The organism is Curtobacterium pomorum, assembly GCF_044497295.1.
GTDB lineage: Bacteria > Actinomycetota > Actinomycetes > Actinomycetales > Microbacteriaceae > Curtobacterium.
This window is the reverse complement of record NZ_CP172409.1, coordinates 1-56,867: the sequence shown is the minus strand read 5'-3', so window position 1 is coordinate 56,867 and position 56,867 is coordinate 1. Positions and strand designations below refer to the sequence as shown.

Annotated in this window: 48 protein-coding genes, 3 tRNA genes and 1 pseudogene (1 of these 52 running past the window's edge); 23 read left to right on the top strand and 29 right to left on the bottom strand. The window is 69.7% G+C overall.

The window, feature by feature from the left end:
• The 6 genes from ACGH48_RS00260 to ACGH48_RS00235 form a co-directional block, all read right to left on the bottom strand.
• A protein-coding gene (locus tag ACGH48_RS00260) for a glutamate--cysteine ligase (RefSeq protein WP_396289748.1) crosses the window boundary here: on the bottom strand, positions 1-2,239 show its 5' portion. Its footprint begins 311 nt before the window's first position; 2,239 of the gene's 2,550 nt are visible here — the first part of the coding sequence; the start codon lies at positions 2,237-2,239; the stop codon falls past the left edge of the window.
• 664 nt (positions 2,240-2,903) lie between these two features.
• Complete coding sequence (locus ACGH48_RS00255; RefSeq protein WP_396289747.1) at positions 2,904-3,773, bottom strand: ABC transporter permease; 870 nt, start codon at positions 3,771-3,773, stop codon at positions 2,904-2,906.
• The gene (locus ACGH48_RS00250; RefSeq protein WP_396289745.1) at positions 3,770-4,705 is read right to left on the bottom strand and encodes an ABC transporter permease; all 936 of its coding nucleotides are present in this window, start codon (positions 4,703-4,705) and stop codon (positions 3,770-3,772) included. Before ACGH48_RS00250 ends, ACGH48_RS00255 begins: the two co-directional genes overlap by 4 nt.
• Positions 4,702-5,922 carry a PotD/PotF family extracellular solute-binding protein gene (locus ACGH48_RS00245; protein WP_396289743.1) on the bottom strand — a complete coding sequence of 407 codons (1,221 nt, stop codon included), beginning with the start codon at positions 5,920-5,922 and terminating at the stop codon, positions 4,702-4,704. The genes ACGH48_RS00250 and ACGH48_RS00245 overlap by 4 nt, the downstream gene beginning before the upstream one ends.
• Positions 5,919-7,106 carry an ABC transporter ATP-binding protein gene (locus tag ACGH48_RS00240; protein ID WP_396289742.1) on the bottom strand — a complete coding sequence of 396 codons (1,188 nt, stop codon included), beginning with the start codon at positions 7,104-7,106 and terminating at the stop codon, positions 5,919-5,921. The genes ACGH48_RS00245 and ACGH48_RS00240 overlap by 4 nt, the downstream gene beginning before the upstream one ends.
• Positions 7,107-7,137: 31 nt before the next feature.
• Positions 7,138-8,583 carry a gamma-aminobutyraldehyde dehydrogenase gene (locus ACGH48_RS00235; protein WP_396289741.1) on the bottom strand — a complete coding sequence of 482 codons (1,446 nt, stop codon included), beginning with the start codon at positions 8,581-8,583 and terminating at the stop codon, positions 7,138-7,140.
• 133 nt (positions 8,584-8,716) lie between these two features.
• On the opposite strand from ACGH48_RS00235, the gene ACGH48_RS00230 reads away from it, so the two are divergent.
• From ACGH48_RS00230 to ACGH48_RS00215, 4 genes are all read left to right on the top strand, one after another.
• Positions 8,717-9,199 (top strand): Lrp/AsnC family transcriptional regulator, encoded by a 483-nt coding sequence (locus tag ACGH48_RS00230; protein WP_035809531.1) that lies wholly within the window; start codon positions 8,717-8,719, stop codon positions 9,197-9,199.
• 119 nt (positions 9,200-9,318) lie between these two features.
• A complete protein-coding gene (locus ACGH48_RS00225; protein WP_260232996.1) occupies positions 9,319-10,650 on the top strand; it encodes an aspartate aminotransferase family protein in 1,332 nt (443 codons plus the stop codon).
• Between the two features lie 2 nt (positions 10,651-10,652).
• Positions 10,653-12,017 carry an FAD-dependent oxidoreductase gene (locus tag ACGH48_RS00220; RefSeq protein ID WP_340196627.1) on the top strand — a complete coding sequence of 455 codons (1,365 nt, stop codon included), beginning with the start codon at positions 10,653-10,655 and terminating at the stop codon, positions 12,015-12,017.
• Entirely contained in the window at positions 12,017-13,345 is a 1,329-nt protein-coding gene (locus ACGH48_RS00215) for a flavin monoamine oxidase family protein (protein WP_396289740.1), read from the top strand. The genes ACGH48_RS00220 and ACGH48_RS00215 overlap by 1 nt, the downstream gene beginning before the upstream one ends.
• Positions 13,346-13,348: 3 nt before the next feature.
• Here the strand turns inward: ACGH48_RS00215 and ACGH48_RS00210 are convergent, their stop codons facing one another.
• Positions 13,349-13,792: a hypothetical protein gene (locus tag ACGH48_RS00210; RefSeq protein ID WP_396289739.1), complete on the bottom strand. Its 444-nt coding sequence runs from the start codon at positions 13,790-13,792 to the stop codon at positions 13,349-13,351.
• Positions 13,793-14,010: 218 nt separating this feature from the next.
• Here ACGH48_RS00210 and ACGH48_RS00205 point away from each other — a divergent pair, with 218 nt between their 5' ends.
• The gene (locus ACGH48_RS00205; protein ID WP_340196624.1) at positions 14,011-14,664 is read left to right on the top strand and encodes a hypothetical protein; all 654 of its coding nucleotides are present in this window, start codon (positions 14,011-14,013) and stop codon (positions 14,662-14,664) included.
• Here ACGH48_RS00205 and ACGH48_RS00200 read toward each other — a convergent pair.
• Positions 14,657-15,589, bottom strand: coding sequence for an SDR family oxidoreductase (locus ACGH48_RS00200; protein WP_396289738.1), 933 nt, complete (start codon positions 15,587-15,589; stop codon positions 14,657-14,659). The genes ACGH48_RS00205 and ACGH48_RS00200 overlap by 8 nt on opposite strands.
• Before the next feature lie 127 nt (positions 15,590-15,716).
• Here ACGH48_RS00200 and ACGH48_RS00195 point away from each other — a divergent pair, with 127 nt between their 5' ends.
• Positions 15,717-16,559, top strand: a complete 843-nt coding sequence (locus ACGH48_RS00195; protein ID WP_396289736.1) for a helix-turn-helix transcriptional regulator — start codon at positions 15,717-15,719, stop codon at positions 16,557-16,559.
• A 12-nt stretch (positions 16,560-16,571) separates the two neighbouring features.
• Here the strand turns inward: ACGH48_RS00195 and ACGH48_RS00190 are convergent.
• Positions 16,572-17,390: pseudogene (locus ACGH48_RS00190) on the bottom strand (SDR family oxidoreductase).
• 106 nt (positions 17,391-17,496) lie between these two features.
• Positions 17,497-17,937: a VOC family protein gene (locus tag ACGH48_RS00185; RefSeq protein ID WP_396289735.1), complete on the bottom strand. Its 441-nt coding sequence runs from the start codon at positions 17,935-17,937 to the stop codon at positions 17,497-17,499.
• 197 nt (positions 17,938-18,134) lie between these two features.
• On the opposite strand from ACGH48_RS00185, the gene ACGH48_RS00180 reads away from it, so the two are divergent.
• The 5 genes from ACGH48_RS00180 (at position 18,135) to ACGH48_RS00160 (ending at position 23,982) form a co-directional block, all read left to right on the top strand.
• On the top strand, positions 18,135-18,869 hold the full coding sequence (locus ACGH48_RS00180; RefSeq protein ID WP_396289734.1) for a hypothetical protein: 735 nt from the start codon (positions 18,135-18,137) through the stop codon (positions 18,867-18,869).
• A 44-nt stretch (positions 18,870-18,913) separates the two neighbouring features.
• Positions 18,914-19,948, top strand: a complete 1,035-nt coding sequence (locus ACGH48_RS00175; RefSeq protein ID WP_396289733.1) for a nitrilase-related carbon-nitrogen hydrolase — start codon at positions 18,914-18,916, stop codon at positions 19,946-19,948.
• Positions 19,945-21,048, top strand: coding sequence for an agmatine/peptidylarginine deiminase (locus tag ACGH48_RS00170; RefSeq protein WP_396289732.1), 1,104 nt, complete (start codon positions 19,945-19,947; stop codon positions 21,046-21,048). The genes ACGH48_RS00175 and ACGH48_RS00170 overlap by 4 nt, the downstream gene beginning before the upstream one ends.
• A 133-nt stretch (positions 21,049-21,181) precedes the next feature.
• Complete coding sequence (locus ACGH48_RS00165) at positions 21,182-22,603, top strand: APC family permease (RefSeq protein ID WP_340196616.1); 1,422 nt, start codon at positions 21,182-21,184, stop codon at positions 22,601-22,603.
• Positions 22,604-22,623: 20 nt separating this feature from the next.
• Positions 22,624-23,982 carry an NAD-dependent succinate-semialdehyde dehydrogenase gene (locus ACGH48_RS00160; RefSeq protein ID WP_396289731.1) on the top strand — a complete coding sequence of 453 codons (1,359 nt, stop codon included), beginning with the start codon at positions 22,624-22,626 and terminating at the stop codon, positions 23,980-23,982.
• Between the two features lie 84 nt (positions 23,983-24,066).
• Here ACGH48_RS00160 and ACGH48_RS00155 read toward each other — a convergent pair whose 3' ends face one another.
• From ACGH48_RS00155 to gabT, 4 genes are read right to left on the bottom strand one after another with little or no spacing between them, the layout of a single operon-like run.
• A complete protein-coding gene (locus ACGH48_RS00155) occupies positions 24,067-24,228 on the bottom strand; it encodes a hypothetical protein (protein WP_185021274.1) in 162 nt (53 codons plus the stop codon).
• Between the two features lie 36 nt (positions 24,229-24,264).
• Positions 24,265-25,653: a flavin monoamine oxidase family protein gene (locus ACGH48_RS00150; protein WP_396289730.1), complete on the bottom strand. Its 1,389-nt coding sequence runs from the start codon at positions 25,651-25,653 to the stop codon at positions 24,265-24,267.
• Positions 25,650-27,182, bottom strand: coding sequence for an NAD-dependent succinate-semialdehyde dehydrogenase (locus tag ACGH48_RS00145; protein WP_396289729.1), 1,533 nt, complete (start codon positions 27,180-27,182; stop codon positions 25,650-25,652). Before ACGH48_RS00145 ends, ACGH48_RS00150 begins: the two co-directional genes overlap by 4 nt.
• Positions 27,179-28,540, bottom strand: a complete 1,362-nt coding sequence (gene gabT, locus ACGH48_RS00140; RefSeq protein ID WP_123311250.1) for a 4-aminobutyrate--2-oxoglutarate transaminase — start codon at positions 28,538-28,540, stop codon at positions 27,179-27,181. The genes ACGH48_RS00145 and gabT overlap by 4 nt, the downstream gene beginning before the upstream one ends.
• Before the next feature lie 92 nt (positions 28,541-28,632).
• On the opposite strand from gabT, the gene ACGH48_RS00135 reads away from it, so the two are divergent.
• On the top strand, positions 28,633-30,168 hold the full coding sequence (locus ACGH48_RS00135) for a PucR family transcriptional regulator (RefSeq protein WP_222658983.1): 1,536 nt from the start codon (positions 28,633-28,635) through the stop codon (positions 30,166-30,168).
• Between the two features lie 20 nt (positions 30,169-30,188).
• Positions 30,189-30,806 carry a TetR/AcrR family transcriptional regulator gene (locus tag ACGH48_RS00130; RefSeq protein ID WP_123311254.1) on the top strand — a complete coding sequence of 206 codons (618 nt, stop codon included), beginning with the start codon at positions 30,189-30,191 and terminating at the stop codon, positions 30,804-30,806.
• Here ACGH48_RS00130 and ACGH48_RS00125 read toward each other — a convergent pair.
• Positions 30,789-31,475 (bottom strand): NUDIX domain-containing protein, encoded by a 687-nt coding sequence (locus ACGH48_RS00125; RefSeq protein WP_396289728.1) that lies wholly within the window; start codon positions 31,473-31,475, stop codon positions 30,789-30,791. The two genes, ACGH48_RS00130 and ACGH48_RS00125, sit on opposite strands and share 18 nt — an antisense overlap.
• A gap of 58 nt (positions 31,476-31,533) precedes the next feature.
• Between ACGH48_RS00125 and ACGH48_RS00120 the strand changes: the two genes are divergently transcribed.
• Entirely contained in the window at positions 31,534-32,013 is a 480-nt protein-coding gene (locus tag ACGH48_RS00120) for a hypothetical protein (protein WP_123311258.1), read from the top strand.
• An 86-nt stretch (positions 32,014-32,099) separates the two neighbouring features.
• Here the strand turns inward: ACGH48_RS00120 and ACGH48_RS00115 are convergent.
• Positions 32,100-32,186: transfer RNA gene (locus ACGH48_RS00115), tRNA-Leu, on the bottom strand.
• Positions 32,187-32,272: 86 nt separating this feature from the next.
• Between ACGH48_RS00115 and ACGH48_RS00110 the strand changes: the two genes are divergently transcribed.
• From ACGH48_RS00110 to pknB, 7 genes are all read left to right on the top strand, one after another.
• Positions 32,273-32,953: a DUF3662 and FHA domain-containing protein gene (locus ACGH48_RS00110; RefSeq protein ID WP_123292929.1), complete on the top strand. Its 681-nt coding sequence runs from the start codon at positions 32,273-32,275 to the stop codon at positions 32,951-32,953.
• Positions 32,950-33,501, top strand: coding sequence for an FHA domain-containing protein (locus ACGH48_RS00105; RefSeq protein WP_123311260.1), 552 nt, complete (start codon positions 32,950-32,952; stop codon positions 33,499-33,501). Before ACGH48_RS00110 ends, ACGH48_RS00105 begins: the two co-directional genes overlap by 4 nt.
• 6 nt (positions 33,502-33,507) lie before the next feature.
• On the top strand, positions 33,508-34,866 hold the full coding sequence (locus ACGH48_RS00100) for a Stp1/IreP family PP2C-type Ser/Thr phosphatase (protein ID WP_123311262.1): 1,359 nt from the start codon (positions 33,508-33,510) through the stop codon (positions 34,864-34,866).
• Positions 34,863-36,305 carry an FtsW/RodA/SpoVE family cell cycle protein gene (locus ACGH48_RS00095; RefSeq protein ID WP_396289726.1) on the top strand — a complete coding sequence of 481 codons (1,443 nt, stop codon included), beginning with the start codon at positions 34,863-34,865 and terminating at the stop codon, positions 36,303-36,305. Before ACGH48_RS00100 ends, ACGH48_RS00095 begins: the two co-directional genes overlap by 4 nt.
• Positions 36,302-37,756, top strand: coding sequence for a penicillin-binding protein 2 (locus ACGH48_RS00090; protein ID WP_123311266.1), 1,455 nt, complete (start codon positions 36,302-36,304; stop codon positions 37,754-37,756). The genes ACGH48_RS00095 and ACGH48_RS00090 overlap by 4 nt, the downstream gene beginning before the upstream one ends.
• Complete coding sequence (locus tag ACGH48_RS00085; RefSeq protein WP_396289725.1) at positions 37,753-39,537, top strand: protein kinase; 1,785 nt, start codon at positions 37,753-37,755, stop codon at positions 39,535-39,537. The genes ACGH48_RS00090 and ACGH48_RS00085 overlap by 4 nt, the downstream gene beginning before the upstream one ends.
• Before the next feature lie 121 nt (positions 39,538-39,658).
• Positions 39,659-41,479: a Stk1 family PASTA domain-containing Ser/Thr kinase gene (gene pknB, locus ACGH48_RS00080; protein ID WP_396289724.1), complete on the top strand. Its 1,821-nt coding sequence runs from the start codon at positions 39,659-39,661 to the stop codon at positions 41,477-41,479.
• 215 nt (positions 41,480-41,694) lie between these two features.
• On the opposite strand, the gene ACGH48_RS00075 is transcribed toward pknB, so the two are convergent.
• The gene (locus tag ACGH48_RS00075) at positions 41,695-42,339 is read right to left on the bottom strand and encodes an anthranilate synthase component II (RefSeq protein ID WP_396289722.1); all 645 of its coding nucleotides are present in this window, start codon (positions 42,337-42,339) and stop codon (positions 41,695-41,697) included.
• A gap of 81 nt (positions 42,340-42,420) precedes the next feature.
• Between ACGH48_RS00075 and ACGH48_RS00070 the strand changes: the two genes are divergently transcribed.
• Positions 42,421-42,675: a cell division protein CrgA gene (locus ACGH48_RS00070; protein ID WP_123311274.1), complete on the top strand. Its 255-nt coding sequence runs from the start codon at positions 42,421-42,423 to the stop codon at positions 42,673-42,675.
• Between the two features lie 437 nt (positions 42,676-43,112).
• On the opposite strand, the gene ACGH48_RS00065 is transcribed toward ACGH48_RS00070, so the two are convergent.
• Complete coding sequence (locus tag ACGH48_RS00065; RefSeq protein ID WP_396289721.1) at positions 43,113-43,967, bottom strand: rhomboid family intramembrane serine protease; 855 nt, start codon at positions 43,965-43,967, stop codon at positions 43,113-43,115.
• Positions 43,968-43,974: 7 nt separating this feature from the next.
• Entirely contained in the window at positions 43,975-44,514 is a 540-nt protein-coding gene (locus tag ACGH48_RS00060) for a peptidylprolyl isomerase (protein ID WP_396289719.1), read from the bottom strand.
• Positions 44,515-44,630: 116 nt separating this feature from the next.
• On the opposite strand from ACGH48_RS00060, the gene ACGH48_RS00055 reads away from it, so the two are divergent.
• Positions 44,631-45,206, top strand: a complete 576-nt coding sequence (locus tag ACGH48_RS00055; RefSeq protein WP_123311278.1) for a hypothetical protein — start codon at positions 44,631-44,633, stop codon at positions 45,204-45,206.
• A 290-nt stretch (positions 45,207-45,496) separates the two neighbouring features.
• On the opposite strand, the gene ACGH48_RS00050 is transcribed toward ACGH48_RS00055, so the two are convergent.
• From ACGH48_RS00050 to dnaA, 10 genes are all read right to left on the bottom strand, one after another.
• A tRNA-Ala gene (locus ACGH48_RS00050) sits at positions 45,497-45,569 on the bottom strand.
• 55 nt (positions 45,570-45,624) lie between these two features.
• Positions 45,625-45,701 (bottom strand) — tRNA-Ile (locus ACGH48_RS00045).
• A 75-nt stretch (positions 45,702-45,776) separates the two neighbouring features.
• Positions 45,777-46,184: a DUF3566 domain-containing protein gene (locus tag ACGH48_RS00040; protein WP_027466922.1), complete on the bottom strand. Its 408-nt coding sequence runs from the start codon at positions 46,182-46,184 to the stop codon at positions 45,777-45,779.
• Complete coding sequence (gyrA, locus tag ACGH48_RS00035; protein ID WP_123311280.1) at positions 46,177-48,834, bottom strand: DNA gyrase subunit A; 2,658 nt, start codon at positions 48,832-48,834, stop codon at positions 46,177-46,179. The genes ACGH48_RS00040 and gyrA overlap by 8 nt, the downstream gene beginning before the upstream one ends.
• Before the next feature lie 133 nt (positions 48,835-48,967).
• Positions 48,968-50,971 (bottom strand): DNA topoisomerase (ATP-hydrolyzing) subunit B, encoded by a 2,004-nt coding sequence (gyrB, locus tag ACGH48_RS00030; RefSeq protein ID WP_222658973.1) that lies wholly within the window; start codon positions 50,969-50,971, stop codon positions 48,968-48,970.
• A gap of 133 nt (positions 50,972-51,104) precedes the next feature.
• Positions 51,105-51,605: a DUF721 domain-containing protein gene (locus tag ACGH48_RS00025; RefSeq protein WP_123311284.1), complete on the bottom strand. Its 501-nt coding sequence runs from the start codon at positions 51,603-51,605 to the stop codon at positions 51,105-51,107.
• Positions 51,605-52,870, bottom strand: a complete 1,266-nt coding sequence (gene recF, locus ACGH48_RS00020; protein WP_396289717.1) for a DNA replication/repair protein RecF — start codon at positions 52,868-52,870, stop codon at positions 51,605-51,607. Before recF ends, ACGH48_RS00025 begins: the two co-directional genes overlap by 1 nt.
• 31 nt (positions 52,871-52,901) lie before the next feature.
• Entirely contained in the window at positions 52,902-53,789 is an 888-nt protein-coding gene (gene gnd, locus ACGH48_RS00015; protein ID WP_111083684.1) for a phosphogluconate dehydrogenase (NAD(+)-dependent, decarboxylating), read from the bottom strand.
• A gap of 70 nt (positions 53,790-53,859) precedes the next feature.
• Positions 53,860-55,005 (bottom strand): DNA polymerase III subunit beta, encoded by a 1,146-nt coding sequence (dnaN, locus tag ACGH48_RS00010; RefSeq protein ID WP_111083683.1) that lies wholly within the window; start codon positions 55,003-55,005, stop codon positions 53,860-53,862.
• A gap of 407 nt (positions 55,006-55,412) precedes the next feature.
• Positions 55,413-56,867, bottom strand: a complete 1,455-nt coding sequence (dnaA, locus tag ACGH48_RS00005; RefSeq protein ID WP_123311288.1) for a chromosomal replication initiator protein DnaA — start codon at positions 56,865-56,867, stop codon at positions 55,413-55,415.

The following is a 56,867-nucleotide window of genomic DNA, read 5'->3' as shown; positions in this document are numbered from 1 at the left end:
AGACCCCGCGCCCGCCCTCGCCGTCGACCGGCTTCGTGACGAGTTCCCCGACGCGGTCCAGGACCGACAGCCGTTCCACCTCGATGCTCGTGCGGTACGTCGGCACCGATGCCAGCAGGGGTTTCTCGTCCAGGTAGTACCAGATCAGGTCCGGCACGGTGACGTACATCGCCTTGTCGTCGACCAGCGCGTTGCCCGGCGCGTTCGCCAGGTAGACGCGGCCTGCCTCCGCCGCGTCGAGGATCCGCGCACCGAGGTCGGGAGCGTGCTCCGCCGTCAGCGCACTGACGTCGCGGTCGATCCGCAGGTACAGCCCGTCGAGCACGTCGCCCGTCGTCGCGTCGACAACGCGTCCGTCACGGACGTCCAGGTCCGACCCGGACAGGAGGCGCAACCCGGCCCCGTCGGCCAGCCTGCGGTGCTCGAACCACGCGCCAGCGGCGGGGCCGTCGCTGACCAGCGCGATCACGGGGTCGGTCGCGCCCGTCACCGCGGTGGTGTTCGCGCAGAGGGTCCGGCGCAGCCGGTCGATCACGCCGTGCGGGTCGCGCAGGTGCGCCGGCCGCGGGGCGTCCGGCACGACGTCGTCCATCAGCTCGCGCAGGGCGATGCCGTACGCGACGCCCGAGGGCGAGCGGACGTTGTCCTCGAGCACCCGCCAGCCGCCGAACTCGTTCCGCACCAGGTCGAACCCGAGCACCGGCGCACGGACGGCGGTCGCCGGCAGCCGGGTGGCGTCCGGGTCCCAGCCCTTCGCGCCGACGAAGTGGTCCGCGTCCAGCACGCCGTCGGCCACGATCCGCCGCTCGCCGTACGCGTCACGCAAGAACAGTTCGATCGCGCGGGCACGCTGCCCCAGGCCACGCTCGAGCTGCGACCACTCGTACGCGCTGATCGTCCGGGGCACCAGGTCGCAGCCGAACGCCTGCGCCCCGCCGTCCACCACGAAGCCGACGTGGTGCTCGCGGGTCCAGACGTCGCGGGCGGTGCAGCGCTCGATCGCGGTCTCGGCGTCCCAGCCGTCGAAGAAGGCCGCCAGGTCGCGGAACGCCGGACGGGGGCGCGCCCCGGGGCCGACCGCTTCGTCACCGGCACGGACGCGGTACCCGGGGATCGGGACCACCGGATCCTCGTCGCGTCCGGACGGGAGCCCCGCGGTGTCCTCCACAACCAGGGCGACGACGTCGTCCAGCTCCCCGCGCTCGGCGTAGGCGGTGCGCTGCCGGTCGGTGGAGTTGCCGCGGGCCAGGGTCGCGTCGAGGAGTTCCGTCACCGTGCCCCAGTCGCCCAGCTCCTCGAGCTCCGGACGCAGGCGGGACACGAGCTGGCGCACCGCGACCTCGGCGGGCAGGCGTTCGGGGTGCTGTCCGAGGCCGACGAGTTCCCCGCTCAACCCGGAGCGGGCGGCCTGCCACATCGCCGCACGGTGCAGGGGTTCACTACGAGGGTGCCACTCGGCGCCGGACACGACCGACTTCTCGGCCTTGCGCACGGCGGCGCGGAAGAGTCCGGCGATGAGCACGGCGTCGTCCACCACCGGGGTCGCGTCGCAGACCCGCAGTTCGAGCGTCGGCGCGTGCGACGACGGCCGCACGTCGAAGTAGGCCATCTTCTTGTCGGCGATCACGCCCGAGGCGATCAGGTCGTCGAGCACCCGGTCGTACTCGGCGGCGTCGGCGACCGGACCGAAGCTGCCGGCCGACGGCCATCGCTGCCAGATGATGCTCCGGAACGAGGCGTACCCGGTGTCCTGCCCGTTCCAGAACGGACTCGACGCGCTCAGGGCGAGCAGTGACGGGAGCACCGGCGCCACCCGCTGGGCGATGAGCACCGCCAGGTCGCGGTCGCTCACCCCGACGTGCACCTGCAGGCCGCAGATGAGCTGTTCGTCGACGAGCATCCGGTACTGCTCCTGCATCCGGCCGTACCGACCGCCGGCGCTCAGCTCGAAGTCGGCGTACTCCGACCTCGGCGCGGTGCCGACGGCGGCGATCGTGACCCCGGCCGGGGCGATCGCGGCACTGAGCTCACTGCGCAGGTCGACGATCACCCGCCGCAGGTCGTCGAGGGTCCGCACCACCGGGGTGTTCGTCTCGATCGTCGTGCGCTGCAGCTCGGCGCCGAAGCGGTCGGTGGGCAGTTTGGGCAGAAGGCGCGGGGCCTTCGCGGAAAGTCGGCCGGACTCGAGGTCGATGAGGTGCAGCTCTTCCTCGGCGCCGAGCGTCAGCTCTGCACTCATGGCTGGAACCTACGCGCGGCGGCTGTGGCGTGCGCCGCGGCACACCGCCCGACTCGTGCCCGTAACACGCTCGTCCACTGGTCGTCACGTCCACGGGACTCCCGCCCGCACCGTGCGCACCGTGCGCACCTCTTCACCCCGTGCGAGGTTCCACGCACCGTGCGCCGCTACAAGCACGCACCACGCGCGCAACCCCGCACCAGCCCACGCACCTCGCACCGTGCGACCCGCGCCGGTCGCGCACCAGCCCGCGCACCCCGCACCGTGCGGTGGACGCCCCCCCCGCAGTCGGGAGGCACGGCGCCAGCCCGCCACGCGCCTCCCGTCCGCACCGTGCGCACCTATGCACCCCGTGCGAGGTTGCACGCTCCGTGCCCGGTTACAAGCACGCACCACGCGCCCAACCCCGCACCAGCCCACGCACCTCGCACCGTGCGACCCGCGCGGATCGCGCACCGGGCCACGAAAGCCGCACCGTGCGGTGGACGCCCCGCACAGGCGGACGGGAGGCACGGCGCCAGCCCGCCACGCGCCTCCCGTCCGCACCGTGCGCCCGTCGCCGCCCCGTGCGAGGTTCCACGCACCGTGCGCCACTACAAGCACGCACCACGCGCGCAACCCCGCACCAGCCCACGCACCCCGCACCGTGCGTGCGCGCGGACCCCTACCCCCGCGTCCGCGCCAAACGCCGGTTGAGCGCCCCGTTCAGCAGCGCGACGAGCAGCCCCACCGCGAACACGAGCGTCCCGAAGCACAGCACCTGTGGCGGCATCCCGGCCTTCGCGGCGCCGTACACGAACAGGGGGAAGGTGACCGCGGGCCCGGCGACGAACGAGGTGATCACGTAGTCGTCGATCGACATCGCGAGCGCCAGCAACCCGGCGGCGAGCATGCCCGGCGCCAGCAGCGGCAAGGTGACGAGCCGGAAGGCCTGGAACGGCGTCGCCCCGAGGTCGCTCGCGGCCTCCTCGAGCACCCGCGACGTGCCGGAGATCCGGGCCCGGAGCACCACCACGACGTACGCGACGTCGAACGCCACGTGCGTGATGAGCACGGTCAGGAACCCGGTGCCGAGTCCCACCGACAAGAAGAAGGAGAGCGACGCCGATCCGACCACGATGGACGGTGCCGCGATGTCCGCGAACACGACGGCGTTCACGGCACCGCGGCCGGGGAACCGGTACCGCTCGAGCGCCAGGGCCAGCGGCAGCCCGATCGCGACCGAGATGATCGCGGCGAGGAACGCGACGACGACCGAGGTGACGAACGCGGCTCCGAGCCCGGACACGTTGACCAGGTTCTCGTACCAGTAGGTCGTGAAGCCGTTCCACGCGAACGACAGCCGGTTCGTCGGGGCGTCGTTGAACGAGTACACGATCATGTAGACGATCGGCACGAGGGTGATCGCGATGGTGACCCAGTACACGATCGCGAGCCAGGGACCGCGGCGGTTCACACCGTGGCGGCTCGGACCGCGGGCGATCCCACCGGTGGCCGGGGCGGCGGACGGACGGGTCGGTGCGACGGCGGTCATACGAGGTCCTCGAGGTCGTCGGTGCCGGAGACGCGGGCGTAGATGAACAGGATGATGCCGAGCACGACCATGAGCACGGTCGACAGTGCCGCGGCGACGTTGTACTGCTGGTTGCCGGAGTAGGCGTCCTGGATCGCCTGGCCGATCGTGTACGTGTTCGTGCCGCCGAGCAGCGCCGAGTTCACCGGGTCCCCGACGCTGTCGATGAAGACGAGCAGGACCCCGGCGAAGATGCCCGAGCGGGACAGCGGCAAGGTGGTGTGCCAGAACGCCCGGAACTTGCCGGCGTACAGGTCGTTGGCGGCCTCGCCGAGTCGTGGGTCGATGCGCTCGAGGGCGGCGTAGATCGGCAGGACCATGAACGCCAGGTCGTTGTAGGCGTCGCCGAAGATCACCGCGCCGCCGGTGCCGAGGATGTGGAAGTCCTTGCCGGCCAGGCCGATCGCCTGCAGGAACGTGACGACCGGCCCCTGCGACGCGAGCACGAACGCCCACATGTCGGTGCGGATGATGAACGACACCAGGAAGCTCACGAACACGAGCATGAGCAACGGGTTCTTCCACCGCGGGGACACCCGGAACGCGATGAAGTACGCCACCGGGTACCCCACGATGATGGTCACGACCGTTGCAGCGGCGCCGTACCAGAGGGATCGGAGGAGGAACGTCAGGTACGGCACCTGCGGGTCGACGAACAGGGACCCGTAGATCCCCCAGTTCCACGTGAAGGTGTAGCCGTCGTCCGGGTTGCCCGACATGAGCGAGACGATGAGCCCCGAGACGAGCGGGATGACGAAGAACACGCAGAGGTACGCGGTGCCCACGAGCGCGAGCAGGAACGGCGTGCTGCGACGCCGCCCCCGACGGACGGGCGCCGGACCGGCGCCCGGTGTCGGTGCGGCACCCGGGCCGGCGACCCCGACCGCCGTCACGACTGCACCACCGCGTTGAAGATGCCGTTCCACTCCGAGTACTCGTCGTAGTTCTCGAACACCCGGAACTCGTGCGACCGGTCCAGCACGTCGGAGTCCGGGAACACCAGCGGACTGTCCGCCACCGTCGCGTCGTCGAGCTCGTCGCGGACGTAGGCCTCGGCGCCGGGGACCGGGCAGACGTAGTTGACCCAGTCCTCGACGATGCCCGCGATCTTCGGCGTGTAGTAGAAGTCCATCCACTCGAGGGCGGCCACCGGGTTCGCCGCCTGCCGGGGGATCATGAGGTTGTCGTGCCACATCATCTGGCCCTCCTCCGGCGTGACGAACTGCAGGTCCTCGAACCCGGACTGCTGCGCCTGGAAGACGTCACCGGACCAGGCCTGCGTGATCCAGGTGTCGCCGTTCTCGAGCTTGTTGATGTAGCTCTGGTCGTAGAAGCCGGTCACGCTCGGGCGCAGTTTCCGCAACCACGCCTGCGCTTTCCGCCAGTCCGCCGGGGTGGACGTCTCCGGGGCGATGCCGTTCGCGAGGAGTCCGAGGGAACCGAGCTCGGTGTTGTCGCTCATCAGCCCGACGCGGCCCGCGAACGCCGGGTCGAGCAGGTCCTGGAACGACGTGATCTCGCGGTCGATGTACTTCGGGTTGTAGGCGATCCCGGTGAACCCGGTCTGCCAGACGACGGAGTGCTTGTTGCCGGGATCGTACGTCGGGTCTTTCACCGAGTCACCCGCGTTCGCCGCGAAGTTCGGCAGCCGCGAGTGGTCGAGCTCGCACACGAAGCCGTTCTTGATCATCTGGGTCAGCTCGAACCCGTTGGTCATCACGACCAGGTCGTAGCCGGTGGCACCCTGCGCCCGCAGGATCGGCGAGACGGTCGCGTAGAACGTCGCGTTGTCCTGGATCACCGCCTGGTAGTCGACGCTGATGCCGGTGGCCTGCTGGAACAGCGCGAGCGACTCGGACTTGCCGTGGTCGGAGTCGATGTAGAGCGGCCAGTTCGCGAAGTTGAGCTGCTTCGTCGCCTCGGCGTCCTTCCAGAACGCGGTCCAGTCGACGGCGTTCTCGGCGCCCGACGCTGCCGAACCCTTGATGCTGCACCCGGTGAGCAGCGCCGCGAGTGCGGCGGCCCCGCCGCCGGCCAGCAGGCCGCGCCGGCTGACGCGCGCGGACGTCAGTCCGCGGAACAGGTCCGGGCCGGCTCCCCCGCCGGTCACGCGAGCGATCCTGCCGTGGCGGGTGCGGACTGGAGGCCCGTGGCGGCGTGGGTGGTGACGGTCGCGTCGGACGCGGGGTGCGCCTCCAGGCCGAATCCGTGGTCGACGCCCCACGTGAGCCAGACCTCGGTGCCGGTCGCGATCCGCGGCCCGCCCTTCGAGTTCTGCGCGAAGACCGAGACACGGCCGGCGCCGGGGACGTCCACCAGGTACTGCGTGCTGACGCCGGAGAACGAGACGTCGACCACGCGGCCGGGGCCGAGGATGTTCCGACCGGCTTCGGGCGTGGGCTCCGAGGTACGGATCTTGAGCTTCTCCGGACGGATGCCGACGACGACGCTGCCCGAGGTGGCGACGGCGCGGTCGGCGGGGACGGCGATGGTGCCGGCCGGGGTCGCGACCACGAGCAGCGCGCCGTCGGTGCCGCGGACCTCGCCCTCGAGCAGGTTCGACTGGCCGAGGAAGTTCGCGACGAACGCGGTGCGGGGCAGCTCGTACAGGTCCTGCGGGCTGCCCATCTGCTCGATCCGGCCGCCGTTCATGACGGCGACCGTGTCGGCCATCGTCATCGCCTCTTCCTGGTCGTGGGTGACGTGCAGGAAGGTGAGCCCGACCTCGGCCTGGATCGTCTTGAGTTCGAGCTGCATCTGGTGCCGGAGCTTCAGGTCCAGCGCGCCGAGCGGCTCGTCGAGCAGCAGGAGTGCCGGCCGGTTCACGATCGCGCGGGCCAGGGCGACGCGCTGCTGCATGCCGCCGGACAGGGAAGCGGGGCGCTTGTCGGCCGAGGCGTCGAGCTCGACCAGGTGCAGGGCCTCGCGTGCCTTCGTCATCGGGTCCGGGATCCGTCGCCGCTTCAGGCCGAACGCGACGTTGTCGAGCACGCTCATGTGCGGGAACAGCGCGTAGTTCTGGAACACCGTGTTGACCGGCCGCTGGTACGGCTTCGTGTCGGTGACGTCCTCGCCGCCGATCGTGATCGTGCCGCTCGTGGGCTCCTCGAGCCCGGCGACGAGCCGCAGCGTCGTGGTCTTGCCGCAGCCCGAAGGGCCGAGCAGGGCGAAGAAGGACCCCGCCGGCACCGTCAGGTCCAGCGCGTCGACGGCGGTGTGCCCGGGGAACGACTTGGTGATCTGCTCGAGCCGGAGATCGGCTCCGGATTCGGCGAACGTGCCGGTCATTGCCATGGTGCCTCCTGCTGCTTCGGAAGGATCGGGGTCAGCCGATGTAGGACATGACGTGCTTGATGCGGGTGTAGTCGTCGAACCCGTACTGGGACAGGTCCTTGCCGTAGCCGGAGTGCTTGAAGCCGCCGTGCGGCATCTCGGCGACGATCGGGATGTGGGTGTTGATCCACACGCACCCGGAGTCCAGGTCGCGGGCGAAGCGCATCGCCCGGGAGTGGTCGGTCGTCCACACCGAGCTCGCGAGCCCGTACTCGACGTCGTTCGCCCACGTGAGCGCCTGCTGTTCGGTCGAGAAACGCTGCACGGTCTGGACCGGGCCGAACACCTCCTGCTGCACGATGCGGTCGTCCTGGCGCAGTCCGGACACGATCGTTGCCTGGTGGAAGTAGCCGACGTCGCCCTGCCGCCCGCCGCCGAGCTCGATCGTGGCGTGGTCGGGGAGCGTGTCGAGGAAGGACCGGACCTGGGCGAGCTGGTTCGCGTTGTTGACGGGCCCGTAGTAACCGTCTGACCCGGTTCGCGCGTTGTGCCGTGCTTCTTCTGCGAGCGCCGCCACGAACTCGTCGTGGATGCCGTCCTGCACGAGCAACCGGGTGGCCGCGGTGCAGTCCTGTCCGGCGTTGAAGAACCCGGCGGCGACGATGCCGGCGACGGCGGCGGGGATGTCGGCGTCGTCGAACACGATCACGGGGGCCTTGCCGCCGAGCTCGAGGTGGGTGCGCTTGAGGTCGCCGGCGGCGGCACGGGCGACCTCCGTGCCGGCACGGACGGAGCCGGTGATGGACACGAGCTGCGGGGTGGGGTGGTCGATCATCGCGGCGCCGGTGGTGCGGTCCCCGACGACGACGTTGAGCACGCCCGGCGGCAGGAACTCGGCGGCCACCTCGGCAAGCAGCAGGGTGGAGAGCGGAGTGGTGTCGCTCGGCTTGAGCACGGTGGTGTTCCCCGCGGCGAGCGCCGGGGCGAACTTCCACACCGCCATGTTGAGCGGGTAGTTCCACGGGGTGACCTGGGCCACGACACCGATGGGCTCGCGCCGGACGAACGAGGTGTGGTCGGTCATGTACTCGCCGGCGCTGCGACCCTCGAGGTTGCGGGCGGCTCCGGCGAAGAAGCGGATCTGGTCGACGGACAGCAGGATCTCGTCCTCGACCAGGGAGGCTCGGGGCTTGCCGGTGTCGAGCGACTCGAGGTCCGCGAACTCCTCCGCCCGCTGCTCCACGGCGTCCGCGATCCGGAACAGTGCGAGCTGCCGTTCGCCGGGGGTCGTGCGCCGCCAGGTCGCGAACGCGGTGCTCGCGCTCGTGAACGCGGCGTCGACGTCGGCAGCGGTGGACACGGGCGACGTGCCGTAGACCTGCTCGGTGGTGGGGTCGACCAGGTCGAGCCGGGTGTCCGCGCTCGACTCGACAGCTGCGCCACCGACGAAGTTGCGCACCTCGTGCGTCGTGGTCACCGGTTCCGTCGTGTCCAACATGGCGGTGATCCTGACACGGATTCCGGCGGTGCGGAAGACGGATTCGGAGGTTGTGGAGAACCGTAACAACGGAAATCGTCGCGAAACACGGTGTTCACAACGGAATCCCTTGCGCGGTTCGAACCTCGCTGCCATGCTGTCCGGCATGGCGGCAGCACCACGACGTCCGGGACCGATCGACGACACCTCGAAGCGGATCATCGAACAACTCCAGGCGGACGGCCGCCGTCCGTACGGCGAGATCGGCAAGGCCGTCGGTCTCAGCGAGGCGGCGGTCCGGCAGCGCGTCCAGAAGCTCACCGAGACCGGCGTCATGCAGATCGTCGCGGTCACCGACCCGATGCAGCTCGGCTTCCACCGGCAGGCGATGATCGGCATCCGGGTCAGCGGCGACACCCGAACAGTCGCCGATGCCCTCGAACAGCTGCCGGCGGTCGACTACCTCGTCATGACCGCCGGCAGCTTCGACCTGATGGTCGAGGTCGTCTGCGAGGACGACGACGACCTGATCGAACTGCTCAACGGCACGATCCGGGCCATCCCGGGCGTCGCCGGCACCGAGACCTTCGTCTACCTGCAACTCCGCAAACAGCTCTACGACTGGGGAACGCGATGACCATCTCCGAAACGACCAGCGGCCAGGCCACCGGCCAGTCCACCCGCCTCGGGTCCTACGACCCGTTCGCCCCGGTCGACGACGCCGACCTGCAGCGGAAGTCCCGGGACCACCTGTGGATGCACTTCGCCCGGCACGGTGCGAACCAGGCCGGTGCCGACGTGCCGATCATGGTCCGGGGCGAGGGCCACCACGTCTACGACAGCCACGGCAAGGGCTACATCGACGGACTCTCCGGCCTGTTCGTCGTCGCCGCCGGGCACGGACGGAAGCGCCTGGCCGAGATGGCCGCGAAGCAGGCGGAGACGCTGAGCTTCTTCCCGATCTGGTCCTACGCGCACCCGGCAGCCATCGAGCTCGCCGACCGGCTGGCCGAGCACGCCCCCGGCGACCTCAACAAGGTCTTCTACTCGACGGGCGGCGGCGAGGCGGTGGAGACCGCCTTCAAGCTCGCGAAGTACTACTGGAAACTCCAGGGCAAGCCGATGAAGCACAAGGTGATCTCGCGCGCGGTCGCCTACCACGGCACACCACAGGGCGCCCTGGCGATCACCGGCATCCCGGCGATGAAGGAGATGTTCGAGCCCCTGACACCCGGTGGCTTCCGGGTGCCGAACACGAACTACTACCGCGCCGAGGAGATGGGCTTCCCGGGTGGCACCGAGGAGCAGTTCGGCTTCTGGGCGGCCGAGCGCATCCGCGAGATGATCGAGTTCGAGGGCCCCGACACCGTCGCGGCGGTGTTCCTCGAGCCGGTGCAGAACTCCGGCGGCTGCTTCACCCCGCCGCCCGGCTACTTCCAGCGGGTGCGCGAGATCTGTGACGAGTACGACGTGCTGCTCGTCTCGGACGAGGTCATCTGTGCCTTCGGCCGGATCGGCACCATGTTCGCCTGCGACACCTACGACTTCGTGCCGGACATGATCACGTGCGCGAAGGCGATGACCTCGGGGTACTCCCCCATCGGGGCGACGATCATCAGCGACAAGCTCTTCGAGCCGTTCTCCAAGGGCGACACGACCTTCTACCACGGGTACACGTTCGGCGGGCACCCGGTGTCCGCCGCCGTAGCGATGGAGAACCTCGACATCTTCGAGGAAGAGGGCCTGCTCGCGAACGTGCGACAGAACGCCCCGCTGTTCAAGGCCGAACTCGACACCCTGAAGGACCTGCCGATCGTCGGGGACGTCCGCGGCGACGGCTACTTCTACGGCATCGAACTCGTCAAGGACAAGGCCACCAAGACGACCTTCGACGACGACGAGTCCGAGCGGCTGCTGCGCGGGTTCCTGTCGAAGGCGCTGTTCGACGCGGGGCTGTACTGCCGAGCCGACGACCGTGGCGACCCGGTCGTGCAGCTCGCACCGCCGCTGACCATCGGGCAGCCGGAGTTCCGCGAGATCACCTCGATCCTGCGGAGCGTCCTGTCCGAGGCCTCGTCGAAGATCTGACCGTGAGCGGCTACCGGGGCGTCTCGTTCTGGCTCGACCAGCTCGCGTCCACCGGACGCGACGACCTGGCGCCCCGGCCGCCGCTCGACGGCGACACGACCGCGGACGTCGCGATCGTCGGCGGTGGACTGACGGGTCTCTGGACCGCCTGGTACCTGCACCAGGCCGACCCGGGCCTCCAGATCGTCGTCCTGGAACGCGAGATCGCCGGGTTCGGCGCCTCCGGACGCAACGGCGGCTGGTGCTCGGCGCTGTTCCCGCGGTCCGCCGAGTCCGTCGCGCGTGAGCACGGCCGCGACGCGGCACTCGCGCTGCGCGCAGCGATGCGCGACACCGTCGACGAGGTCGGACGTGCAGCCTCCGAAGCCGGGGTCGACTGCGACTACGTGAAGGGCGGCACCGTCCTGTACGCGCGCTCCGCCGTGCAGGAGCGCGCGGCGCACGACGAGGTCGCCGCGTCGGCCGAGTGGGGCGACGACATGACGTGGCGTGCGGCCCGACCCGGCGACGCCGCCGGATCGGCGGGGGTCGCGTGGACCCCGGACTGCGCGCGGGTCCAGCCCGCCGCGCTGGTGCGTGGCCTGGCGGCCGCCCTGGAGGCCCGGGGCGTCCGGATCGCGGAGCACACGCCCGCCTCGTCCTGGGACCCCGGGCGTGTGGTCACGTCGCGTGGCACCGTGACGGCCGGCGCCGTGGTGATCGCGGTCGAGGGGTACGGCGCGCAGCTGGAGCAGACGAAGCGGCGGATCCTGCCGCTGTACTCGCTCATGATCGCGACGGCTCCGCTGCCCGCGGCGGTGTGGGACCGCATCGGGCTCGAGCACGGGCAGACGTTCTCCGACTACCGCCACCTGCTCGTGTACGGGCAGCGCACGGCGGACGACCGACTGGCGTTCGGCGGGCGCGGAGCCCGCTACCACTGGGGGTCGGCGATCACCCCCGGGTACGACCGGGTGCCCCGGGTCTTCGAGCACCTGCGGCGGTCCCTGGTCGAGCTGTTCCCCGCCGTCGCCGACGCACCGATCACCCACACGTGGGGCGGCCCGCTCGGGGTGCCGCGCGACTGGTGCGCGTCCGTGACCTGGGACGGGCACGTCGGCACCGCCGGCGGCTACGTCGGCGACGGACTGTCGACGACGAACCTGGCCGGGCGGACGCTCGCCGATCTCGTGCGCGGCGTCGCGTCGCCGCTCACCGCGCTGCCGTGGGTGAACCACCGGTCGCCGGACTGGGAGCCGGAGCCCCTGCGGTTCCTCGGGGCGAACGCCGGGCTCGTGGCGACCGACCTGGCCGACCGCGAAGAGGCCCTGACGGGGCGGCCGAGCCTCGCCGCCCGCCTGATGGCACCGCTGACCGGGGGCCACTGATGGACGCCGACGTGGTGGTCGTGGGGGCCGGCGTCTCCGGGCTCGCCGCGGCCCGGGCGCTCGCGCTCGACGGCCAGCGCGTGGTCGTGCTCGAGGCCCGCGACCGGATCGGCGGCCGCACCTGGACCGACGACGAGATCGGGGTGCCGGTCGACCTCGGCGCCTCGTGGATCCACGGCGTCGACGGCAACCCGCTCTGGGCCGTGGCGCCCCGGTTCGGCATCGAGACCGTCGAGTTCACCGTCGGGAGCTTCCAGTTCGACGGCCGGCCGATCGCGTGGCACGGCCCCTCCGGCGCGCCGCTGTCCGAGGCCTCGACCTCGGCGTTCGTCGCGGACCTGCACACCGTCGACGCCGCCCTGGACGCCGTCGTCGCACACGCACCGCCGCCCTCGACCTACGCGGCCGCCGTCGACACCGTGCTGCGGTCCCTGCGGTGGCAGGGCGACCGGGCCGCGCGGGTCCGCGAGTACATGGCGCACCGCTCCGAGGACCTCTGCGGCGCACCCGTGACCGTCCTCGACGCCCGTGGCCTCGAAGAAGAACACGTCCCCGGCGACGAGGTGGTGTTCCCCGGTGGCTACGCCCAGTACGCCGCAGCCCTGGCCGACGGACTCGACGTCCGGCTGTCCGCGGTGGTGCGGTCGGTGACGCAGTCCACGACGGGCGTCGTGGTCGGGCTGGCGGACGGTTCGACGGTCACGGCGGACGACGTCGTCGTGACCGTCCCGCTCGGAGTGCTGCAGGCCGGTGACGTGACCTTCGACCCACCACTGTCCGAGACGGTCACCGGTGCGATGGGCCGGCTCGGGATGGGGGTCTACGACAAGGTGTTCCTGCGGTTCCCGGAACGGTTCTGGGGTGATTCGTGGGTGGTCCGCCAGCAGGGACCTGCCGGTGTCGACTGGCACTCCTGGTACGACATGTCCCGCGTGACCGGAGCGCCCGTGCTGGCCGCCCTGGTCGGCGGGACCGGGGCCCGGCGCCTCGAGACCCTGCCCGACGCGATGATCGTGGACGAGGGCATCGGCGGCCTGCGGCGGATGTTCGGCCCCTCGGTCCCCGAACCCGAGGCGTTCCGGATCACCCGGTGGGCCGACGACCCGTTCGCCCGCGGCTCCTACTCGTACCTGCACGTCGGGGCGTCGCCGGACGACCACGACCGGCTCGGTGCGCCGTCCGGCCGGGTGCAGCTCGCCGGCGAGGCCACGTGGGGCGACGACCCGGCCACCGTGCACGGCGCGCTGCTGTCCGGACTGCGGGCGGCCGGGCGCTTGCTCGGCACCGAGGTCGAGCCGCTCTCGCTCGCGACGCCCGTCCCCCGCTGAACCTCAGTCGAACGCCGGGGTGTCGACCGAGCACGTCACGGGCTGCCCAGCGGCCGCGGTCTCGGTGGCGATCTCGCGCTTGCCGTCGAGCAGGATCCGGCACGTGGCCGTCGCACCCCGCGGCGGGGTCGCCCGGACCGAGGCGCGCTGTTCGGCGAGGACGATCGCCTCGTGCTCCCATGCCGAGCCGCTCGTCGTCGCGGTACTCGTCTCCTGCGCCCCGAGCCGGTGCACCTCCGGGGCATCGCCGCGCTTCTCGGCACCCTCGACGCGCACGTCGGTGAGCGCGGCCCCGCTCGGCTGGTCGACGCTGACCTCGTAGGTCACGGACCAGGCATCGCCCGTCTGCTGCTGGACGAAGCTGCAACCGGTCGCGAGCACCGCGACGGAGCCGGCGACCACAACGGCGGCGAGGAGACGGACGGTGGGACGGTTGCGTTCGGACATGCCACCAGCCTGCGCACCGAGCGCCCGCGGATCGTCCCCCGGGCGACGCGACCCCGTGCGACGACGGATCGATCCCGGGTCCTCCGAGCGGTTGACATCGGCTCCGTCTGCCCTGGCGGTCAGTACCGTCGACGCGGTTCGTCGTCGGAGGACATCCGAACCACCTTCCGTGTCAGCGCACGGGCCCGGAACGATGTTCGAGTGCCACACTCGGAGCCGTGACGACGACGCGGACCACACCCCGGCACGAGCACCGCGCGCCGGTGGCGATCGCCGTCCTGGTGAACCTCGGGCTCAGCCTGTTCCTGCCGAGCGAGGTGCTGTTCTTCCCGTCGTGGGTGGTCCCGGTGCTCGGCGTCCTGCTGCTGATCCCGCTCGTCGTCTTCAACCCGCGACGACTGACCCGCGAGACGACCTGGTCGCGGTGGGTGTCCTTCTCGTTGGCGATCCTGCTCACCGTCGCGAACCAGCTGACCGTGGTCCGGACGATCGAGGTGCTCCTCGGTGGCCACGCCGACGGCGGTGCCGTCCTGCTCACCGCCCTGCAGGTGTGGGTGAGCACGATCATCGCGTTCGGGCTCGTCTACTGGGAGCTCGACCGGGGCGGGCCGGTGGCCCGACGGCGTCCGGAGCTGTGGACGAGTGACGAGGCAGACTTCCAGTTCCCGCAGGAGACCGACCCGAAGACCGCTGCGTGGCGGCCGGTCTACCTCGACTACCTCTACGTCGCGATGACGAACATGGTCGCGTTCAGCCCGACCGACACCATGCCGATGACCGTCCGGGCGAAGATGATCATGGCCTACCAGGCACTCGGCGGGTTCATCCTGCTGGCACTCGTGATCTCTCGCGCGGTGAACATCATCAGCTGACCGCACTCCCGACGAGTGATTCCGACACGTCCCAGAGGCGAGCGGCGTCGTCATCGCGGAGCAACGGCGCCCAGGGCTTCCGACGGCCGGCCGGTCCGCCGAGCTGCCCGGGTCCGGTCGGACCGACGAAGCCTCCGTCGAGGTCCGTGTCGGTCGCCGCGAGCAGGGCCGGCTCCGCCGCCGAGGCCGGTGTCCCGACGAGGAGCCCGCGCGCCGACAGCCAGCGGATCATCCGGACGGCCACGGTGTCGCCCGAGCGTCCGATCTCCGGCCGTGCGGCGAGCAGGCTCGTGGGTGCGACGCCGGGGTGGCTGACCGCACTCGTGATCCCCCACCCACCGGTCCGGCTCCTCCGACCGAGCTCGAGGGCGAAGAGCGCGCACGCGAGCTTCGACTGCCCGTACGCCCGCGCGACGTCGTAGTCCTGCTCGGACTGCAGGTCGTCCCACCGGATCGAGGCCCGCTGCGCCGCCACGCTCGACTGCATCACGACCCGACCGTCGGCGACACGGAGCAGGGGGAGCAGGGCGCCGACGAGTGCGACGTGCCCCAGGTGGTTCGTGCCGAACTGCAGCTCGAAGCCGTCGCGGGTCGTCTGCCGCTCCGGCGGGTTCATCACGCCGGCGTTCCCCACGAAGACGTCGATCGGCGTGCCCCCGGCCCGCAACCGCTCCCCGAGCGTCGACACGGACTCCAGCGAGGAGAGGTCCAGGTCCTCGAGCAGCACGGAGGCATCCGGGTGCTGCGCGGTGATCCGGGCAACGGCAGCAGCGCCCTTGTCGCGGTTGCGCACCGGCACGACCACCTCGGCCCCGGCGCCGGCGAAGCGCGCGGCGATCTCGAGCCCGATGCCGTCGCTCGCTCCGGTCACCAGGATGCGGCGTCCGCCGAGGTCCGGGAGGGTGAGTCGTTCGTTCCGTGCCATGGTTCGCCTCTTCCGTCGTGGTGAGCACCCGATCCGGCACCCGAGACGATCGTCGCCGCGTCGTGCGCACGCAACCACGGCCTGACGATCCGTGGCTACGGTCGACGCCCCGGGAGAGGATGGGCGCATGATCGACCGAGCGTCCCTCGCGGACTTCCTCCGCAGCCGTCGGACGGCCCTGCAGCCGGAGGACGTCGGGCTGCCCCGGGGCCAGCGCCGTCGCACGAGCGGGCTGCGGCGTGAGGAGGCGGCGCTGCTGAGCAACATGTCCGTCGACTACTACGCGCGGCTGGAACGGGAGCGCGGACCGCAACCATCCGACCAGATGCTCGCATCGATCGCGCAGGGCCTGCGTCTCACGATCGCGGAGCGCGACCACCTCTTCCGCCTCGCCGGACACGAGCCCCCGACCGCGGCGTCCGGTGGCGACCACGTCAGTCCCGGCATGATGCGCATCTTCGACCGGCTCGCGGACAGTCCTGCCGAGATCGTCACCGAGCTGGGCGAGACGCTGCAGCAGACGTCCCTCGCAGCCGAACTCACCGGCGACGCCAGCGGCCGACGGGGCGACGACCGGAGCATCGGATACCGGTGGTTCGCCGACCCGGCGTCCCGGGGCGTCCACCCGGTCGAAGACCACCCCTTCCTGTCCCGGATGTACGCCTCGGGCCTCCGCACCGTCATCGCCCGCCGCGGACCCGACTCCCGGGCCGCACACCTGGCCGAACGGCTGCTCGCGACGAGCGAGGAGTTCCGCGAGGTCTGGGCACGCCACGAGGTCGGCATCCGTCCGCGTGACGTGAAGACCTACCGCCACCCCGAGGTCGGGCTGCTCACCCTGCAGTGCCAGGTGCTGCAGGACCCCGACAGCTCGCAGAACCTGCTCGTGTACACCGCCGAGCCCGGCAGCGAGACCGCCGAGCGACTCCGGCTGCTCGCCGTGGTCGGCTCGGCGGTCGGTCGCGCCTGACCTCGGAGCTCGTCAGGCGCCGTGTGCCTCCTCGGCCACCGGCTGCCACTCACGCCAGGTGGCCAACCGCGACTCGTAGTCACGCTCCGCGATGCCGAGCGGCGCCTTGCCGAAGAACACCCGCAGCGGCGGCTCGTCCGCGTCGATGACCTTCAGGATCGCCGACCGGGTCGCCTCGGGCTTGCCCGGGTCGGCGGCGGACGGGCGCTTGGACGCGGCCTCGCGCACGTCGGCGTAGGCGGCGATCTCCTCGCTGTGCTTCGAGGACGGACCGGACCAGTCCGTCGAGAACCCGCCGGGCTCGACGAGGGTGACGTGGATGCCGAAGCCCGCGACCTCCTGGGACAGCGACTGCGAGATCCCCTCGAGCGCCCACTTCGACGCGTGGTACGCCCCGACCGTCGGGAACGCGCTGATCCCGCCGATGCTCGACACCTGGATGACGTGCCCGGACCCCTGCTCGCGCATGATCGGCAGCGCCGCCTGGGTGACTTAGAGCGCACCGAACAGGTTCGTCTCGAGCTGCGCGCGCACCTCGTCCTCGGTGAGCTCCTCGACCATGCCGAAGTGGCCGTAGCCGGCGTTGTTGACGACGACGTCGAGGGAGCCGAAGTGCTCGGCGGCACGCTGGACCGCGGCGATGTCGGCTGCGCGGTCGGTCACGTCGAGCTGCAGCGCGAGGAACGTGTCCGGGTACTGGTCGACGAGGTCGTGCACGTCGTCGGGGTTGCGCGCGGTCCCGGCGACGGAGTCCCCGCGCTCGAGTGCCGCTTCCGCCCACTCGCGGCCGAAGCCCTTCGACGCTCCGGTGATGAACCAGGTCTTGCTCATGCTGTCTCCTCCTGAGATCTGACGCGATCAGGCAACGCTCCCCGCTTCCGGGGCACCTGGAGGTCCGGGTGACGGACGCGGCAAGCGGACACCGGCGCACCGAGGCTCAGGGCCGCGGCGCCGCGAACTCCAGGTTGACGTCGTCGGGGTCCTGCGCGGACAGGATCACCAGCCCGAACGGCGGCAGGTCGGTGACGTCGCCGTGTTCGATGCCGGCCGTGTCCAGCCGCTCGACGGCGGCGTGCAGGTCGTCGACGGACCCGACGCGGAACGACACGTGGTCGAGACCGACTCGGTCGGGATCGAACCGGTCCTCGGCGGGGGCGACCGGTCGCAGGCCGAGCGTCTGCCCGCCGAACGTGAACGAGCACCCGCCGTAGGTCCGCCACGGGTCGTCGTGGATCGTCGGGTCGTCGATCTGGTCGCTGAAGTCACTGCCGGGCGGCATGCCGAACAGCTGCTCGTAGAAGGCCTTGCTGCGGTGGATGTCGGTGACCGTGAGGCGCACGTGCGCGAAGCCGAGCGGCGTGACGATGGGTTCGCTCATCACCCCACCCAACTCGTGAACGATCATTGCCATCGCAAGGTTGATTCCCACAACGCCGCCGGACTCCTAGCGTTGCGAGATGCATGCTGATGACGAGCCCCGGATCTGCCACCGGACGAACAGAAAACCCCCCGCTGAGCGGGGGGTTTTCGAGGTAAGCACGTCAGTCCAAGCCTGACGCTCGTGAACACAACGCTATGACCTCAGCGCAGCTCAGTCAACCGGACGCCCTCGAGCGCCTCGTCAGCCCCGCGCGGCTCGCAACCTACATCGACGCCGCGGACGGCGACCGGCGCCGTGCCGTCGATATGTACCTTTGGGCCGCGCAGTTGGCCGGCGCACTGCACGGACAGATCGCCTTCGTCGAGATAGCTGTGCGGAACGCGATCAACATCGAACTGTCCGCCAGGAGCGTCAAGAGTGGAGGCGTTCCGGAGTGGTCCTCGGCCGGCGTCACTGTCGACCCTCTGTACTCGCTGCTCCGGCGGCAGCTCGTGGACGCTCGCAACCGAGCCGCTCAGGAGATGGCGGAACGACCATCGAGCCACCCGAGATGCGGTACGCCACCCAGCCACGACGACGTCGTGGCGCAACTGATGTTCGGATCGTGGGTGAAGCTCGTCCGCCCGGTCTCCCGATCGGAGTCACCGGTGCGCCAGCAACAACTCTGGCGGTCGGCGATCAGCACAGCCTTCCCCGGAACGGACGCCGACGACGCCAGCCGGGAACGAATCGGCAGCCAACTCGAGATGCTGCGTCGGCTGAGAAACCGCGTCGCGCACCACGACAACCTCCTCCAGGTCGATGTCCGACATCGCTTCAACGGCATGCTCTCGCTGCTCGCCAAACTCGATCCCACCTTCCCGGCGCTTGCAGCGGCAAGGAGCTCGCTCCGGCAGCTGACCAAGGACGACCCGCGACGGGACTGGTGAAAGTGGACCTTGCGCTCGTTGACCATGCGATCAACAATGGCGGGATGGACGTCGTCATCGCTCCCCCACACCCGTCTCCGCTGCACCAGGACACCGGCAGACCACGCCGCACGACCCGCGTCGCCCTCGTGCAGACGCACTGGCTCGAGGACCCCGCTGCCCACCGCGCACAGCTCGCCGACGGCATCGCCACCGCTGCCGCCACCGGCGCGACCGCCGTGTTCCTCCCCGAGCTCACCCTGCGCCGCTACCCCGGCGACACCCCGGCGACCGGCACCCCGAAGGACCTCGCCGAATCGCTCGAGGACGGCCCGACGGTGACCTTCGCCCGCGCACAGGCGATCGAGCACGAGGTGTTCGTCCACGCCTCCTTGTACGAGCGCCCTGCCGACGACGACCAGCCCGACGACCCCCGTGGATACAACACCGCCGTCCTCGTCGCCCCCGACGGCACCCTGGTCGGCCGGACCCGCAAGACCCACATCCCGATCAGCGCCGGCTACCACGAGGACACCTACTTCCGCCCGGGGACGGACGACGATGCCTTCCCGGTGTACGAGCCCGCCGGACTCGGCGTACGCCTCGGCCTGCCGACCTGCTGGGACGAGTGGTTCCCCGAGGTCGCGCGGTCGTACGGTCTCGCCGGCAGCGAGGTCCTGGTGTACCCGACGGCGATCGGCTCCGAGCCGACGTTCCCGGACTTCGACACCGCCCCGATCTGGCGGCAGGTCATCGTCGCGAACGGCATCACCGCGGGCCAGTTCATGGTCGTGCCGAACCGGTGGGGCGACGAGGGCGACATCACCTTCTACGGGTCGTCGTTCATCTCGGACCCGTTCGGCCGCGTGCTCGCCGAGGCACCGCGTGACGCCGACGCGGTGCTCGTGGCGGACCTCGACCTCGAGGCGCGGACGGAGTGGCTCCGACTGTTCCCCTTCTACGTGACCCGTCGCCCGGACCTCTACGCGGGGCTCGTCACCCCGGTCGACGAGGACCGCCACGCGTTCGGCGCACGCGACGCGATCGACGCGGCCATCGGGGTGGCGGCGACCGACGCCGGACCGGAGGTGTCCGCATGACGTGGGTGATGCCTCCCGAGACGGCTCCGCAGGAACGCACCTGGATGGCGTTCCCGCGACCCGGCCTGACGCTCGGTGACGACGCGGCGAGCGCCGAAGCCGCGCGAGTGGCGTGGGCGGCCACCGCCAACACGATCAGCGAGCACCAGCCCGTCACGATCGTCGTGGACCCGGTGGCGCGCAGCGACGCCCGCCGGCTGCTGTCGGAGCAGGTCGACGTGCTCGAAGCGCCCCTGGACGACTTCTGGATGCGCGACATCGGGCCGACGTTCGTCGTCGACGACGTGACCGGCGAGCTCGGCGCAGTCGACTGGGTCTTCAACGGCTGGGGCGCGAACCCGTGGTCGACGTGGACCCGCGACGCCGAGGTCGCTGCCACGGTCGCAGCCGCCGCCGGTGCCGAGCGGATCCCGTCGCTGCTCGTGAACGAGGGCGGGGCGATCCACGTCGACGGCTCGGGCACCGTCCTGGTGACGGAGACCGTGCAGCTCGATCCGCGACGGAACCCGTACGCCGACCGCGAGCGCGTCGAACTCGAGCTGGCCCGGACGATCGGCGCGACGGACGTGGTCTGGCTGCCCCGCGGCCTGACACGTGACTACGACGGGTTCGGCACCCGGGGCCACGTCGACATGGTCGCGACGTTCGCGGGCGCCCCGAGTGACACCAGCGGCACCAGGGCCACCAGCGGCACCAGGGCCACCAGCGCCACCAGCGCCACCAGCACCACCAGCGCCACCACGACGTCCCGCACCCTCCTGCTGCACGCGCAGCCCGACGCCGGCCACCCGGACCACCTGGTGATGCCGCAGATCCGTCGGGCACTCGAGCAGACCACGGACGCGACGATCGTCGAACTACCGGCCCCGTCGACCCGGACCGACGACGACGGCCCGGTCGACTGGAACTACGTCAACCACGTGGTGGTGAACGGCGCCGTGATCGCCTGCGCGTTCGGCGACCCCGTTGCCGACGACCGCGCCCGCGGCATCCTCGCCGACGTGTACCCGGGCCGTCAGGTGCGTTCGATCGACGCCCGCGAGGTCTTCGCGCGCGGCGGCGGGCTGCACTGCATCACGCAGCAACAGCCGGCGGTCTGAGCCATCGCCGCGGTGTACAGCAACTCCCCGATGCCTGTACACCGCGGCCGGTCCGCACGGCGCCGGAGCGTCGGTATGGTGCTCCGAACCGGCCCGGGCGACGCTGCCCGGCCCCGAAGAGCAGGGAAGTCACATGGCATCACCGACCGCGGTCCCCGCACCGACGGCCTCGGCAGCACCTGCGCGCGGCGGCTCCCTGAAGCGGAGCCTCGGGCTCTGGGCGATCGTCGGCCTGGGCCTCGGCTACATGACCCCGACGGTGGTGTTCGACACCTTCGGCATCGTCTCCGGGCAGACCGACGGCGCCGTGCCGAGCGCGTACCTGATCGCGCTGGTCATCATGGCGCTGACGGCGATCAGCTACGGCAAGATGGTCCGCGTCTACCCGGCCGCCGGCTCCGCGTACACGTACGTGCGGGAGTCGATGCACCCGAACCTCGGCTTCATGGTCGGGTGGGCGTCCCTGCTCGACTACCTGCTGCTGCCGATGGTGAACGCCCTCATCATCCGGCTCTACCTGGAGCAGGTGTTCCCGGCGCTGCCCCCGTGGGTGACGGTCGTCGTCTACACGGTGTTCGTGACGACGGTGATCTGCCTGTCGATGCGTGGCACGTCGAACCTCAACATGGTGCTGCTCGTCGGCGCGATCCTGGCGATGATCGCGTTCGTGGTCTTCACCGTGATCGAGCTCACGCACGGCGCGGGTGCCGGCACGATCGTCAGCGCCGAACCGTTCGTGCACGACGGTGTGACGATGTCGGCGCTGCTCACCGGCGCGACGGTGGTCTGCTTCTCGTTCATCGGCTTCGACGCGGTGACGATGTACACCGAAGAGGCCAAGTCGATCCGGATCATGCCGAAGGCGATCATGCTGACGGTGCTGCTCGGCGGCGCGATCTTCCTGGTGTCCGCGTACTTCGCGCAGCTGCGGTTCCCGACGAACGCCCCGTTCGGCGAGTTCACGGACGACCCGCTGCCGCAGATCGGCCTGCTCGTGGGCGGTCCGGTGTTCCAGGCGGTGCTCGTCTCGGCCGGGTTCGTCGCCGCGCTGGCGTCCGGGCTCGCGTCGCACGCGAGCGTCGCCCGGATGCTCATGGTGATGGGTCGGAACAACGTCCTGCCGAAGCGCGTCTTCGGTTACGTGCACCCGCGCACGCACACCCCGGTCTTCAACGTCGTCTTCGTCGGCGCGGTCACCCTGCTCGCGATGAGCTTCTCGCTCGACACGGTCGCCGCTTACATCAACTTCGGCGCCCTCGTCGCGTTCACGTTCGTCAACGCCACGGTGATCGTGCACTTCGCCGTGCGGCAGGGCCGTCGTCACACGGCGGGCGACCGCTGGAAGTACATCGTGCTGCCGGGCCTCGCGATGGTCCTGACCGGCGTGCTCTGGTCGCAGCTCCACGCCGACGCACTGATCGCAGGAGGAGTGTGGGCGGCGATCGGCTTCGCCTACCTGCTCGTCATCACGAAGGGCTTCCGGGTCGCACCGAAGGGCTTCGACGAGAACCAGCCCGTCACGGGTGTGAACAAGCAGCTGACCGACCAAGCCTGACCGCACCACGAGAGGACGCCATGTACGCCGTCACCGACCCCACCACGGGCACGACCCTCGAGACGTTCCCGACCATCAGCGACGACGAGCTCCGGGCGGCGATCGCTGTCGCGGACCGCGCCCACCGCGAGCGCACCAGCACCGTCGCCGACCGCGCCGCCCTGCTCCACCGCGTCGCCGACCTGTACCGCGAGCGGCACGCCGAGCTCGCCGCCACGATCGTGCGCGAGATGGCGAAGCCGATCGACCAGGCCGAGGGCGAGGTGGAATTCTGCGCCGACATCTACGACTACTACGCCGACCACGCCGAGGAGTTCCTCGCCGACCAGCCGATCACCCTGGCGGACGGTTCCGAGGGCAGCGCCTTCATCCGGAAGTCCTCGATCGGCGTGCTGCTCGGCATCATGCCGTGGAACTTCCCGGCGTACCAGATCGCCCGGTTCGCCGGTCCGAACCTGCTCATCGGCAACACGGTGCTGCTCAAGCACGCGCCCCAGTGCCCCGAGTCGGCGCTGGCGATCGAGCGCGTCTTCCACGACGCCGGGTTCCCCGAGGGCGCCTACACGAACGTCTTCGCGACGAACGACCAGGCCGCCGACGTCATCGCCGACCCACGCGTGCAGGGCGTCTCGCTGACCGGTTCCGCCCGCGCCGGTGCCGCCGTCGCCGAGATCGCGGGCCGGAACCTCACGAAGGTCGTGCTCGAACTCGGTGGATCGGACCCCTTCATCGTGCTGTCCACCGACGACCTCGACGCCGTCGTCGAGTCGGCCGTCACCACCCGCCTCGAGGGCAACGGACAGGTCTGCAACGCCCCGAAGCGCTTCCTGGTGGTGGACGACCTGTACGACGACTTCCTGGCGAAGTTCACCGCCGCGATGTCTGCGGTCGCGCCGACGGATCCGAGCACGCCCGGTGCCGAGCTCGGCCCGCTGTCCTCGCCGGCCGCCGCCGACCGGCTGCAGGAGCAGCTCGCCGCGGCCGTCGAGCAGGGTGCCACCGTCGTCACGGGTGGCGACCGCCAGGGCAACGCCTTCGTGCCGACGATCCTGACCGACGTCACGCCGGACAACGACGCCTACCGCGAGGAGTTCTTCGGCCCCGTCGCCGCCGTGTACCGGGTCGACGACGAGGACGCCGCCGTGGCACTCGCCAACGACACCCCGTACGGGCTCGGCTCGTACCTGTTCACCACGGACGCCGACCAGGCACTCCGCGTCGCGGACCGGCTCGAGGCCGGCATGGTCTACGTCAACATCGTCGGCGCGGACAGCCCGGAACTGCCGTTCGGCGGCGTCAAGGCGAGCGGGTTCGGCCGCGAGCTCGGCCCCCTGGGGGCCGACGAGTTCGTCAACAAGAAGCTGATCCGCATCGGCTGACGGACGCTCTCGACTCGGCTCCACGACGGACGGGAGGCCCGTGGCGGTCTCGCCACGGGCCTCCCGTCTGCTCGTCGGTCGCCGCTACTGCTGGGGGTCGGCGGGCTCGCCGCCGGAGTCCGTGTCGCTGTCCTGCGCGGGGTCCTTCGTCGCGTCGCCCGTGGGCGACCCGTCCGGCAGGTCCTCGGTGTACTGCTCCTGGTCCTTCGTGGGGTCGCTGGACCCGTTCGCCGTCGTGTCGCTCATGGACCGGACGCTACGCGCGGCCGTCGCTGCGCCCGTTCAGACGGACGAGCCGGCAGCGCCCGCGCCGGCGCTGACCGGGGTCACGGCGAGGATCTCGTCGGCGACCTCGCGCCCGATCCGCACCGCGCCGTCGACGTGCTGGTACCCCTGCCCGGCCAGGTCGCTCGACGCGAACCGGATCGGACCGACGGCAGCACGCTGGTCGGCGCCGTAACGGACGAGACCGCCCAGGTCGAAGCTCGCCGCGTAGGCGCCACGGGTCCACTCCTCGGTGCCCCAGTCGCTCTCGTAGTACACGACCGGGCGCAGGGCCTCGTCGCCGTAGTAGTGCGCGAGCGAGCCGAGCACCCGGGCCTTCCGTTCCTCGGCCGACAGCGTGAACAGGTCGTCGGCGTGCTGGTCGGAGACGAACCCGACCAACGTGCCCTGCTCCGACCCGTGCTCGGTGTTGTCGTACGCCTCGTGCACGACCTCGTAGGGGCTGAACGCGGTGCCGGAGAGCCCGGCGCCGCGCCAGAACGGCCGGTCGTAGACGGCGTGCACCTTGATGACGAAGCCCATCGACAGGTGCTGGTGCAGCTGGTGCTGGCGACGGGGCAGCGGCGGCTCGTACGAGATCCGCGAGTACAGGGGCGGCGGCACGGCGACGAGCGCCTGCCGGGCGTGCACCTCGAGGCCGCCGTCGGCGAGCGCGACGACGCCCTCGTCGGTCCAGCGCAGGGTGCGCACCGGCGCGTTCAGGTGCACGGCGTCACCGAGGCGCTCGGCGAGCCGCTCGGACACCTGCTGCATCCCGCCGACGACCCGCTTGTCCAGGATGAAGTCGGCGTCGACCAGGTTCGCGAAGCTGCCGGCGGAGGCGGCCATCAGCAGTGCCTGCAGTGCCGAGAACGCGTGCGCGGGCTTCGTGAGCATGGCACCCGCGATGAACAGCTCGACGTTGTCGGTGGCGACGCGGTCCGGGCTGAGCGTGTGCAGCCAGGCCCGGAACGAGGTCTCGTCCAGTGCCGCGGCGTCCGGGGACTCCCAGGGTCGTGCGGGATCGACCGCCGCGACGTACTCGTCGACGACCGTCACGAGTCGCTCGATCTCGTTCGCCGTCGCCTCGGGCAGCGGGAAGATGTCGCCGGTGTACTCGGTGCGGGTGCCCGCGGCGTCGACGTAGACACTGGAGCCCTCGCGGTACCGGTCGTAGGTGTCGAGTCCGAGTTCGTCGAGGGTCTCGAGCAGCGCGGTCTGGTCGGGCGAGACCCACTGGCCGCCGATCTCGAGCGTGACGCCGTCGATGTCGTTGGTCCAGGTTCTCCCGCCCACGCGGTCGCGTGCCTCGAGCACCGTGACGGTGAGCCCCGCCGCGCGCAGGCGGTTCGCGGCGGTCAGGCCGGTCACACCGGCTCCGATGACGACGACGTCGCTCTCGATCATCGTGCTGCTCCTTCGGTGGTGGTGCTCCGGAACGGGTCCGGGGTCAGCGTGTACATGGTCTCGAGGTACTCGGCGATGCCCTCGCCGCCGCCCTCGCGACCGAGGCCGGACTGCTTCACCCCGCCGAACGGGGCCGACGCGTTCGAGACGACACCGGTGTTGAGTCCGAGCATGCCGGTCTCGAGGCGCTCCATGAGGCGCTGGCCGCGAGCCGGGTCCTCGGTGAACGCGTAGCCGACCAGACCGTACTCGGTGTCGTTGGCGGCGGCCACGGCCTCGTCCTCGGTGCGGAAGGTCCGGATCGCCAGGACGGGACCGAAGATCTCGTCGCGGAGCAGGTCGCTGCCGGGCTGCACGTCGGTCAGGACCGTGGGCGCGTAGAAGGTGCCGGGGCCGTCGACCGGGTGACCGCCGGTGCGGAGCGTCGCCCCGCGGTCGAGCGCGTCGGTGACCAGGCGGTGCGCCTTGTCGACGGCGCGGTCGTCGATGAGCGGTCCGATGGCGACACCGTCCTCGGTGCCGCGTCCGACCCGCATGGCCTCGACGCGTGCGGTGACCCGGCGGGCGAACTCGTCGACGACGTCCTCGTGCACCAGGAACCGGTTCGCGGCGGTGCAGGCCTGCCCGGTGTTGCGGAACTTCGCGGCGAGCGCGCCCTCCACGGCCAGGTCGAGGTCGGCGTCGGCGAACACCAGGAACGGGGCGTTGCCGCCGAGCTCCATGCTCGTCCGGAGCACGTTCTGCGCCGCCTGGGCGAGCAGCGTGCGTCCGACCGGCGTCGAGCCCGTGAAGGACAGCTTCCGGAGCCTGGGGTCGGCGATCACCGGCCCGGAGACGTCGGCGGCGCGGGTGGTCGGCACCACGTTGACCACGCCGGCGGGCAGTCCGACCTCGCGCAGCAGGTCGACGAAGAGCAGGGTCGTGAGCGGCGTCAGTTCGGCCGGCTTCACGACGACCGTGCAGCCGGCGGCGAGCGCCGGTGCGATCTTCCGCGTCGCCATCGCCAGTGGGAAGTTCCACGGCGTGATCAGGAACGCGGGACCGACGGGCTTGTGCGAGACGGTGGCGCGGCCGGTGCCCTCCGGGTTGACCCCGTACGAGCCGCCGATCCGGACGGCCTCCTCCGAGAACCAGCGCAGGAACTCACCGCCGTAGGCGACCTCGCCGCGGGCCTCGGCGAGCGGCTTGCCCATCTCGAGCGTCATGAGCAGCGCGAAGTCCTCCCGTCGTTCCTGGAGCAGGTCGAACGCGCGCCGCAACAACTCGGCGCGCTGTCGCGGCGGCGTGGTCGCCCAGCCGGTCTTGGCTGCTTCCGCGGCGTCGAGGGCTCGGACACCGTCTTCGGGGGTTGCGTCGGCGATGTCGAGCAGCGTCTCGCCGGTGGCGGGGTCGACGACGGCGAAGGTCCGGCCGTCGGCCGCCGGCTGCCAGATGCCGTCGACCAGGAGGCCCGTGGGGACGCGCGCGAGCAGCTCGCGTTCGGCGTCGGTGCGGTCGGCCGCGGGGGCGGTGGTGGTGACGGTGGTCATGCTGTTGCGAGTCCTTCCAGGACGACGTCGAGTCCCTCGTGGAGCAGGGCGTCGTCGATCGACAGTGGGGGCAGGAACCGGACGACGTTGCCGTACGTGCCGGCGGTCAGCGCGATGACACCGTGCTCGAACGCGTGCCGCACCACCTTCCCGGTCAGTGCGGCGTCCGGTTCGCCGGTCGCGGGGTCCACGAGTTCCATCGCGACCATCGCGCCGCGTCCGCGGACGTCACCGATCCGTGGGTCGGTCGTCTGCGCCGTCCGGAGCCGTCCGAGCAGCACGTCCCCGATCTCGCGGGCGCGGTCGATCAGCCCGTCGTGCTCGAACGCGTCGATCGCGGCGAGCGCGGCGGCGCACGCGATCGGGTTGCCGCCGTAGGTGCCGCCGAGCCCGCCGACGTGGGCGGAGTCCATGATCTCGGCACGACCGGTCACGGCGGACAGGGGCAGACCGCCGGCCATGCCCTTCGCGGTCGTGACGACGTCCGGCACGATGCCCTCGTGCTCGCTGGCGAACATCGCCCCGGTGCGCGCGAAGCCGGTCTGCACCTCGTCGGCGATGAGGACGACGCCGTTGGTCGTCGTCCACTCCGACAGGGCGGCGAGGAAGCCCGGTGCGGGGACGACGAACCCGCCCTCACCCTGGATCGGCTCGATGAGCAGCGCAGCGGTGTTCGCCGCGCCGACCTGCTTCTCGATCTGGCTGATCGCGCGCTTCGCCGCCTCGGGACCGGAGAGTCCGTCGTGGAAGGGGTAGGACATCGGCACCCGGTACACCTCGGGCGCGAACGGTCCGAAGCCGTCCTTGTACGGCTGGTTCTTCGCGGTGAGCGCCATCGTCAGGTTCGTCCGACCGTGGTACGCGTGGTCGAACACCACGACGGCCTGTCGACCGGTGTGCTTGCGCGCGATCTTCACGGCGTTCTCGACGGCTTCGGCGCCGGAGTTGAACAGGGCGGTCCGCTTCTCGTGGTCACCGGGGGTGAGGCGGTTGAGCGCCTCGGCGACGGCGACGTAGCCGTCGTAGGCGGCGATCGTGAAGCACGTGTGGGTGAAGGCAGCGACCTGCTCGGTGACCGCGGCGACGACACCGGGGTGCGCGTTGCCGACGCTCGTCACGGCGATGCCCGAGCCCAGGTCGACGAACGAGTTGTCGTCGGCGTCCACCACGACCCCACCACCGGCAGCGACGACGGCGATCGGCACGGCGACGCCGACCCCGGCCGCGACAGCACCGGCCTTCCGCGCCATGAGCTCGCGTGACCGCGGGCCGGGGACGGCCGTGACGAGCCGTCGCTCCTGGGGCAGCGAGGGGCCGCCGGTGGGCGCACTGATCGAGGGTGCTGCGGTGGAGGACATGCGGCGATCGTAGGAGCCTGCGGCGGCCCGGACGGCTGTCCATCGTGTACACCGGCACCCGCTTCGATCGCCCCGGTGGATAAGGTGCTCGCATGCCCGCGACGCTGCGTTCCCTGTTGCACCGAGCCGACCTCCGCCTCCGCCTGCTCACCGATGCCGACTCGGGCGCACTCGACGCCCCGCTGTCGTGGCTGCACAGTTCCGACCTCGAGGACCCGACGCGGTTCCTGGCCGACGGGCAGGGACTGCTGACGACCGGCACCCAGTTCGGCACCGAGGCCGAGGTCCCGGAGGACGTCGCAGGCCCCTACGTCCGGCGGCTCGTCGAGCGTGGCGTCGTCGCGCTCGGCTTCGGCACCGAGGTCGTCCGCGCCGGCACCCCGGACGCCCTCGTCGCCGCCTGCGAGCAGGACGGACTCCCCTTGTTCGAGGTGCCCTACGAGACCTCGTTCATCGCGGTGGCGCAGGCGAACGCCGAAGCCGTCGCCCGTGACGCGAACGCCCGGAACGCCTGGGCCCTCGCCGCGCAGCGGGCGATCTCGCTCGCGGCGATGCGCCCGGACGGACTCGGCGCCACGATCGCCGAGCTCTCCGGGCAGCTCGACGGCTGGGTCGGACTCTTCGACGTGTCGGGGCGCCTGGACCGTGGGCACCCGGCCGACGGCGTGCCCGACCAGGACCTCGAGCTGCTCCGGACCGAGGCACTGCGCCTGTTGCGTGCGGGACAGCGGGCGAGCCTGCCGGTGACGACCGAGCACCACACCGGGTTCACGCTGCAGACCCTCGGCAGCGGCGGCCACCTGAGCGGCGTGCTCGCGATCGCCAACGGAGGAGCACTCGACCGCGCCGGACGCGAGGTCGTGACCTCCGTGATCGCCCTCGCCGGCCTCGCACTGCAGCAGAACCGCGAGCTGGCCAGGGCACGCGGGCTCCTGCGCACCGGGCTCCTCACCATGCTGTCGGTCGGCGATCCGGAGGTGGTCCAGTCGACGTCGCGCGAGGTGTGGGGGCCGCTGCCGGCCGAACCGGTCCGGATCGCGGCCGTCGACGTCGCGGACCAGGACCTCGACACCGTCGTCGACCTGCTCGAACTGTGGGTGCAGGACCGGCCCGGACAGCTCTTCTTCGCCGTCGACGACGCGCTCTTCCTGTGCGTGAGCGCCGACGACACCGCGATCGTCGAGGAGCTCGTCGGGCGCTTCGACCTGCGCGCCGGTCTGTCGGACGGTGCCGCCTACCGCTCGTTCGGCCGCGCCCGCACCGAGGCCGTGCAGGCCCTCGACCGCCGCCGCGAAGGACGCCCGGGCACCACCGAGTTCGGCGACCTCGCCCGGGAGGGCGTCCTCGCACACCTGGCCCACGTCGACGTGGACGCGGGAGCCGTCGCCCGCGCGTTCCTCGCTCCCCTGCTCGAACACGACCGGTCAGCGGGCACCGAGCTCACCCGCACCGTCCGCGCCTGGCTCGAGCAGAACTGCGAGTACGACCGGGCCGCCCAGGTGCTCGGCATCCACCGCCACACCGCACGCTCCCGGGTCGAGCACGCCGGCCGACTCCTGGACCGCGACCTCTCCGTCTTCGCGACCCGGGCCGACCTGTGGGCGGCCTTCGTCGTCGAGGGCGCGTGACGCGCGGATACGGTGGGACGATGCCGTCGACACCGGCCCGCCGGCGCCTCAGCCCGGCCGAACGCGAGGCCCAGATCACGGCCGCCGCGGTCGACCTGGCGCGCGCCGAGGGCCTCGCGGCGGTCACCCTGCGCGGGGTCGCCGCGGTGATCGGGGTCGCGCCCTCGCTCGTCGCCCACTACCGCCCGAGCATGGAGGACCTGGTCGGCGAGACCTTCCGCACCGTCGCGGACGCCGAGGTCGCCGAGGTCCGCGCGATCGTCACCGACGCCCCCGACCCCGTCTCCGGCCTCCGCACCCTGCTCGGCTGCATCGCCGACCCCGCACGCGACGACGTCGCCACCCTCTGGGCCGACGCGTGGAGCATCGGCCGCACGAACGCTGCACTGGCGACCGCGGCACGGGACGTCATGGACGACTGGCAGCTCCTCGCGACCACGGTCGTCGCCGACGGGGTGCACGCCGGCGCGATGCGCACCGACGATCCTGACGGCGTCGGACGCCTGCTCTTCGCACTCGTCGACGCCACCAACGGGTACGCGCTCGTCGACTACCTCGACCGCCCGACCCGCGAGGGCCTGGTCCGCACGACGATCGCGCGCGCCGTCGGCCTGGACGCGTCAGCCCTGGCCGGGTGACACCCGCCGCAGTGCCACCCACTGCAGCAGCATGATCGTCTTGCCGTCGGCGATCCGGCCGTCCTCGACCATCGCCAGCGCCTCGTCGAGCGGCAGCTCGAGCACCTCGATGTCCTCGCCCTCGTCCTCGACCCCACCGCCGGCCTCGACCCGGTCCGCCGGCGTGTAGGCACCGACGTAGAAGTGGACGCGCTCGGTCACTGAACCGGGGCTCATGAAGACGTCGGCCACGTGCGACAGTTCGCGCAGCCGGATGCCGAGCTCCTCGGCGGCCTCGCGTCGGACGGCGGTCTCGGGGTCGTCCTCGTCGAGCAGCCCCGCCGCTGCCTCGATCAGCATGCCGTCGGGGTGGCCGTTCACGTACGCCGGCCACCGGAACTGCCGGGTGAGCAGGACCGTACGGCGCTCGGCGTCGTACGGCAGCACCGTGGCGCCGTTCCCGCGGTCGTAGGTCTCACGCTGCTGCCGGTCCCACCGGCCGTCCCGGCGCCGGACGTCGAGCGTCGTGCGACGGAGCACGTGCCAACCGTTCGACACGACCTCGACGTCCCGCACGACGACGTCGGGGTTGCGGTCGAGGTCACGGCCGACGGCGTCGAGTCCGGTCCGCCCCCGGGCATCGGGGACGTCGACACCGGGGCGGGGGGCTGCTGCACGATCATCGGTCACCCGGTCACGCTAGCGGCGCGGCCGTCCGCACGACCTGCACGCCCGGTACCGTGCAGCCATGACCAGCACCCTGTTCACCCGCCGCCCGGACCGACCGCAGGTGGTCACCGTGTCGTTCGTGCTCTGGCTCGTCTGGGTCGCCGTCTGCCTGGTGGCGACCGTCCTGCAGTTCGTCGCGGGGACGGCGACGACCGGCTTCGGCACGGTCCTGACGGTGCTCGTCGCGGTCGTCGTCTGGGGGCTCGTCGGCTGGGCCGTCGTCCGCATGGCCGGCGGGTCGCGGGTGGCACGCATCGTGCTGGTCGTCGTCGCCGCGGCCCGCGCTGCCCTCAGCCTCACGAGCGGCGAACTCGGGCTCCTGACGATCGCGCTGTCGGTCGTCGCCGCGGTCCTCTTCTTCCTGCCCAGCGCGCGCCCGTTCTTCGCACCGAGCGGTGCGGGAAGAACCGGCCACGGGTTCTCCGGAACCGGCGTGTCGGCGCCGAGCCGTGCCTCCAGGCCGGATCCCGACCACGCGACGGACGCCGACCGGACCTGATCCGCACCCCGCCGACCGATCCGGACGGCACGCCCCCGAGAACGAGGAAAGGCCCCGGATTCCTCCGGGGCCTTCCTCGCTTTGCCTGGTGCGCGAGGGGGGACTTGAACCCCCACGCCGTTTCCAGCACACGGACCTGAACCGTGCGCGTCTACCAATTCCGCCACTCGCGCCAGCCCCAAAACACTACCACGCACAGACTGCCCCCTGCGCCAACCACTACCATGCAGTGGTTGGCGACCGACGACTCTGGAGACACATGGGCCTGCTGGACAACTTCGAGCGAGGGCTGGAGCGCGCCGTGAACGGCGCGTTCGCGAAGACCTTCCGCTCCGGTGTGCAGCCGGTCGAGATCTCGAGTGCCCTGCGCCGCGAGCTCGACACGAAGGCCGCCGTGGTGTCCCGCGAGCGGATCCTGGTGCCGAACGAGTTCACCGTGCGCCTGGCACCACCGGACTTCACGCGCATGAACGACGTCGGTCGTCCACTGATCGACGAACTCACGCAGATGGCCCACCAGCACGCCGTCGCACAGAACTACTCGTTCTCCGGACCGGTCACCATCCGGCTGCAACAGGACGGCACGCTCTCCACGGGCATCCTGCAGATCGACTCCACCACGGTGCAGCGCGACGTCGCCTGGATCGCCGTGCTCGACATCGGTTCGCAGCGCCACCGCCTGCAGCGCGGACGCACCGTGATCGGCCGCGGCAGCGACGCGGACATCACGATCGCGGACACCGGGACGAGCCGGAAGCACGTCGAGGTCCTGTGGGACGGGAAGCACGCCCAGGCCACCGATCTGGGCTCGACGAACGGCTCGAAGCTGAACGGTCAGCACTTCCAACAGGCGATCGTGGAGCCGGACTCCACCATCGAGATCGGTCGTACCCGTATGGTGTTCCGGGTGATCCCGGAGAACGACGGAGGTGCTCGATGACCACAGGCCTGACCCTGCTCGTCCTGCGCTTCGCGTTCCTCGCGGTGCTCTGGCTGTTCGTCTTCGTGATCGTCTTCGCCCTGCGCAGTGATCTGTTCGGCCAGCGCGTGCGCACGATCCCCACGGATTCCAAGTCGGCACCCTCCGGCCCGACGACCCCGACGATCCCCGCAGCGGCGGCGCCGGCGGCGGCCTCCGGCGGCGCGTTCACCGACCTGATCGGGCAACCGACCGCCGCGACCCAGTCCGCCTCGCCGGCCGCGGTGCGCCTCGTGATCACCGAGGGCGCGCGCGAGGGCATGGAGATGCCCCTCGGCGGCGGACCGATCACGATCGGTCGCTCCAGCGAGTCCAACGTCGTGATCCGCGACGACTACACCTCGACCAACCACGCCCGGCTCGACCTGCGCGCCGACGGCTGGCTCCTCACCGACCTCGAGTCCACGAACGGCACCTTCGTCAACGGTCAGAAGGTGAGCGCCCCCCTGATCGTCGCGGAGCGCACGCCGATCACGATCGGGACGACGACGTTCGAGCTGCGGCGGTAACCCGGCATGACCGCTCGCACGCTGAGCGCCGCTGTGTCCCACGTGGGCCGCATCCGCGCGAACAACCAGGACTCCGGCTACGCCGGGGCGCACCTGTTCGCGGTCGCGGACGGCATGGGCGGGCACGCCGGCGGCGACGTCGCCTCGGCGATCGCGATCCGGCGCATCCGCGAGGTCGACCGCGAGTTCCCGTCGGCGCACGACGCCGAGTTCGCGTTGCAGTCGGCGTTGATCGCGGCGAACCAGCTCATCACCGAGACGGTGTTCGAGCACCAGGAACTCACCGGCATGGGCACCACGGTGTCCGCGATGATCCGGGTCGGCGAGCAGATCGCGATCGCGCACATCGGCGACTCGCGCATCTACCGGCACCGCGACGGCGAGCTGCAGCAGATCACGTCGGACCACACCTTCGTGCAGCGCCTGGTCGACAGCGGCCGGATCACCCCGGAAGAAGCAGCGGTCCACCCCCGCCGCTCGGTGCTCATGCGCGTGCTCGGTGACGTCGACGCCGCACCGGAGGTCGACACCGCGATCATGGACATCCAGCCGGGCGACCGCTGGCTGCTGTGCTCCGACGGCCTGTCGTCGTACCTGGCCGAGGAACGCATCCGCCACGCCCTGGCGTCGAACATGGACGCCAACCAGGTCACCCAGCGCCTCGTCAAGGAGACCCTCGACCACGGCGCCCCCGACAACGTCACCGTCGTCGTCATGGACGTCACCGCGGACGAGGTCGACGACGATGACGACGCGGCCACCACCGTCGGGTCCGCGGCTGCTCCCCTGACCTTCGAGGCGTCGACCGGCCGCAAGCCGATCCGCCTCCCCACGATCCTGCTGCACCCGCTCAAGGTGACCACCGCGCCCGAGGACTCGCACTTCGAGCCGGAGTCCGACCAGTTCTTCGCGGAGCTCATCGCCGAGGACCGCCGACGCCGCATCCGACGCCGGGTGTCGTGGACCGTCGCGCTCGTGGTCGCCGTCGCCGTGCTCGTCGGCGCGGTGTTCGTCGGCTGGCGGATCACGCAGGACCACTACTACGTCGGCACCGACCGGGGCACCGTCGCGATCTACAAGGGCGTCCAGCAGTCGATCGGCCCACTGGCGCTGTCGGACGTCTACGAGGACACCGACATCACCGTGTCGATGCTGCCGGACTACACCCGCGAGAACGTCCGCTCGACGATCAACGCGCAGTCGCTCGGTGACGCGCGCGACATCGTCGACCGACTCCGCAAGGCCGCCGAGACCGGGCAGGACCAAGCCGGCACCGGCGGCGACGGCGGGTCCACCTCCTCGCCCTCGCCGTCCCCGACCCGGTCGTCGACGCCCTCGCCGTCCCCGACACGGGGCTCGCGATGAGCAACGCCACCGCCCAGTCGTTCACCCAGGCGATCACGATCAAGCTCCGTGAACCCGCACGCGCTCGGAACCTCGAGCTCGTGCTCCTCGTCATCGCCTGCGGCATCTGCGCCGGCGCGATGGTCCTCGTGCAGCTCGGCACGAAGGGTCGGCTCTTCGACACCTCGGTGCTCTGGGTCGGCGGGGGCATCCTCGGCCTCGGGCTCGTGATGCACGTGGTGCTGCGGGTCGTCGCGAAGAACGCCGACCCGTTCATCCTGCCGATCGCGCTGGTGCTGAACGGCATCGGCATCGCCGAGATCTACCGCATCGACGTCCACAACGGCCTGTCCGGCTGGGACGCCATCGGCGTGAAGCAGATCGTCTGGACGATGCTCGCGATGGTCCTGGCGATCATCACGCTCGTCGCCGTCCGCAACCACCGGTTCCTGCAGCGGTACCGGTACATCTTCATGGCGCTGACGATCGTCCTGCTGCTCCTGCCGATGCTGCCCGGGATCGGCACGAACATCGGTGGCGCGCGGGTCTGGATCAAGATCGGCCCGTTCTCGTTCCAGCCCGGCGAGCTCGCGAAGATCACCATGGCGCTGTTCTTCGCCGGGTACCTCGTCACCGCACGCGACTCGCTGTCGATCGTCGGCAAGAAGTTCCTCGGCATGACGTTCCCGCGGGCCCGCGACCTCGGCCCGATCCTGGTGATGTGGGGCGCCGCGATGGCGGTCCTCGTCTTCCAGCGCGACCTCGGCACGGCGCTGCTGTACTTCGGCCTGTTCCTCGTGATGATCTACGTCGCGACCGCGCGCATCAGCTGGGTCATCATCGGCCTCGCACTGTTCGTCGGCGGTGCCCTGGTCGCGCAGAGCGCCCTCGAGTACGTGCACGGTCGGTTCGAGCAGTGGCTCGACCCCTTCAACCAAGAGGTCTTCAGCCGCGACACCCAGGCGAGCTACCAGCTCGTGCAGGGCCTGTTCGGCTTCGCGAACGGCGGGATCACGGGCACCGGTCTCGGGCAGGGTCGCCCGTACATCACGCCGGTGGCCAACGCCGACTACATCGTCGCCTCGCTCGGCGAGGAGCTCGGGCTGATCGGTGTCTTCGCGATCCTCGCGCTCTTCATCGTCCTGGCGTCGCGGGGCCTGCGCGTGGCGTTCATGGCCCAGGACGACTTCGGCAAGCTGCTCGGTGTGGGCTTCGGCTTCATCATCGCGCTGCAGGTCTTCGTCGTCGTCGGCGGCATCACCCGGATCATCCCGGTGACGGGCCTGACCACGCCCTTCATGGCAGCGGGTGGTTCCTCGCTCATCGCCAACTGGATCATCGCCGCGATGCTGCTGCGACTCACCGATTCCATCCCAGCCGAACAACGCGTCCAGCAGGGTGCGATCCCCGCCGCGAGCGGGCGGTCTGCGCGCGCGACCAGGAAGGAGCGTCGTCGATGAACCGACAGCTCCGCGGTGTCTCGACCGTCATCGTGCTCATGTTCGTCGCACTCTTCGTGTCGACGACCTCGATCCAGTTCTTCTCGGCGGACACGCTCCGCGCCGACTCCCGCAACTCACGAACCATCTTGGACAGTTACTCGACCAAGCGCGGTGCGATCCTCGTCGACGGCAGCCCGATCGCCGAGTCGACCCCCGTGGACGACCAGTACGAGTACCAGCGCAAGTACACGAACGGCGACCTGTACTCGGCCGTCACCGGGTACTTCACCATCGGTCAGGGCAACACCGGCATCGAGAGCGCGGAGAACACCGTGCTGTCCGGCAACTCGGACGCCTCCTTCTTCCAGAACCTCAACTCGATCCTCACCGGCCAGGACGTCCAGGGCGACAACGTCAACCTGACGATCGACCCCGCCGTGCAGCAGGCCGCGTACGACGCCCTCGGCTCGAACAGCGGCGCCGTGGTCGCGATCCAGCCGAAGACCGGCAAGATCCTCGCCATGGTGTCGAAGCCGAGCTACGACCCGAACACGCTCACCTCGCACGACACCGCGAAGGTCAAGGAGCAGTACGACGCCCTGCTCGGCGCCTCGTCGTCCCCGCTGCAGAACCGTGCGATCGGCGGCGACCTCTACACGCCCGGATCCGTCTTCAAGCTCGTCGTGGCATCAGCGGCGCTCGAGGGCGGGAAGTACAACCTCGACTCGACGTTCCCGAACCCCTCGCGCCTGCAGCTCCCCGGTACGAGCTCGTACATCAACAACGCCGAGGGCGGCACGTGCGGCGGCGGCGACAAGGTCAAGCTCCGCACGGCCATCCAGTACTCGTGCAACATCCCGTTCGCCGAGCTCGGGCAGAAGCTCGGGTACGACGCGATCAAGAGCATGGCCGACAAGTACGGCTTCGGTGACGCCATCGAGGTCCCGATGTCCGCGACCGCCAGCCAGTACCCCGAGGTCGACTCCACGGCGCAGCTCATGCTGAGCGCGTTCGGCCAGGCGAGCGTCCGGGTGTCCCCGCTGCAGATGGCCATGGTGTCGGCCGGCATCGCGAACGGCGGCAAGGTCATGCAGCCCTCGCTGGTCGACTCGATCACCACGAGCGACCTGAAGACGGTCGAGTCCTTCTCCCCGAGGCAGTACAGTGATCCGCTGTCCTCCTCCGAGTCCGCTGACCTCACCGAGGCCATGCAGAGCGTCGTGAACGCCGGGACCGGAACGAATGCCAAGATCGACGGTGTCGACGTCGCAGGGAAGACGGGCACGGCCGAGGGCGGAACAGGCGATCCCTACACCCTCTGGTTCACCGGGTTCGCGCCCGCGAAGGACCCGGAGGTCGCCGTGGCGGTCGTCGTCGGAGACGGCGGCGGGCTCGGTCAGTCGGGAGTCGGCAACACAGTCGCGGCCCCGGTCGCGAAGAAAGTCATGGAGGCGGTGCTGAACAAATGAGACCCACCAGCGGACTCACCTTCGGTGGGCGGTACCAGCTCTCGTCCCGGGTCGCCATCGGCGGCATGGGAGAGGTGTGGCAGGCCACCGACCTCGTCATCGGCCGAACCGTCGCACTCAAGATCCTCAAGGACGAGTACCTCGGCGACCCCGGGTTCCTCGAGCGCTTCCGCGCCGAGGCCCGCCACGCTGCGCTCGTCAACCACGAGGGCATCGCCAACGTCTTCGACTACGGCGAAGAGGACGGCAGCGCCTACCTCGTGATGGAGCTCGTCCCCGGCGAAGCGCTCTCGACCATGATCGAGCGCGAGCACACGCTGCCGGTCGACAAGGTCCTGGACATCGTCGCGCAGACCGCGAACGCCCTGCAGGCCGCCCACGCGGTCGGTCTCGTGCACCGCGACATCAAGCCCGGCAACCTGCTCATCACGCCGGACGGCCGCGTCAAGATCACCGACTTCGGCATCGCACGCATCGCCGACCAGGTCCCGCTCACCGCGACCGGCCAGGTCATGGGCACCGTGCAGTACCTCTCGCCGGAACAGGCGAGCGGACACCCGGCGTCGCCGTCGACCGACATCTACTCGCTCGGCATCGTCGCGTACGAGTGCCTGGCGGGCCGCCGTCCCTTCACGGGCGAGTCGCAGGTCGCCATCGCGATGGCGCACATCAACGAGCAGCCGCCGGCGCTGCCCGGGGACATCCCCGAGCCCGTCGCGGCGCTCGTGATCTCGTGCATCGCGAAGAAGCCCGCCGATCGTCCCGCGACCGCCGCCAACCTGGCGCGTGCTGCACAGGCGCTCCGTCGTGGTGACGTCGCGGCGGCCACCGTGGCCGTCCCCGCCATCGCGCAGGGCGGCACCGTGGCGTTCAACCCGCCGCAGGGGCAGGGCAACGACGCTGCCACGGCACTGCTCGGCACCCAGTCCGGTGCGGCCGCCGGCGGTGCCGGTGGACCCGTCGGACCGCGCTCCCCGGCGACGGAAGACCCCGAGGAACCGAAGAAGAAGCGCGCCTGGATCTGGTGGGTCGTCGGCATCGTCGTCGTGCTCGCGATCGCCGGCGTCGTCGGAGCCTTCGCCCTGAACGGTGCGGCCGAGCCGGACCCGACCCCGTCGAAGTCCGCGACGAGGACCCCGCGTCCGTCGACGACGCCGTCCGAGACGCCGTCCGAGACGCCGGTCGACACCCGGATCACGGTCAACGCCTCGGATTACAACGGCCAGGACGCCCAAGACGTCGCTAATCAACTTCGGGCTCAAGGATTCACCGTCAACGTCACGGACGGCGACAACGCACCTTCAGAGGATCTCGTTGGGACCGTTCAATCCCTCACACCAGAGGGAAGTCTCGAGCCTGGGACGACGATCTCCATCAAGGCGTACAAAGCCATCCCGACACCAGATGCACCCGATGCTGCGACGCCCGGAGCGGTGTCCGAATCAGGGCGTGTGACCTTTACCTGGCCCACCTACGAGAAGTGCCCCACTGGATACACCAGCAAGACGACGTACGCGTACACGGTGACGAACGGGACGGTCGTTTCGAACGGCAGCAGCGAAGGTTCGACAACCGGCACGGCCGTGACGATCGCCGCCGCCACACCCGGCGCACCGACCACTTTCACGTACACGGTTGCGTGCGCGTCCGTCGGCGGTGGATCAGCGGTGTCGAATTCTTCGGAGGCTGCGCAGGTCACCTGGACCGAGCCCACCGAGGAGCCCACGACGGACCCGAACGACGGCATCGACCCCACCGACGCCCCGATGGACGGCAACTGAACGACCCCCGGACGGGGACTGTCGACACCGTTCGGTAACGGTTCGGTCGACCCCTCCCGGACCAGCGTCTCACCAGGTTGTGCTGCCGTACACTAGCCCGTACGGACAGACGGAGGAGTACGTGCCAGAAGGTGTGACCGCGGGGATCACCCTCCTCGCCAACCGTTACGAGATCGGTGACGTCATCGGTCGAGGCGGCATGGCAACCGTGCACCTCGGCAACGACACCCGTCTCGGTCGCAAGGTCGCGGTGAAGCTCCTGAAGCCGAGCCTGGCCAACGACCCGGCGTTCCGCACCCGGTTCCGGCAGGAGGCCCAGGCCGCCGCACGCATGGCGCACCCGACGGTCGTCCGCGTGTACGACGCGGGCGAGGAGACCGTGACCGAGACCTCGGGCGCCGAGGTGCAGGTCCCCTTCATCGTGATGGAGTACGTCGAGGGCCGCCCGCTCTCCGACATCATCGCCGAGGGCGCCGTCGCTCCGGCCGAGGCCGTCCGCATCACCGAGGGCATCCTCACCGCGCTCGAGTACTCCCACCGTGCCGGCGTCGTGCACCGGGACATCAAACCCGCCAACGTCATGGTCACGCACAGCGGCCAGGTCAAGGTCATGGACTTCGGCATCGCCCGCGCCATCACCGACACCTCGGCCACCGTCGCGCAGACCACGTCGATCCTCGGCACCGCGTCGTACTTCTCGCCGGAGCAGGCCCGCGGCGAGACCGTCGACGCCCGCACGGACATCTACTCCACCGGTGTCGTGCTGTTCGAGCTCCTCACCGGCCGTGCGCCCTTCCTCGGGGACACCCCGGTGGCGGTGGCCTACCAGCACGTCAGCGAGCAGCCCGTCGCACCGTCCTCGATCACGCCAGAGGTCTCGCCGGCGCTCGACGCCGTCACCCTGCACGCCCTGGTGAAGGACCGCACGCGCCGCTTCCAGAACGCAGCAGAGTTCCGCTCGGACCTGCAGCAGGCCGCTGCGGGCCGGGTGCCGGCGTCGACCAAGAAGATCCAGCAGAACGCGGCGAACGACGCCTCGACGGTGCTGTTCGGGGTCGATCCGCGCACCACGTCGAACCCGGCCGCGGCGTTCCGCGAGCTCGACGACGACACGGCTGAGCACCGCCCGCAGCGCACGCAGAACCGTCCGCCGGTGGCGTGGATCTGGGTCGGGATCCTGCTGACGGTCGCGGTCATCGTCGGTGTGGTGTTCTTCGTCGCGAACCTGCAGCCGGGCAAGCCGCCGGTGTCGTCGTCCGTGAGCGTCCCGAACGTCACCGGGTCGACCTTCAGTGCCGCGTCCACCGCCCTCGAGAAGAAGGACCTCACGGCCGTCAAGGTCGAGGAGAACTCCGACTCGGTCGACAAGGGCATGGTCATCCGCACCGACCCCGGTTCCGGCATCAACGTGGGCCGCAAGTCCAGTGTCAACGTCGTCGTGTCCCTCGGCCCGGAGCGGGTGCCGGTACCGGAACTGAACGGGCAGTCCCAGGCAGCGGCGCAGCAGGCGCTGGACGATGCCGGGTTCCGTGTCGGCGCGATCAGTTCCGACTACTCGTCCGACGTGCCGGAGGGCACCGTGATGAGTTCCGATCCCGAGTCCGGCTCGCTCCACACCAAGGGCATCGTGATCAACCTCACGGTCTCCAACGGCAAGGTCCAGCTGCCGAACGTCACGAACCAGCAGTTCTCCGAGGCCAAGGCGTCGCTTGAGCAGCTGGGCCTCACCGTGACGCCGTCGCCGTCGTACTCGTGCACGGGCGGCCTCGTCACGCAGCAGGACACCCCCCAGGGCGACATCGCCCAGGGCAGTGCCGTCACGCTGACGTACTGCGCCGCGAGCCAGCCGACCCGCGCCCCGTCGACCGACAACGGGGACGACAAGGGCGACAACGGCGGCGACAACGGCGACAACCGCGGGGACAACGGCGACGGTCGCTGACCGTTCCGATCACTGACGGCGTCACCGCGGCTCTCGAGCCGACCACACGCATGCGCGTGCAGCGTGACGGGCCGGTGACGGGCCTCCCGTCGGCACGCTGACGGCCAGGAGGCCCGGCGCATCTCCGCCACGCATCCGCAGCTCGTCAGGTCGTCGCGTCCACTGCTGCGGCCGCCACCGTCAGGACACGACGCCGTCGTGCCTGCGACGGGAGCTCAGGCGCGGTGCGTCGCGATGAGCGGGCCGAGGCCGTCGGCGCGCTCGGCGGCACCGGACAGACCGGTGGTCTCGAGCCAGTTGCCGACCATGCGGTAGCCGCCCTCGGTCAGGACAGACTCGGGGTGGAACTGCACGCCGTAGAGCGGGTGGTCTCGGTGCTGGACGCCCATGATGACGCCGCCGCCGGTCCGGGCCGTGACGGTGAGCTCGTCGGGGACCGTCCCGTCGACGATCGCGAGGGAGTGGTACCGCGTCGCCGTGAACGGGTGCGGGACCCCTGCGAAGAGCGCACTGTCGTCGTGGTCGACCTGCGACGTCTTGCCGTGCATGAGTTCGTCCGCGTGCGTGACCGTGGCCCCGAGGGCCTCCGCGATCGCCTGGTGGCCGAGGCAGACCCCGAGCAGTGGGGTTCCGGAGGCCATCGCTGCGTGCACCGTCGGGACCGAGACGCCGGCATCGGCCGGGGTGCCCGGGCCGGGCGACAGCAGGACGCCGTCGTACTCCGCGATGCGGTCTGCGATCTCCGACTCGGGGAAGGCGTCGTTGCGGACCACGTCCGTCTCGGCCCCGAGCTGTTGGACGTACCCGTTCAGCGTGTAGACGAAGCTGTCGTAGTTGTCGACGACGAGGATCCTGGTCATGGCGGTTCACCGTACTCGTGGGGGATGTGTGCAGCGGTCTGCGGGCCGATCCACACACGTGGTCACGGTAGGATACCGGCCATGGCCAGTGACAAGGACCGCACCAAGCCCGCCCGGAGGACCCGAGCCGACTCGGTCGACACCGCGGGGGACAGCCCCAATCCGGTGTGGTTCAAGCCGGTCATGTTCGGCTTCATGATCATCGGCCTGGTCTGGGTGATCGTCTTCTACATCTCGAACGCGACCCTGCCGGTCCCGAGCCTCGGCTCGTGGAACATCCTGATCGGCTTCGGCATCATGTTCATCGGCTTCCTCATGACCACCCGCTGGCGCTGACACCAGCCGCGAGACTTCCCGACGCCCGTCGCACCACCAGGTGCGGCGGGCGTCGTCGTTCTCCACAGGAGTTCCCGGCGTCAGCGCCCGGATCGTCGAGGATCCAGGTGGTTGTCCACACTTCTCCACACTCTCCACATCGTCATCCACACCCCGACCCCGGAGTTATCCACAGCTGAGTCCACAGTGGGGATAATCACACGCGTGTAACTCACCGGTTTCTCCACACCTGTGGATAACTCTGCAGGCCCCTTGTGGACGACGGCTGCGCCGTCCCGTCTGCAAAAGCGTCAGATGTCGCCGCAAGGTTGGCCGCAGACTGTCGCTTCCGCGGGAGAACGGCCACGCGACGGGCCGGGCGCACGGATGTCCGGGAACGACGAACGCCCCGCCGCGGAAGCGACGGGGCGTTCGGTCGGACGTGTGTCCGGGTCGGGTCAACCGATGGTGACCGCGTACCCGACTGCGGTGAGCGCGATGCCGACCACCGCGGTGGCCGCGAGCAGGCCGATCTGCAGCGGCCGCTTCCGGATGTTCCGGGTCTTGGCGAACACGAAGCCCACCAGGAACCCGCCGATGATCCCACCGACGTGGGCCTGCCACGAGATGTTGATCCCCGGGAGGAACCCGACGACCAGGTTGAGCCCCATGATCACGAGGAGCTGCACTGCGTTCTGCCCGAGGCTCCGCTGCAGCACGAAGAACGCCGCGAAGAGACCGAAGATCGCGCCGGACGCCCCCACGACGGTCGTACCAGGAGCGAGGAACGTCACGAGCATCGACCCGAAGATCCCGGTGATGAAGTACAACGCGACGAAGCGCCACGTACCGAGCATGTTCTCGAGCATCCGGCCGAAGATCCACAGCGCCCACATGTTGAACAGGATGTGGAAGATGCCCGAGTGCACGAACAGGGAGGTGACGACTCGCCACGGCTGCGTGGGCAAGAGGAACGAGTTGTAGGCCAGCAGGCTGCTGAAGAACCGGCCGCTCACCTGGTCGAGCAGCCAGATCGCGACGGTGATCGCCACGATGACGACCGTCGCCTTCTGGTCGAGCATCGCGAAGCGCCGTCGCGCGACCGTGAACCCGCTCGGGGCTCCGGACGCGCGACGGTTCGCTGCGAACTGTGCGCGCTGTTCCCGCACGCACTCCGGGCAGTGCACCCCGACTGCCGCCGGCGTCTGGCACTCCGGGCAGATCGTCCGCCCACAGCGCTGGCAGAGGACGAAGCTCTGCCGGTCCGGATGCCGGTAGCAGGTGTTGTTCGGGTTGTACGCCTGGTCGGTCACGTGAGAGTCAGACGCCTTCGACGTCGATGCTCTGGATGACCACGTCCTCGACGGGCTTGTCACGACCGTCGGTCGGGACACCCTCGATGGCGTCGACCACGGCACGGGACTCGTCGTCGGCGACCTCACCGAAGATGGTGTGCTTGCCCTGCAGCCACGGCGTCGCCACCGTGGTGATGAAGAACTGCGAGCCGTTGGTGCCGCGGCCGCCCTGGATGCCGGCGTTCGCCATTGCGAAGATGTAGGGGTTCTGGAACGTGAGCTCGGGGGAGATCTCGTCGTCGAAGCGGTACCCGGGGCCACCGATGCCCTGGCCGAGCGGGTCGCCGCCCTGGATCATGAAGTCCTTGATGATGCGGTGGAAGATGACGCCGTCGTAGAGCTTGTCGGTGGAGACCTTGCCCGTGCCCGGGTGGGTCCACTCCTGCTGGCCCGTTGCGAGGTCGACGAAGTTCTTGACGGTCTTCGGAGCGTGGTTGCCGAACAGGTTGACGCGGATGTCGCCCTTGTTGGTGTGGATCGTTGCGACAGCGGTGTACAGAGACATGTTCCGATTCTCGCATGTACCGGCTGCGTACGGACCGGACCCACAGGTGAGGCTCCGTGACCTGTCAGGGACTCTGGTGGCAGGATGGGGTCACGCCGATCCGATGGAGGTACCAGATGACGACGATCGAGATCCCGCGCAAGCGTCGGAAGCAGATCAAGAAGCTCAAGGGCCAGACCGCCTCGCTCCTCGGAGAGCAGCGCAAGGTCCTCGAGCACGCGAACGCGATCCTGGCGGAAGCCCGGTCGAACGCAGCCGACGCAGCCCGCAAGGACATCGCCCCTCGTGTGCAGAACGCGATCGACAACGGGATCCGTCCCGCGGTCGCGACCGGGGTACACGCTGCGACGTCCGCAGCACAGAGTGCTTCGCACAAGTTCCAGTCCGAGGTCATCCCCGGACTGGTGTCGACCGCTGGCTCCGTGCTGAGCGTCACCGACCTCGCGAAGGACCCCCGGGTCAAGAAGATCGTGAAGAACGCCCAGAAGAAGGGCAAGAAGGCCAAGAAGGCTGCTGTGAAGTACGTTCCGTCGCAGCAGAAGAAGGGCATCGGCTTCGGCGGTGTCGCACTCATCATCGTCGGCGTCGTCGCCGTTGCTGGTGCTGCGTACGCCGCGTACCAGACGCTCCGTGCCGACGACGACCTCTGGGTCGCCGACGACGCTGACACGGCGGAGAAGCCCGCCGCCTGACCTCCACGGTTCGTACGAAGGGCCCCGGCACTCCGCCGGGGCCCTTCGTCGTTCCTGGGCCCGGTGCTGCGAGGACACGCCCGTCCGTCGGCGCCGAGGTTCCACGACATGCCGGCCGTTGCCCGCCGAGGTTCCACAGGCGGCCTGAGGCGCGCTCGAGATGCCGAGATCTCGGAACCTCGACGCAGCGGCACACGCCCGACCCGAGCACGCACGAAGGCACGAGACCAGCACGGCGAGCGACCGGACGGAGGGAGGAACGACCGCAGCAGGGTCATCCCGGAGTGGAGTGGAGCCTGGGAGAATCGAACTCCCGACATCCTGCTTGCAAAGCAGGCGCTCTACCAACTGAGCTAAGGCCCCGGGTGCCACCGAGGTGCTCGGCGACGGGATGGAATTGTCGTGTGTTCCGGAGAACTGGTGGGGCTACAAGGACTTGAACCTTGGACCTCTTCGTTATCAGCGAAGCGCTCTAACCGCCTGAGCTATAGCCCCTCAGACCGGATGAAAGCCTACCGTACGGATCTCGCAGAACGAAATCGAGCGGTCGGCCAACCCGGCCCGGGTGTGTCAGTTGTTCGTGAAGCCGACGAGCAGGCCGCCGGTGATGCGAACACTGAGGTTGTAGAGGACACTCACGATGGCGCCGAGCACGGTGCCGACGACCACGTTGAGGATGCCCACGACGATGGAGAACCCGAGCACCTGACCCAGTGAGAACTGGTCCATGATCGAGTAACTGTTCTGCCCGGTGACGTCCTTCAACAGGGCGTCCACCTGCGTGAACACGCCCGTCTGGTTGAGGATGACCCACACCAGTGCCGTGGCGACCACGATCACGATGCTGCCGGCCAGGGCGATGAGGAAGCTGAGCTTCACCATCGACCAGAAGTCGACGTAGACCAGCCGCAACCGCACCTGGCGGGTGCCGACGGGTCGCTTCGCCTTCTTCTGGAGCTTCTCGGCGACACTACTCATTGCTTGACTGGTCCTCTCCGGCCTCGTCTTCGACGGGCGCGGTGTCGATGGGATCAGTGGAGTCCGGGGCCGCTTCGGCAGGGCTGACCGTCTCCACCGGGCCCGCGGGCTCGATCTCGGCGTCGTCCTGGTCGTCCAGGTTCCGCTCTGTGTTCCGGGCCACGGCGATGATCTTGTCGTTCTCCGCGAACCTCGCGAAGACGACACCCATCGTGTCACGGCCCTTGGCGGGCACCTCGGCCACGGCAGACCTTACCACCTTGCCCGATTGCAGCACGACGAGCACCTCGTCGTCCTCACCGACGATGAGAGCACCCACAAGGTCGCCCCGGTCCATCGCCAACTTGGCCACCTTGATCCCGAGTCCGCCACGACCCTGGATGCGGTACTGGTCGACGGAGGTGCGCTTGGCGTAGCCGCCCTCGGTCATCACCCAGACGAAGCCGTCGTCCGAGACCACCCGTGCTGCGAGCAGCGAGTCGCCCTCGCGGAAGGACATGCCCTTCACGCCGGAGGTCGATCGGCCCATCGGCCGCAGGGTGTCGTTCGTCGCCGTGAACCGGAGTGACATGCCCTGTCGTGAGACGAGCAGCAGGTCGTCGTGCTCGTCGACGAGCAGCGCCTGCCGGAGCTTGTCGCCGTCGCGCAGGTTGATCGCGATGATGCCGCCGGTGCGGTTCGTGTCGTACTCGGTGAGCGCGGTCTTCTTCACCAGGCCGTGCTCGGTCGCGAGCACGAGGTACTGGGCGACCTCGTAGTCACGGATGTCGAGCACCTGCTGGATCTGCTCGTCCGGCTGCATGGCGAGCAGGTTCGCGACGTGCTGGCCCTTGGCGTCGCGGCCCGCTTCCTGCAGCTCGTACGCCTTGGCGCGGTAGACCCGGCCCTGGTCGGTCAGGAACAGCAACCAGTGGTGCGTCGTCGTGACGAAGAAGTGCTCGACGATGTCGTCGGCGCGGAGCTGGGCGCCCCGCACACCACGGCCACCGCGGTGCTGCGAGCGGTACTGGTCGCTGCGCGTGCGCTTGACGTACCCGCCGCGGGTGATGGTGACGACCATCTCCTCTTCGGGGATGAGGTCTTCCATCGACATGTCGCCGTCGTAGCCGAGCATGATCTCGGTGCGGCGGTCGTCGCCGAAGCGGTCGACGATCTCCTCGAGCTCGTCGCGGATGATCGTGCGCTGCCGGGTCTCCGACGCCAGGATGTCCTGGAAGTCGGCGATCTTGCGCTCGAGTTCTTCGGCCTCGTCGTGGATCTTCTGGCGCTCGAGGGCGGCCAGGCGACGGAGCTGGAGTTCGAGGATCGCGCGCGCCTGGATCTCGTCGACGGACAGCAGGTCCATCAGGCCGGTGCGGGCCTCTTCGACGTCGGGCGACCGGCGGATGAGCGCGATGACCTCGTCGAGGGCGTCGAGTGCTGCGAGGTAGCCACGCAGGATGTGCGCACGCTTCTCGGCTTCACGGAGGCGGAACTGGGTGCGGCGGACGATGACGTCGACCTGGTGCGCGACCCACGCCGAGATGAACCCGTCGAGCGGCAGGGTGCGGGGCACCCCGTCGACGATCGCGAGCATGTTCGCGCCGAAGTTCTCCTGCAGCTGCGTGTGCTTGTACAGGTTGTTCAGCACGACCTTGGCCACGGCGTCGCGCTTGAGCACGATGACGAGGCGCTGACCGGTACGACCCGAGGTCTCGTCGCGGATGTCCGCGACGCCGGCGAGCTTGCCGTCCTTGACGAGGTCGGCGATCTTGATCGCGAGGTTGTCCGGGTTGACCTGGTACGGCAGCTCGGTGACCACGAGGCAGGTGCGGCCCTGGATCTCCTCGACGTTGACGACGGCGCGCATCGTGATCGAACCGCGGCCGGTGCGGTAGGCGTCCTGGATGCCCTTGGTGCCGAGCACCTGGGCACCGGTCGGGAAGTCCGGCCCCTTGATCCGCTGCATGAGCGCGGCGAGGAGTTCCTCACGCGTGGCCTCGGGGTTGTCGAGCGCCCACTTCGCGCCCTCGGCGACCTCGCGCAGGTTGTGCGGGGGGATGTTCGTCGCCATGCCGACCGCGATGCCGACGGAGCCGTTGACCAGCAGGTTCGGGAACCGAGCCGGCAGGATCGCGGGCTCCTGTGTCCGACCGTCGTAGTTGTCCTGGAAGTCGACGGTGTCCTCGTCGATGTCCCGGACCATCTCCATGGCGAGCGGTGCCATCTTGGTCTCGGTGTACCGCGGAGCAGCGGCGCCGTCGTTGCCCGGTGAGCCGAAGTTGCCCTGGCCGAGCGCGAGCGGGTACCGCAGCGACCACGGCTGCACCAGGCGGACGAGCGCGTCGTAGATCGCCGAGTCGCCGTGCGGGTGGAACTGGCCCATGACGTCACCGACGACGCGGGAGCACTTCGAGAACGCACGGTCCGGGCGGTATCCGCCGTCGAACATCGCGTAGATCACGCGGCGGTGCACCGGCTTCAGACCGTCGCGGACCTCGGGCAGTGCACGTCCGACGATGACGGACATGGCGTAGTCGAGGTAGGAACGCTGCATCTCGAGCTGCAGGTCGACCTGTGAGATGCGGTCACCGGAGACGACGATGTCCCCGCTGTCGCCGTGGACGATCTCGGGCTGCTCGTCGGGGGCGTTCTCGTTGTCGTCAGCCATTGGCTTGCGTTACCTTTCTGACGGCCGGGAGGCCGTGGTGACGTTCGTCGCGGTGGACGCGACCACAGGTGGTCCGGACCAGAGCACGCGGCTGGCACCGCGCCTCCAGGCCGGGTCGAGATGTCGAGACTGTTCAGATGTCCAAGAACCGGACGTCCTTGGCGTTCTGCTGGATGAACTGGCGACGTGCGTCGACGTCTTCACCCATCAGCGTCGAGAACGTGCTGTCCACCGCGGCGGCGTCCTCGAGCGTGACCTGCAGGAGCGTGCGGGTGTCCGGGTTCATCGTGGTGTCCCAGAGTTCCTTGTAGTCCATCTCGCCGAGGCCCTTGTAGCGCTGGATGCCGTTGTCCTTCGGGATCCGCTTGCCGGCGGCGATGCCCGACTGCATCAGGGCGTCGCGCTCCCGGTCGCTGAACACGTACTCGTGCGCCGCGTTCGACCACTTCAGGCGGTACAGCGGCGGCTGCGCGAGGTACACGTAGCCGCGCTCGATGAGCGGACGCATGTAGCGGAACAGCAGCGTGAGCAGCAGCGTGGTGATGTGCTGGCCGTCGACGTCGGCATCGGCCATCAGCACGATCTTGTGGTACCGGGCCTTGTCCGGGTCGAAGTCCTCACCGATGCCGGCGCCGAACGCCGTGATCATCGACTGGATCTCCTGGTTCGCGAGCGCACGGTCGAGCCGCGCCTTCTCGACGTTCAGGATCTTGCCGCGCAGGGGCAGGATCGCCTGGGTCATCGGGTTGCGGCCCTGCACGGCGGAACCGCCGGCGGAGTCACCCTCGACCATGAAGATCTCCGACAGGGTCGGGTCCTTCGACTGGCAGTCCTTCAGCTTGCCGGGCATGCCGCCCGACTCGAGCAGGCCCTTGCGACGCGTGGTCTCGCGGGCCTTGCGGGCCGCGAGCCGTGCCTGGGAGGCCTGGATCGCCTTGCGGACGACGTCGCGGGCCTGCGTCGGGTTGCTCTCGAACCAGTGCGTGAGTTCGGTGCCGACGACGCGCTGGACGAACGACTTCGCCTCGGTGTTGCCGAGCTTCGTCTTCGTCTGGCCCTCGAACTGCGGCTCGCCGAGCTTCACGGAGATGACGGCCGTCAGTCCTTCACGGATGTCGTCACCCGTGAGGTTGTCGTCCTTCTCCTTGATGATCTTCGTCTCGCGCGCGTAGCGGTTGACGAGCGTCGTGAGCGCAGCACGGAAGCCTTCTTCGTGCGTGCCGCCCTCGTGCGTGTTGATCGTGTTCGCGAAGGTGTGGACGCTCTCCTGGTACGAGGTGTTCCACTGCATCGCGACCTCGAGCGCGATCTTGCGCTCGGTGTCCTCGGACTCGAAGCCGATGACGTCCGGGTGGACGAGGTCGGCCTTCTTCTGCGCGTTGATGTACTCGACGTAGTCGGCGAGACCGCGCTCGTACATGAAGGAGTCGTTGCGCGCCTCTTCCCCTTCTTCCGGGGTGCGCTCGTCGCGCAGGTTGATCCGCAGGCCCTTGTTGAGGAAGGCCATCTGCTGGAAGCGCGTGCGCAGGGTCTCGTAGTCGAAGACGACGGTCTCGAAGATCTCGGCGTTCGGCCAGAAGGTGATCGTGGTGCCGTGCTCGTCCGACGGCTCGTCCTTGGTCAGCGGTGCGACCGGGACGCCGTCGGTGTAGCTCTGGCGCCACACGTGGCCCTGCTGACGGACCTCGACGTCGAGCTCGGAGCTCAGCGCGTTCACGACGGACGAACCGACGCCGTGCAGACCACCGGAGACCGCGTACGCGCCGCCGCCGAACTTTCCGCCGGCGTGCAGGACGGTCAGGACGACCTGGACGGTCGAGACGCCCTCGGCCGCGTGGATGCCGACCGGGATGCCACGGCCGTTGTCGACCACGCGGACGCCGCCGTCTTCACGGATGGTGACGTCGATGGTGTCGCAGTACCCGGCGAGGGCCTCGTCGACGGAGTTGTCGACGATCTCCTGGACCAGGTGGTGCAGACCGCGGGGCCCCGTCGAACCGATGTACATACCGGGACGCTTGCGGACCGCCTCGAGCCCCTCGAGCACCTGAATCTGGTCTGCTCCGTAGGACGGTTCGCTCTGCGGGGTCTCCGCGTCGAGCGGGTTCTGCGGGTCGTCTTCAGATTCTGATGCCATGTCGAGCGTGCTCCTGCCTGCGCGCGGAACGCCCGCGCACTGCACCTCCCAGTCTACCGCAGAGGCCCCTCTTTCGAGGGCTCATCCGGCCCACAGACGGGCTTTTTTGGCACCGCAGGATGATTTCGTCGGCTCAACCGTAGGTGTCGCGAGGACCGCGCCCCTGGACCGTCCTGGGGCCGCGTTTCCAGGTGGGGACGTCCGGCCCCGAAACCCGGATCGACTCGACCCCGGCTTCCGGGTGCCGCTCGGCGATCGTCGTCGTGACGCTCGCACGCATGAGCCGGAGCTGCGTCGCCCAGGCCGTCGAGTCGCACCGGATGACCAGCGCACCGTCGTCGATGGTCACCGGGGTGGAGTGCTTCGCGAGTTCCTCGCCGACGACGCTGGGCCAGTCGACGAAGAGCTCCGAGCGGGCCAGGGGTTCGGTCCACCCGAGTTCGTTGGCCAGCGATCCGACGACGTCGCCGAGTCCCCGGGGCTCACGGCCACGGCCGTAGGGGACCGTGTCGGCGTCGAACTCGCGGGAGCGACGGCGGCGAGCGTCCACCCCGCGCTTCGACGGGTCGCCGAAGACGGCGCGGAGGTGGCGGTAGACGCGGGACGGTTCCGTCGGCTTCCAGGGGCGGGGCATCAGGAGTCGGCTTCCGGTGGCGGCGTCGGCGTCGTGTCGGTCGCGTCCGTCGCGTCCGTCGCGTCCGTCTCCGGACTGGAGGCGCGGCTCGCGTCCGCCCCGTCGGTCACGATCGTGCCCGCCTCGATCCGCACCGTGTGCGCCGCCAGCTGCGCGGGAACGTCGCCGAACACCGCCGCCGTGATGAGGACCTGCTCGTAGTCCGCCACCGCGTTGCCCAGCCGTTCGCGGCGGGATTCGTCGAGTTCGGCGAACACGTCGTCGAGGATGATGATCGGGTCACCGAGGTTCGACTCCGCCCGCAGGATCGACGCACTCGCCAGCTGGATCGCGAGCGCGAACGACCAGGATTCACCATGACTGGCGTATCCACGGGCAGGTAACCCGTTCAGCTGGAACAACACGTCGTCGCGATGCGGGCCGACGAGGGTGAGTCCGCGGTCGAGTTCGTCCCGGCGGCGTCGCTCGAGTGCCGCTGCGAACGCCTCGGCCGCCGCCGCGACCGTGACCGGCTCGTCCGGTGTCCCGAGCACGGGGTCCGTCGCCGCCGCGGCCTCCGGGTCACCGCCGCGGATGGAGAGCACCCCGGCGATGGAGGCGTCGTGGTGCTCACCGGCGACCGTCGCGTAGGCCTCGGCGACGAACGGTGCGAGCCGACGGGTCAGGTGGTCGCGCGCGGCGACGATCTCGGCACCGAGTCCGACGAGTCGGTCGTCCCAGACGTCCAGCGTCGACAGGGCGTTCGCCTTCGCGCCCGTCGCCCGGGCCGACTTGAGCAGGGTGTTCCGCTGACGGAGCGTTCGGTCGTAGTCGGCCAGCACGCCCTGCATCCGCGGCGCGATCTGGCCGAGCAGCTCGTCGAGCATGCGCCGTCGGCCAGCCGGCTCGCCGCGGACGAGTGCCAGGTCCTCGGGCGCGAAGAGCACGGAGGTGCAGTAGCGCGGGAGTTCACGGGGCTTGATCGCCGACCGGTTCACCTGCGCACGGTTCGCACCGGTGCGGTTGATCTGCACCTCGGCGAGGATGCTGCGGTCCTCGTGCGCGAGGCGTGCCCGGACGATCGCGGCGTCACAGCCCTGCCGCACGAGTGCGGCATCGGTCGGGACGCGGTGGGACCCGAGCGTGGACAGGTACCCGATCGCCTCGACCAGGTTGGTCTTGCCCTGCCCGTTCCGCCCGACGAACAGGTTCGGCCCGCGTGCGAGGTCGACGTCCGCCTCCCGGTAGTTCCGGAAGTCGGTGAGTTGGAGATGGTCGACGTGCACGCGGGCCGAGTCCGGGTTTCCCCGGGTGGTCCTAGGACTTCTTGACGGCGTGACCGCCGAACTGGTTGCGGAGCGCCGCGACGGCCTTCATCGTCGGGGACGCGCTGCCCTGACGCGAGACGAAGCGCGCGAAGATCGACGCCGACAGTGCCGGCATCGGCACGGCGAGCTCGATGCCCTCTTCCAGCGTCCAGCGACCCTCGCCCGAGTCCTCGACGTAGCCCTCGAGCTCGTCGAGCTTCGGGTCTTCGTTGAGCGCGAGGACCATGAGGTCGAGCAGCCAGGAACGGACGACCGTTCCGCGCTGCCACCCGGCGAACACCGCGGGGACGTCCGTGATCAGGTCCTTGGCCTCGAGGAGCTCGTAGCCCTCGCCGTACGCCTGCATGATCGCGTACTCGATGCCGTTGTGGACCATCTTGGCGTAGTGACCGGCGCCGATCGGGCCGGCGTGCGAGAAGCCCTCTTCGCGCGGGCCCTCGGGGCGCAGTGCGTCGAAGACCGGCATCGCGAACTCGACGTCCTTGACGTCACCGCCGACCATGAGGCCGTAGCCGTTGTCCTTGCCCCACACGCCGCCGGAGACACCGACGTCCATGTACCGGATGCCGCGCGCACCGAGCTGTTCGGCGTGCGTGGTGTCGTCGAGCCACTTCGAGTTGCCGCCGTCGATGACGAGGTCGCCCTCGTTCAGGACGCCGGCGAGTTCGGTGATGACGTCGTCGGTGATCTTGCCGTGCGGCACCATCACCCAGACGAGTCGCTGACCCTCGGGCAGGGCGCCCGCCAGGTCTGCGAGGCTCGCGACGTCGGAGACGGCGGGGTTGGCGTCGTAACCGGTGACCTCGATCCCTGCGTTGCGGAGACGGGCACGCATGTTGTTGCCCATGCGACCAAGGCCGACAAGACCGATGTGCATGATTTCCTCTTCTGTTTCGTCGTCGCGCTGAGGCCGAAGGTGGTGGGTCAGCGCAGTGTTCCTGTTGCGCCTATCGCAGCAGCAGGTTGGGCTGCAGCAGGTACCGGTATCCATCGGTCGCGGCAGCCTCTTGCGAAGTCTGGCCGGTGATCAGCACCGGGCCCGGCTTGTTGGGGTTCTCCGTCTTGGTGAAGGAGATGCGGACGAACTCGGAGTGCACCGCGTTCAGTCCGTCCAGGAGGAAGGCGGGCTTCAGCGAGACCACCGTTTCCTCTCCGGTCAGCAACGCACTGATCGACTCTGACGCCTGCGCTTGTTCGGATCCGATCGCCTCGAGCGTGAGCCCGTCGACCGTGAAGGAGAACCGGAGCGCTGCTTCGCGCTCCAGGACGAGTGAGACCCGTCGGACGGCTTCGACCAGCTCGGCGGTGTTGATGACCGCGTGGTCGTTGACGTTCTCGGGGAAGAGCCGGCGGACCGGCGGGTAGTTGCCCTTGATGAGCAGGGACGTGACGGTCTTGTCGTCGGCGTGGAACGCGATGAGCTCGCGGTCCGAGTTGCCGCTGATCGACACCGAGACGGTGGACGCCGACCCGAAGGTCCGGCCGACCTCCTGCAGGGTGCGGGCCGGGACGAGGGCGTGCAGCGGGTCGGATCCGACGCGGCCGGAGTCCCACGCGATGGTGCGGACGGCGACGCGATACCGGTCCGTGGCGATGAGCGACAGGTCGTTGTCGCCGACCTCGAGCTGGACACCGGTGATGACGGGGGTGACGTCGTCGCGGCTCGCGGCGACGGCGACCTGCGACACGGCCTCGGAGAAGGCATCGCCGGGGATGACACCGGTCTGCGGACCGATCTCGGGCAGCGTCGGGTACTCCTCGACCGGCATGGACAGCAGTGTGAAGTGTGCTGATCCGCAGGAGACCGAGATCTTCGAGTCCTCGGTCGTGAAGGTGACCGGGGCGTTCGGCAGTCGGCTCGCGATGTCGTTCAGCAGGCGACCGCTGACCAGGACCGTGCCCGGGTCGTCGATCTGCGCCGAGATCGACGTCTGCGCCGAGACCTCGTAGTCGAACGACGAGAGCGTCAGACGATCGCCGTCGGCGTGGATCAGGACGCCCGACAGGATCGGGAGGGTCGTGCGCTGTGGGAGGAGTTTCACCGCGAAGGAGACGGCTTCGGAGAAGACGTCCCGGTTGACCTCGAACTTCACAGCTGGAACCCCTGTCGATCGGCTTGGACTGTCCGGCCGCCCCATTCTGGCACAGGCGGACGTGGGCCGGATTTCTTGTCATCCCGCCGTCCACAAGGTTGTCCCGCGGAGATGGATCGTTAACCAGGAGTAATGGTGTTAACGCCTGTGCACACTGTGGATAACCCTGTGCATGCCGCTCGGCCGTAGGGAACTACACGGTTGTGACTTGTGGGCGGTCTGTGGGAGGCGTCGGGATGAATTAATCTCATCTATCCACTTCCATCCCCAGTTTCCACAGGAGACCCCTTCGCTGTGAACAACCGGGCGGCGTGTCCTCCACAGTTATCCACAGGCTATCCACACTGTGAGAACTCCGGCCCATGGAACCGTCTCAGATGGTGGATGCGCCCGGAGACGTACCGATCTCAGCGGTAGCGGCGGTCCTGCTTGATGCGGCTCGTGAGTTCGGTGACCTGGTTGTAGATCGACCGGCGCTCCTTCATGAGCTCCGTGATCTTCTTGTTCGCGTACATGACCGTGGTGTGGTCGCGGTTGCCGAACAGCTGCCCGATCTTCGGCAGGGACAGGCTCGTGAGCTCGCGGCACAGGTACATCGCGATCTGCCGAGCGGTGGCGATCGCCTGGGACCGGGACGAGCCGTACAGGTCGTCGACGGAGAGCTTGAAGTACTCCGCGGTGTGGTTGATGATGTCCGTCGGCGCGACGACGTTGTCCTCGTCGAGGGTGATCAGGTCCTTGAGGACGGTCTGCACCAGGGCCATGTCGACGGCCGTCCGGTTCAGGCTCGCGAACGCCGTGACGCGGATGAGCGTCCCCTCGAGCTCGCGGATGTTGCTCGACACCTTCGACGCCATGAACTCGAGGATGTCGTCGGGCACCTGCAGGTGGTCCGACTGCGCCTTCTTGCGGAGGATCGCGATGCGCGTCTCGAGCTCGGGCGCCTGCACGTCGGTGATCAGGCCCCACTCGAAGCGGGAGCGCATGCGGTCCTCGAACCCGGTCAGGTGCTTCGGTGCCACGTCGGACGTGATGACGACCTGCTTGTTGTGGTCGTGCAGCGTGTTGAACGTGTGGAAGAAGGCCTCCTGCGTGGAGTCCTTCCCCTGCAGGAACTGGATGTCGTCGATGAGCAGGATGTCGATGTCGCGGTAGCGCTGCTGGAACTGGTTCGAGCGGTTGTTCGCGATCGAGTTGATGAAGTCGTTGGTGAACTCCTCGCTCGACACGTACCGGACACGGATCCCCGGGTAGAGGCTCTCGGCGTAGTGCCCGATGGCGTGGAGCAGGTGGGTCTTGCCCAGCCCGGAGTCGCCGTAGATGAAGAGGGGGTTGTAGGCCTTCGCCGGTGCCTCGGCGACCGCGACCGCTGCGGCGTGCGCGAAGCGGTTCGACGAGCCGATGACGAAGTTGTCGAAGTTGTACTTCGGGTTGAGCCGCGACTCGGGCCGTCCGCTCGTGCCCGGGGAGTCGATCTGGCTCGGGACGAAGGGTGCCTCGATGTACTGGCGGGGTGCGGCGCTCTGCTCCACCGCTTCCTGCACGGGCTCGGCGTACTCCGGCACGTTCGGGTCGACGCGCGGCTCGGACGCCATGTCCGGGTTCACGGTGATGGCGAAGTTCGCGACCGTGTCGTCCCCGATGCGTGCGACGGCCTCGGTGATCGGGATGCGGATCCGCTGCTCGAGCATGCCGCGGGTCAGGTCGTTGGGGACCTCGAGGTACAGGGTGCCGGCGAGGACGCCCTTCGGTTCGACCAGGTTGAGGAACCCGTGGAGCTGCGGCGTGATGCGGGGGTCCTCGGCGAGGATTCCGAGTACGGATGACCAGAGGTCCTCGACGGGGTCGGCCGGCATCGTCAT

Excerpts from the sequence above, each read along its gene's own strand:
- ACGH48_RS00135 (WP_222658983.1), top strand. The coding sequence starts at position 28,633 with ATGCCCGCGACGCTGCGTTCCCTGTTGCACCGAGCCGACCTCCGCCTC.
- ACGH48_RS00165 (WP_340196616.1), top strand. The coding sequence starts at position 21,182 with ATGGCATCACCGACCGCGGTCCCCGCACCGACGGCCTCGGCAGCACCT.
- gabT (WP_123311250.1), bottom strand. The coding sequence starts at position 28,540 with ATGTCCTCCACCGCAGCACCCTCGATCAGTGCGCCCACCGGCGGCCCC.
- ACGH48_RS00130 (WP_123311254.1), top strand. The coding sequence starts at position 30,189 with ATGCCGTCGACACCGGCCCGCCGGCGCCTCAGCCCGGCCGAACGCGAG.
- ACGH48_RS00110 (WP_123292929.1), top strand. The coding sequence starts at position 32,273 with ATGGGCCTGCTGGACAACTTCGAGCGAGGGCTGGAGCGCGCCGTGAAC.
- dnaA (WP_123311288.1), bottom strand. The coding sequence starts at position 56,867 with ATGACGATGCCGGCCGACCCCGTCGAGGACCTCTGGTCATCCGTACTC.
- ACGH48_RS00255 (WP_396289747.1), bottom strand. The coding sequence starts at position 3,773 with ATGACCGCCGTCGCACCGACCCGTCCGTCCGCCGCCCCGGCCACCGGT.
- ACGH48_RS00180 (WP_396289734.1), top strand. The coding sequence starts at position 18,135 with ATGACCTCAGCGCAGCTCAGTCAACCGGACGCCCTCGAGCGCCTCGTC.
- ACGH48_RS00120 (WP_123311258.1), top strand. The coding sequence starts at position 31,534 with ATGACCAGCACCCTGTTCACCCGCCGCCCGGACCGACCGCAGGTGGTC.
- gnd (WP_111083684.1), bottom strand. The coding sequence starts at position 53,789 with ATGCACATCGGTCTTGTCGGCCTTGGTCGCATGGGCAACAACATGCGT.
- gyrA (WP_123311280.1), bottom strand. The coding sequence starts at position 48,834 with ATGGCTGACGACAACGAGAACGCCCCCGACGAGCAGCCCGAGATCGTC.
- ACGH48_RS00060 (WP_396289719.1), bottom strand. The coding sequence starts at position 44,514 with ATGTCTCTGTACACCGCTGTCGCAACGATCCACACCAACAAGGGCGAC.
- ACGH48_RS00145 (WP_396289729.1), bottom strand. The coding sequence starts at position 27,182 with ATGACCACCGTCACCACCACCGCCCCCGCGGCCGACCGCACCGACGCC.
- ACGH48_RS00235 (WP_396289741.1), bottom strand. The coding sequence starts at position 8,583 with ATGTTGGACACGACGGAACCGGTGACCACGACGCACGAGGTGCGCAAC.
- ACGH48_RS00225 (WP_260232996.1), top strand. The coding sequence starts at position 9,319 with ATGCACTTCGCCCGGCACGGTGCGAACCAGGCCGGTGCCGACGTGCCG.
- ACGH48_RS00040 (WP_027466922.1), bottom strand. The coding sequence starts at position 46,184 with ATGAGTAGTGTCGCCGAGAAGCTCCAGAAGAAGGCGAAGCGACCCGTC.
- ACGH48_RS00085 (WP_396289725.1), top strand. The coding sequence starts at position 37,753 with ATGAGACCCACCAGCGGACTCACCTTCGGTGGGCGGTACCAGCTCTCG.
- ACGH48_RS00150 (WP_396289730.1), bottom strand. The coding sequence starts at position 25,653 with ATGATCGAGAGCGACGTCGTCGTCATCGGAGCCGGTGTGACCGGCCTG.
- ACGH48_RS00075 (WP_396289722.1), bottom strand. The coding sequence starts at position 42,339 with ATGACCAGGATCCTCGTCGTCGACAACTACGACAGCTTCGTCTACACG.
- ACGH48_RS00195 (WP_396289736.1), top strand. The coding sequence starts at position 15,717 with ATGATCGACCGAGCGTCCCTCGCGGACTTCCTCCGCAGCCGTCGGACG.
- ACGH48_RS00185 (WP_396289735.1), bottom strand. The coding sequence starts at position 17,937 with ATGAGCGAACCCATCGTCACGCCGCTCGGCTTCGCGCACGTGCGCCTC.
- ACGH48_RS00155 (WP_185021274.1), bottom strand. The coding sequence starts at position 24,228 with ATGAGCGACACGACGGCGAACGGGTCCAGCGACCCCACGAAGGACCAG.
- ACGH48_RS00055 (WP_123311278.1), top strand. The coding sequence starts at position 44,631 with ATGACGACGATCGAGATCCCGCGCAAGCGTCGGAAGCAGATCAAGAAG.
- ACGH48_RS00215 (WP_396289740.1), top strand. The coding sequence starts at position 12,017 with ATGGACGCCGACGTGGTGGTCGTGGGGGCCGGCGTCTCCGGGCTCGCC.
- ACGH48_RS00170 (WP_396289732.1), top strand. The coding sequence starts at position 19,945 with ATGACGTGGGTGATGCCTCCCGAGACGGCTCCGCAGGAACGCACCTGG.
- ACGH48_RS00175 (WP_396289733.1), top strand. The coding sequence starts at position 18,914 with ATGGACGTCGTCATCGCTCCCCCACACCCGTCTCCGCTGCACCAGGAC.
- ACGH48_RS00230 (WP_035809531.1), top strand. The coding sequence starts at position 8,717 with ATGCTGTCCGGCATGGCGGCAGCACCACGACGTCCGGGACCGATCGAC.
- ACGH48_RS00095 (WP_396289726.1), top strand. The coding sequence starts at position 34,863 with ATGAGCAACGCCACCGCCCAGTCGTTCACCCAGGCGATCACGATCAAG.
- ACGH48_RS00240 (WP_396289742.1), bottom strand. The coding sequence starts at position 7,106 with ATGGCAATGACCGGCACGTTCGCCGAATCCGGAGCCGATCTCCGGCTC.
- gyrB (WP_222658973.1), bottom strand. The coding sequence starts at position 50,971 with ATGGCATCAGAATCTGAAGACGACCCGCAGAACCCGCTCGACGCGGAG.
- ACGH48_RS00100 (WP_123311262.1), top strand. The coding sequence starts at position 33,508 with ATGACCGCTCGCACGCTGAGCGCCGCTGTGTCCCACGTGGGCCGCATC.
- ACGH48_RS00105 (WP_123311260.1), top strand. The coding sequence starts at position 32,950 with ATGACCACAGGCCTGACCCTGCTCGTCCTGCGCTTCGCGTTCCTCGCG.
- ACGH48_RS00025 (WP_123311284.1), bottom strand. The coding sequence starts at position 51,605 with ATGCCCCGCCCCTGGAAGCCGACGGAACCGTCCCGCGTCTACCGCCAC.
- ACGH48_RS00200 (WP_396289738.1), bottom strand. The coding sequence starts at position 15,589 with ATGGCACGGAACGAACGACTCACCCTCCCGGACCTCGGCGGACGCCGC.
- ACGH48_RS00070 (WP_123311274.1), top strand. The coding sequence starts at position 42,421 with ATGGCCAGTGACAAGGACCGCACCAAGCCCGCCCGGAGGACCCGAGCC.
- ACGH48_RS00210 (WP_396289739.1), bottom strand. The coding sequence starts at position 13,792 with ATGTCCGAACGCAACCGTCCCACCGTCCGTCTCCTCGCCGCCGTTGTG.
- ACGH48_RS00160 (WP_396289731.1), top strand. The coding sequence starts at position 22,624 with ATGTACGCCGTCACCGACCCCACCACGGGCACGACCCTCGAGACGTTC.
- ACGH48_RS00090 (WP_123311266.1), top strand. The coding sequence starts at position 36,302 with ATGAACCGACAGCTCCGCGGTGTCTCGACCGTCATCGTGCTCATGTTC.